57 protein-coding genes and 1 riboswitch (2 of these 58 cut by a window edge) are annotated in these 57,671 nt (G+C 39.0%); of the genes, 51 read left to right on the plus strand and 6 right to left on the minus strand.

Annotated elements, in window-relative coordinates; translation table 11 throughout:
* Window positions 1-221, minus strand: the 5' portion of a protein-coding gene (rpsT, locus tag SAZ04_RS02975; RefSeq protein WP_332690841.1) for a 30S ribosomal protein S20. Its footprint begins 46 nt before the window's first position; the window shows 221 of its 267 coding nt (coding positions 1-221); its start codon is at window positions 219-221; its stop codon lies off the left edge, out of view.
* A gap of 219 nt (window positions 222-440) precedes the next feature.
* Between rpsT and gpr the strand changes: the two genes are divergently transcribed.
* The 20 genes from gpr (at window position 441) to SAZ04_RS03075 (ending at window position 23,342) form a co-directional block, all read left to right on the plus strand.
* Window positions 441-1,562 carry a GPR endopeptidase gene (gpr, locus tag SAZ04_RS02980; RefSeq protein ID WP_332690846.1) on the plus strand — a complete coding sequence of 374 codons (1,122 nt, stop codon included), beginning with the start codon at window positions 441-443 and terminating at the stop codon, window positions 1,560-1,562.
* A 269-nt stretch (window positions 1,563-1,831) separates the two neighbouring features.
* Complete coding sequence (locus SAZ04_RS02985) at window positions 1,832-3,004, plus strand: stage II sporulation protein P (RefSeq protein ID WP_332690849.1); 1,173 nt, start codon at window positions 1,832-1,834, stop codon at window positions 3,002-3,004.
* Window positions 3,005-3,019: 15 nt separating this feature from the next.
* The gene (locus SAZ04_RS02990; protein ID WP_332690852.1) at window positions 3,020-3,379 is read left to right on the plus strand and encodes a DUF3679 domain-containing protein; all 360 of its coding nucleotides are present in this window, start codon (window positions 3,020-3,022) and stop codon (window positions 3,377-3,379) included.
* Between the two features lie 144 nt (window positions 3,380-3,523).
* Window positions 3,524-5,344 (plus strand): translation elongation factor 4, encoded by a 1,821-nt coding sequence (lepA, locus tag SAZ04_RS02995; protein WP_332690857.1) that lies wholly within the window; start codon window positions 3,524-3,526, stop codon window positions 5,342-5,344.
* A 76-nt stretch (window positions 5,345-5,420) separates the two neighbouring features.
* Window positions 5,421-6,569 carry a radical SAM family heme chaperone HemW gene (gene hemW / locus SAZ04_RS03000; RefSeq protein WP_332690860.1) on the plus strand — a complete coding sequence of 383 codons (1,149 nt, stop codon included), beginning with the start codon at window positions 5,421-5,423 and terminating at the stop codon, window positions 6,567-6,569.
* Between the two features lie 191 nt (window positions 6,570-6,760).
* Window positions 6,761-7,792: a heat-inducible transcriptional repressor HrcA gene (hrcA, locus tag SAZ04_RS03005; RefSeq protein WP_332690863.1), complete on the plus strand. Its 1,032-nt coding sequence runs from the start codon at window positions 6,761-6,763 to the stop codon at window positions 7,790-7,792.
* Between the two features lie 96 nt (window positions 7,793-7,888).
* Window positions 7,889-8,443, plus strand: coding sequence for a nucleotide exchange factor GrpE (grpE, locus tag SAZ04_RS03010; RefSeq protein WP_431308947.1), 555 nt, complete (start codon window positions 7,889-7,891; stop codon window positions 8,441-8,443).
* Between the two features lie 53 nt (window positions 8,444-8,496).
* Window positions 8,497-10,329: a molecular chaperone DnaK gene (dnaK, locus tag SAZ04_RS03015; RefSeq protein WP_332690869.1), complete on the plus strand. Its 1,833-nt coding sequence runs from the start codon at window positions 8,497-8,499 to the stop codon at window positions 10,327-10,329.
* Window positions 10,330-10,646: 317 nt separating this feature from the next.
* A complete protein-coding gene (dnaJ, locus tag SAZ04_RS03020; RefSeq protein WP_332690873.1) occupies window positions 10,647-11,759 on the plus strand; it encodes a molecular chaperone DnaJ in 1,113 nt (370 codons plus the stop codon).
* A 29-nt stretch (window positions 11,760-11,788) separates the two neighbouring features.
* Entirely contained in the window at window positions 11,789-12,724 is a 936-nt protein-coding gene (gene prmA, locus SAZ04_RS03025; RefSeq protein ID WP_332691373.1) for a 50S ribosomal protein L11 methyltransferase, read from the plus strand.
* A 65-nt stretch (window positions 12,725-12,789) separates the two neighbouring features.
* Window positions 12,790-13,542, plus strand: coding sequence for a 16S rRNA (uracil(1498)-N(3))-methyltransferase (locus tag SAZ04_RS03030; RefSeq protein WP_332690876.1), 753 nt, complete (start codon window positions 12,790-12,792; stop codon window positions 13,540-13,542).
* Window positions 13,543-13,547: 5 nt separating this feature from the next.
* A complete protein-coding gene (gene mtaB / locus SAZ04_RS03035) occupies window positions 13,548-14,897 on the plus strand; it encodes a tRNA (N(6)-L-threonylcarbamoyladenosine(37)-C(2))-methylthiotransferase MtaB (RefSeq protein ID WP_332690879.1) in 1,350 nt (449 codons plus the stop codon).
* A gap of 109 nt (window positions 14,898-15,006) precedes the next feature.
* Window positions 15,007-15,108: riboswitch (TPP riboswitch) on the plus strand.
* A 102-nt stretch (window positions 15,109-15,210) separates the two neighbouring features.
* Window positions 15,211-16,329: a LuxE/PaaK family acyltransferase gene (locus SAZ04_RS03040; RefSeq protein ID WP_431308948.1), complete on the plus strand. Its 1,119-nt coding sequence runs from the start codon at window positions 15,211-15,213 to the stop codon at window positions 16,327-16,329.
* On the plus strand, window positions 16,326-17,807 hold the full coding sequence (locus SAZ04_RS03045) for an acyl-CoA reductase (RefSeq protein WP_332690885.1): 1,482 nt from the start codon (window positions 16,326-16,328) through the stop codon (window positions 17,805-17,807). Before SAZ04_RS03040 ends, SAZ04_RS03045 begins: the two co-directional genes overlap by 4 nt.
* A 16-nt stretch (window positions 17,808-17,823) precedes the next feature.
* Window positions 17,824-18,588, plus strand: a complete 765-nt coding sequence (locus SAZ04_RS03050) for an ABC transporter ATP-binding protein (protein WP_332690887.1) — start codon at window positions 17,824-17,826, stop codon at window positions 18,586-18,588.
* Window positions 18,585-19,346: an ABC transporter permease gene (locus SAZ04_RS03055; protein ID WP_332690888.1), complete on the plus strand. Its 762-nt coding sequence runs from the start codon at window positions 18,585-18,587 to the stop codon at window positions 19,344-19,346. Before SAZ04_RS03050 ends, SAZ04_RS03055 begins: the two co-directional genes overlap by 4 nt.
* A gap of 1 nt (window position 19,347) precedes the next feature.
* Complete coding sequence (locus SAZ04_RS03060) at window positions 19,348-20,394, plus strand: ABC transporter substrate-binding protein (protein ID WP_332690890.1); 1,047 nt, start codon at window positions 19,348-19,350, stop codon at window positions 20,392-20,394.
* A gap of 9 nt (window positions 20,395-20,403) precedes the next feature.
* Window positions 20,404-21,180, plus strand: coding sequence for a 3-oxoacyl-ACP reductase (locus SAZ04_RS03065; RefSeq protein ID WP_332690892.1), 777 nt, complete (start codon window positions 20,404-20,406; stop codon window positions 21,178-21,180).
* A gap of 145 nt (window positions 21,181-21,325) precedes the next feature.
* Window positions 21,326-22,000 (plus strand): deoxyribose-phosphate aldolase, encoded by a 675-nt coding sequence (gene deoC, locus SAZ04_RS03070; protein WP_332690894.1) that lies wholly within the window; start codon window positions 21,326-21,328, stop codon window positions 21,998-22,000.
* A 127-nt stretch (window positions 22,001-22,127) separates the two neighbouring features.
* A complete protein-coding gene (locus SAZ04_RS03075) occupies window positions 22,128-23,342 on the plus strand; it encodes a TlpA family protein disulfide reductase (protein WP_332690896.1) in 1,215 nt (404 codons plus the stop codon).
* 51 nt (window positions 23,343-23,393) lie between these two features.
* Here the strand turns inward: SAZ04_RS03075 and ymzB are convergent, their stop codons facing one another.
* The gene (gene ymzB / locus SAZ04_RS03080) at window positions 23,394-23,750 is read right to left on the minus strand and encodes a protein YmzB (RefSeq protein WP_332690898.1); all 357 of its coding nucleotides are present in this window, start codon (window positions 23,748-23,750) and stop codon (window positions 23,394-23,396) included.
* A gap of 409 nt (window positions 23,751-24,159) precedes the next feature.
* Here ymzB and SAZ04_RS03085 point away from each other — a divergent pair, with 409 nt between their 5' ends.
* Window positions 24,160-24,666, plus strand: a complete 507-nt coding sequence (locus SAZ04_RS03085; protein WP_332690900.1) for a hypothetical protein — start codon at window positions 24,160-24,162, stop codon at window positions 24,664-24,666.
* 67 nt (window positions 24,667-24,733) lie between these two features.
* Here SAZ04_RS03085 and SAZ04_RS03090 read toward each other — a convergent pair whose 3' ends face one another.
* A complete protein-coding gene (locus tag SAZ04_RS03090; protein ID WP_332690902.1) occupies window positions 24,734-25,660 on the minus strand; it encodes a Na/Pi symporter in 927 nt (308 codons plus the stop codon).
* Window positions 25,661-25,855: 195 nt separating this feature from the next.
* Between SAZ04_RS03090 and SAZ04_RS03095 the strand changes: the two genes are divergently transcribed.
* The 28 genes from SAZ04_RS03095 to SAZ04_RS03230 all read left to right on the plus strand — a co-directional run bounded on the left by SAZ04_RS03095 (window position 25,856) and on the right by SAZ04_RS03230 (window position 52,641).
* Window positions 25,856-27,031: a thiolase family protein gene (locus SAZ04_RS03095; protein WP_332690903.1), complete on the plus strand. Its 1,176-nt coding sequence runs from the start codon at window positions 25,856-25,858 to the stop codon at window positions 27,029-27,031.
* 261 nt (window positions 27,032-27,292) lie between these two features.
* A complete protein-coding gene (gene rpsU / locus SAZ04_RS03100; protein WP_003323311.1) occupies window positions 27,293-27,466 on the plus strand; it encodes a 30S ribosomal protein S21 in 174 nt (57 codons plus the stop codon).
* 22 nt (window positions 27,467-27,488) lie between these two features.
* Window positions 27,489-27,932 (plus strand): GatB/YqeY domain-containing protein, encoded by a 444-nt coding sequence (locus tag SAZ04_RS03105; RefSeq protein WP_332690904.1) that lies wholly within the window; start codon window positions 27,489-27,491, stop codon window positions 27,930-27,932.
* Window positions 27,933-28,134: 202 nt separating this feature from the next.
* Complete coding sequence (locus tag SAZ04_RS03110; protein WP_431308949.1) at window positions 28,135-29,490, plus strand: NfeD family protein; 1,356 nt, start codon at window positions 28,135-28,137, stop codon at window positions 29,488-29,490.
* Window positions 29,491-29,494: 4 nt separating this feature from the next.
* Window positions 29,495-30,493: a flotillin-like protein FloA gene (floA, locus tag SAZ04_RS03115; RefSeq protein WP_332690907.1), complete on the plus strand. Its 999-nt coding sequence runs from the start codon at window positions 29,495-29,497 to the stop codon at window positions 30,491-30,493.
* A gap of 39 nt (window positions 30,494-30,532) precedes the next feature.
* Window positions 30,533-31,060: a hypothetical protein gene (locus tag SAZ04_RS03120; RefSeq protein ID WP_332690908.1), complete on the plus strand. Its 528-nt coding sequence runs from the start codon at window positions 30,533-30,535 to the stop codon at window positions 31,058-31,060.
* A gap of 110 nt (window positions 31,061-31,170) precedes the next feature.
* The gene (yqfC, locus tag SAZ04_RS03125; protein WP_332690910.1) at window positions 31,171-31,461 is read left to right on the plus strand and encodes a sporulation protein YqfC; all 291 of its coding nucleotides are present in this window, start codon (window positions 31,171-31,173) and stop codon (window positions 31,459-31,461) included.
* Between the two features lie 34 nt (window positions 31,462-31,495).
* A complete protein-coding gene (yqfD, locus tag SAZ04_RS03130) occupies window positions 31,496-32,695 on the plus strand; it encodes a sporulation protein YqfD (RefSeq protein ID WP_332690912.1) in 1,200 nt (399 codons plus the stop codon).
* Window positions 32,696-32,700: 5 nt separating this feature from the next.
* Window positions 32,701-33,669 carry a PhoH family protein gene (locus SAZ04_RS03135; RefSeq protein ID WP_332690914.1) on the plus strand — a complete coding sequence of 323 codons (969 nt, stop codon included), beginning with the start codon at window positions 32,701-32,703 and terminating at the stop codon, window positions 33,667-33,669.
* 223 nt (window positions 33,670-33,892) lie between these two features.
* Window positions 33,893-36,058 carry an HD family phosphohydrolase gene (locus SAZ04_RS03140; protein ID WP_332690916.1) on the plus strand — a complete coding sequence of 722 codons (2,166 nt, stop codon included), beginning with the start codon at window positions 33,893-33,895 and terminating at the stop codon, window positions 36,056-36,058.
* On the plus strand, window positions 36,055-36,528 hold the full coding sequence (ybeY, locus tag SAZ04_RS03145; protein WP_332690919.1) for an rRNA maturation RNase YbeY: 474 nt from the start codon (window positions 36,055-36,057) through the stop codon (window positions 36,526-36,528). Before SAZ04_RS03140 ends, ybeY begins: the two co-directional genes overlap by 4 nt.
* A gap of 37 nt (window positions 36,529-36,565) precedes the next feature.
* Window positions 36,566-36,898, plus strand: coding sequence for a diacylglycerol kinase family protein (locus SAZ04_RS03150; RefSeq protein WP_332691376.1), 333 nt, complete (start codon window positions 36,566-36,568; stop codon window positions 36,896-36,898).
* A 74-nt stretch (window positions 36,899-36,972) separates the two neighbouring features.
* Window positions 36,973-37,716, plus strand: coding sequence for a DUF502 domain-containing protein (locus SAZ04_RS03155; RefSeq protein ID WP_332690922.1), 744 nt, complete (start codon window positions 36,973-36,975; stop codon window positions 37,714-37,716).
* Window positions 37,709-38,107, plus strand: coding sequence for a cytidine deaminase (locus SAZ04_RS03160; protein ID WP_332690925.1), 399 nt, complete (start codon window positions 37,709-37,711; stop codon window positions 38,105-38,107). Before SAZ04_RS03155 ends, SAZ04_RS03160 begins: the two co-directional genes overlap by 8 nt.
* The gene (era, locus tag SAZ04_RS03165; protein ID WP_332690929.1) at window positions 38,100-39,011 is read left to right on the plus strand and encodes a GTPase Era; all 912 of its coding nucleotides are present in this window, start codon (window positions 38,100-38,102) and stop codon (window positions 39,009-39,011) included. Before SAZ04_RS03160 ends, era begins: the two co-directional genes overlap by 8 nt.
* Window positions 39,012-39,374: 363 nt before the next feature.
* On the plus strand, window positions 39,375-39,518 hold the full coding sequence (locus SAZ04_RS03170) for a YqzL family protein (protein ID WP_332690932.1): 144 nt from the start codon (window positions 39,375-39,377) through the stop codon (window positions 39,516-39,518).
* A gap of 41 nt (window positions 39,519-39,559) precedes the next feature.
* Complete coding sequence (gene recO / locus SAZ04_RS03175) at window positions 39,560-40,327, plus strand: DNA repair protein RecO (RefSeq protein ID WP_332690935.1); 768 nt, start codon at window positions 39,560-39,562, stop codon at window positions 40,325-40,327.
* A 417-nt stretch (window positions 40,328-40,744) separates the two neighbouring features.
* Window positions 40,745-41,635: a glycine--tRNA ligase subunit alpha gene (gene glyQ / locus SAZ04_RS03180; RefSeq protein WP_332690938.1), complete on the plus strand. Its 891-nt coding sequence runs from the start codon at window positions 40,745-40,747 to the stop codon at window positions 41,633-41,635.
* On the plus strand, window positions 41,628-43,709 hold the full coding sequence (gene glyS / locus SAZ04_RS03185) for a glycine--tRNA ligase subunit beta (RefSeq protein ID WP_332690941.1): 2,082 nt from the start codon (window positions 41,628-41,630) through the stop codon (window positions 43,707-43,709). The genes glyQ and glyS overlap by 8 nt, the downstream gene beginning before the upstream one ends.
* A gap of 100 nt (window positions 43,710-43,809) precedes the next feature.
* The gene (ccpN, locus tag SAZ04_RS03190) at window positions 43,810-44,457 is read left to right on the plus strand and encodes a transcriptional regulator CcpN (protein WP_332690944.1); all 648 of its coding nucleotides are present in this window, start codon (window positions 43,810-43,812) and stop codon (window positions 44,455-44,457) included.
* A 203-nt stretch (window positions 44,458-44,660) separates the two neighbouring features.
* A complete protein-coding gene (locus tag SAZ04_RS03195) occupies window positions 44,661-45,476 on the plus strand; it encodes a pyruvate, water dikinase regulatory protein (protein WP_332691379.1) in 816 nt (271 codons plus the stop codon).
* A 428-nt stretch (window positions 45,477-45,904) separates the two neighbouring features.
* Window positions 45,905-46,384, plus strand: a complete 480-nt coding sequence (locus SAZ04_RS03200) for a YaiI/YqxD family protein (protein WP_332690947.1) — start codon at window positions 45,905-45,907, stop codon at window positions 46,382-46,384.
* Between the two features lie 57 nt (window positions 46,385-46,441).
* Entirely contained in the window at window positions 46,442-48,235 is a 1,794-nt protein-coding gene (dnaG, locus tag SAZ04_RS03205) for a DNA primase (RefSeq protein WP_332690950.1), read from the plus strand.
* A 50-nt stretch (window positions 48,236-48,285) separates the two neighbouring features.
* Window positions 48,286-49,407, plus strand: coding sequence for an RNA polymerase sigma factor RpoD (gene rpoD, locus SAZ04_RS03210; protein ID WP_332690953.1), 1,122 nt, complete (start codon window positions 48,286-48,288; stop codon window positions 49,405-49,407).
* A gap of 175 nt (window positions 49,408-49,582) precedes the next feature.
* Complete coding sequence (locus SAZ04_RS03215; protein ID WP_332690956.1) at window positions 49,583-50,023, plus strand: hypothetical protein; 441 nt, start codon at window positions 49,583-49,585, stop codon at window positions 50,021-50,023.
* Window positions 50,024-50,266: 243 nt separating this feature from the next.
* Window positions 50,267-50,644, plus strand: a complete 378-nt coding sequence (gene cccA / locus SAZ04_RS03220; protein ID WP_332690958.1) for a cytochrome c550 — start codon at window positions 50,267-50,269, stop codon at window positions 50,642-50,644.
* A gap of 171 nt (window positions 50,645-50,815) precedes the next feature.
* On the plus strand, window positions 50,816-51,532 hold the full coding sequence (locus tag SAZ04_RS03225) for a tRNA (adenine(22)-N(1))-methyltransferase (protein ID WP_332691385.1): 717 nt from the start codon (window positions 50,816-50,818) through the stop codon (window positions 51,530-51,532).
* Entirely contained in the window at window positions 51,520-52,641 is a 1,122-nt protein-coding gene (locus SAZ04_RS03230; RefSeq protein WP_332690961.1) for a Nif3-like dinuclear metal center hexameric protein, read from the plus strand. The genes SAZ04_RS03225 and SAZ04_RS03230 overlap by 13 nt, the downstream gene beginning before the upstream one ends.
* A gap of 90 nt (window positions 52,642-52,731) precedes the next feature.
* On the opposite strand, the gene SAZ04_RS03235 is transcribed toward SAZ04_RS03230, so the two are convergent.
* The 3 genes from SAZ04_RS03235 to vrrA form a co-directional block, all read right to left on the minus strand.
* A complete protein-coding gene (locus tag SAZ04_RS03235) occupies window positions 52,732-53,679 on the minus strand; it encodes a 4-hydroxy-3-methylbut-2-enyl diphosphate reductase (protein WP_332690964.1) in 948 nt (315 codons plus the stop codon).
* 189 nt (window positions 53,680-53,868) lie between these two features.
* Entirely contained in the window at window positions 53,869-54,363 is a 495-nt protein-coding gene (locus tag SAZ04_RS03240) for a CarD family transcriptional regulator (protein ID WP_034625011.1), read from the minus strand.
* Window positions 54,364-54,511: 148 nt separating this feature from the next.
* Window positions 54,512-55,096, minus strand: a complete 585-nt coding sequence (vrrA, locus tag SAZ04_RS03245) for a VrrA/YqfQ family protein (RefSeq protein ID WP_332690970.1) — start codon at window positions 55,094-55,096, stop codon at window positions 54,512-54,514.
* A gap of 414 nt (window positions 55,097-55,510) precedes the next feature.
* On the opposite strand from vrrA, the gene SAZ04_RS03250 reads away from it, so the two are divergent.
* Both SAZ04_RS03250 and SAZ04_RS03255 read left to right on the plus strand, forming a co-directional pair.
* Window positions 55,511-56,860 carry a DEAD/DEAH box helicase gene (locus SAZ04_RS03250; protein ID WP_332690972.1) on the plus strand — a complete coding sequence of 450 codons (1,350 nt, stop codon included), beginning with the start codon at window positions 55,511-55,513 and terminating at the stop codon, window positions 56,858-56,860.
* Between the two features lie 187 nt (window positions 56,861-57,047).
* Window positions 57,048-57,671: the 5' portion of a deoxyribonuclease IV gene (locus SAZ04_RS03255; RefSeq protein WP_332690974.1), read on the plus strand. The gene runs 270 nt beyond the window's last position; the window shows 624 of its 894 coding nt (coding positions 1-624); it begins with the start codon at window positions 57,048-57,050; the stop codon falls past the right edge of the window.

Genomic DNA, 57,671 nt, shown 5'->3' on the forward strand with positions numbered 1-57,671 from the left:
CGAGATGCTGCATTTTTATGGATAAGACCTTTGTTTGCTGCTTTATCAAGCTTTTTAGTTGCTTCAGTGAAAGCTGCTTTCGCTACTTCAACATCACCAGCTTCAACTTTTGTTTCAAAGTTCTTGATTGCAGTACGTAGAGCAGACTTAACAGAGATATTTTGTGCACGACGCTTGTCAGCTGTTTTCACACGCTTAATTGCAGATTTAATATTTGGCATATCATTCACCTCCTAATAAATGTTGTTCAGGTTGATCCCAGTCCATCTATTATGAACGGTTTCGCTTCTTGTTTTAAGGTACGGTGACACGTTTCGCATCATTCATACAACAAATTGCATTCTACCAAAAAACAGACATAATTGCAATAGAAGAATGAAAACACGTAGTGCCGGAAACACTACAATCACGAGAGATTCTATAGTAGGAGTGTGATCTATATGACTGATGAATTGAATCTTGACCAATATCAAATACGTACTGACTTAGCAGTTGAAGCTCATCAAATGGTTCTTGAGCAAGAAGAGAAGGCAGCAAAAGGAAAAAAACCAAAAGAAGTGAGCGGGGTACAAATAAATGAAGAGACCATTGATGATGTTACGATAACCCACGTTATCATTGATGAAGTGGGTGCAAAGCGTTTAGGAAAAAAAGCAGGTAACTATTTAACCTTTGAAGCACAAGGCATTAGAAAAAAAGATACGGAGCTTCAAGAGAATCTGGAACGTGTTTTTGCCAATGAATTTTCTAAATTCATGAAGGGAATTGGTATAAAAGAAACAGACACTTGCTTAGTTGTGGGACTTGGGAACTGGAATGTTACACCAGATGCCTTAGGTCCAATTGCGGTGGAAAATTTACTAATTACAAGTCATTTGTTTAAATTAGCTCCAGAACAAGTTCAAGATGGGTTTCGTTCTGTTAGTGCTGTCACACCTGGAGTAATGGGGTTAACAGGAATTGAAACGAGTGATGTAATTTATGGAATTATTGAAAAGACAAAACCAGATTTTGTTATTGCGATAGATGCTCTTGCTTCCCGTTCAATTGAGCGAGTGAATTCAACGATCCAAATTTCAGATACAGGCATTCATCCAGGTAGTGGGGTTGGAAACAAACGCAAAGAACTAAGCAAAGAAGCGCTTGGAATTCCCGTTATTGCAGTAGGAATTCCAACAGTAGTTGATGCTGTCTCGATCACGAGCGATACAATTGACTACGTGTTGAAGCATTTTGGACGTGAAATGAAAGAAGGGAATGCCCCTTCTCGCTCGCTTGCACCAGCAGGCATGACTTTTGGTGAAACAAGAAAGTTAACAGATGAAGATTTGCCGGATGAAGCGAAGCGAGAGACGATTATGGGGATGATTGGAAATTTACCGGACAATGAAAAACGTCAGTTAATACGAGAAGTGCTTGCGCCACTTGGTCATAATCTAATGGTAACACCAAAAGAAGTCGACGTCTTTATCGATGATATGGCAAATGTCCTAGCTGCAGGCTTAAATGCAGCATTGCATCAAAGAATAAATCAAGAAAACGTAGGTGCTTACACCCACTAACCGCAGCATGCGGAGCCATTGCCGCTTCGAAGCGAAAAGGGTAGGTTTCCCTTTTGTAACAAACTCGAAGCAAAACTATAGCGTTTAGTTTAGAAACCTCTATTATGGGGTTTCTTTTTCTTTTTCTTTTCATAGTGTGAATTTGGTTTCTTTTTTCAGTTCTACTTGAACTTTTCTGAACATAGTAGTGGGTTAGAAGCTCCTTACCATTACAGCACTGGACAAGATACGATGTACAAGCTACCCACACGAGGAGAAGGGATGAGAACATGAAAAGAAACCAGTTTCGTAGCTTCACGGTTTCGATCAATCGGACGAGCTTAAAAAAACTAATTGTTATGACTATTATAGGGATGATGGCGTTATTTATCTTCACTGGAATGCTAACTTCATTTGAACCAGGTTATGGACTTGCTTCGAACCAAGTTCATGAATGGGCAAATGGGATAAAAGGAGAAGATTTTCTTCATGTAATGGGTATGGAAAATAAACTATTTACACGGGCATTGCCAGAAGGTAGTGAGCCTCCTAGTCTTTCAAATATAGCATTTCAAGTAGCGACGAGTATCAACCCTGATGACCCGAGGAGTTTACTTGGAAGGGAGTTGCCTGGTTTTGCTTTATATGATGGACAAATCATAGTAGCAGGAGATGGAATGGACTATACGACTCTTCCGGTTGAGTCAGCCCCACCAATGGATGTTATTATGGCGGAACGGGAAGCAACCAAAGAAAGTTTGGCAAAGTTAGATGAAATGGAAAAAGAAGCAAAACAATCGGAAGGTACAACAAATGGACGAAAGGTTGTTCATATTATTCATTCACATAATACAGAATCCTACTTACCGGAACTAGAAACGAATGTGCCTAATGAGGCGTTCCATAGACAAATTAATATTACTTTGGTTGGTGAGAAACTAGCACAAGAACTGGAAAAACGCGGGATAGGAGTTGAAGTAGAAGAGCGAGATGTTCAAGCAAATTTGGTTGATAGAGGCTGGCAGTATAACCAATCATACGATGCTTCTCGTGCATTCGTAAAAGAAGCGATGGAAAACAATAGTGACCTTGAATTTTTCTTTGATTTGCATAGAGACACGATTCCTAGGGAGAAGACAACTGTAACCATTAATGGTGAAGAATATGCACGTACAGTGTTTGTAATTGGTGGGAACTATGAAAACTATGAACATAATATGCAATTGGCAAAAGAGCTGCATACTTTACTTGAGAAGAATTACCCAGGTTTAAGTCGGGGTGTTATTTTTAAAGATGGACGTCTAACAAACGGGAAATTTAATCAAGACTTATCGAAGAATTCAGTTCTGATTGAAATGGGTGGAATCTACAATTCGTTAGAAGAAACAAATAGATCTGCCGAGGTAATGGCGGAAGTATTCTCAGAATATTACTTTAATTCTGGTGCGGTAGACGCTGAGTAAGCGAGGAGGATTCACATGAAAAAACTGGTTGTGAGAATGTTCGTTATAAGCTTGCTTTTATTACTAGGTGCATTGTTTGGGGTTCAACAAATGAATGAGAAGCTTGGAATCTCACAACCAGAACCTCTTGTTGTTTTGAAAAAGCAAGAAGGAAAGCAGATTGAGTCGAAGAAAGGGAATGAACTTGTACAGAAACAACAAAATGAGCTAGTAGAGAAAAAACAAACGGTTGAAGAAGTCGGCAGGTTTAACTTCTTCTCTGATATGGGGAATGCGATAGCAGACGGGATGAACTATGGAAGCCGTGCAGTTCTATCACAAATAATGTCTTTTGTTGATAATGTTTTAAATGGAGAAAAAACTAACGCAGAGTAATTGTAATATGTTAGTTTTTTTATGTTGTGTGGGAGAAGGGAGAAGCTGATAGCTTGTTTTAGAGAACAGTTGTTGCTTGGTTCTTAAACGATTGGTATAATTAAAAATAGTGTACCTGTACGAGAATGTAGGAGTGATCATGTAATGAGTAGAGAAAAAAGGCTAGCACGGCAGGCGAAGATTCGTAACTTTTCGATCATCGCTCATATTGACCACGGGAAGTCGACACTTGCTGACCGTATTCTAGAAAAAACGGGCGCGTTAACCGACCGTGAGATGAAAGAACAAACACTTGATGCAATGGATTTAGAGCGAGAGCGCGGAATTACGATTAAATTAAATGCTGTTCAGCTTACGTATAAAGCAAAGGATGGCGAAGAATATATTTTCCATTTAATTGATACACCTGGACACGTCGATTTTACATATGAAGTGTCACGCAGTTTAGCAGCGTGTGAAGGGGCTTTATTAATTGTTGATGCAGCGCAAGGAATAGAAGCTCAAACGCTTGCAAATGTTTATTTGGCGCTTGATAATGACTTGGAGATTCTCCCTGTCATTAATAAAATTGATTTGCCTAGTGCAGAACCGGATCGTGTGAAGCAAGAGGTGGAAGATGTCATTGGGTTGGACACTTCTGATGCTGTACTCGCGTCAGCAAAAAATGGTATCGGTATTGAGGAAATCCTAGAACAAGTAGTAGAAAAAGTACCAGCTCCAACAGGAGATCCTGAAGCACCGTTAAAAGCACTTATCTTTGATTCACTTTACGATTCTTATCGTGGTGTTGTTGCCTATATTCGTGTTGTTGAAGGGACAGTTAAGCCGGGTCAAAAAATTAAAATGATGGCAACCGGAAAAGAATTTGAGGTAAATGAAATTGGGGTTTTTACACCAAAAGTAGAGAAACGTGACGAGTTAACTGTTGGTGATGTTGGTTTCTTATCAGCCGCAATTAAAAATGTTGGGGATACTCGAGTAGGTGATACGATCACAAATGCTAATAATCCTGCTACGGAGGCATTGCCTGGTTACCGTCGTATGAATCCAATGGTTTATTGTGGTTTGTATCCAATTGATACAAACGAGTACAACGATTTACGAGAAGCGTTAGAACGTCTTGAATTAAATGATGCTTCATTACAATATGAACCAGAGACTTCTCAAGCATTAGGCTTTGGTTTCCGTTGCGGCTTCTTAGGACTTCTTCATATGGAAATCATCCAAGAGCGGATTGAGCGTGAATTTGGCATAACGCTAATCACAACAGCTCCAAGTGTTATTTATCGGGTGAAAACAACAAGTGGAGAAGAAGTGCGAATTGATAATCCATCAAATATGCCTGAAGCGCAAAAAATTGATGATGTTGAAGAACCATACGTAAAGGCAAAGGTTATGGTGCCAAACGATTACGTTGGCTCAGTCATGGAGCTTTGTCAAAAAAAGCGTGGTATATTCATTGATATGCAATACCTTGATGCGAACCGCGTTCAAATTGTTTATGAAATCCCGTTATCTGAAATTGTTTATGATTTCTTTGATCAATTAAAATCAAACACGAAGGGGTATGCATCCTTTGATTATGAATTAATTGGTTATAAGTCATCTAATCTTGTGAAAATGGATATTCTTTTAAATGGTGAGACAGTTGATGCTTTGTCAGTGATCGTTCACCGTGATTTTGCATATGAGCGTGGGAAGATAATCGTTGAAAAATTAAAGGAATTAATTCCTCGTCAGCATTTTGAAGTTCCTATTCAAGCAAGTATCGGACAAAAAGTTATTGCTCGTTCAACCATTAAAGCGATGCGTAAAAATGTCCTTGCAAAATGTTATGGAGGGGACATCTCTCGTAAACGTAAGCTACTTGAGAAGCAAAAGGAAGGTAAGAAACGGATGAAATCAGTTGGGAACGTAGAAGTACCACAAGAAGCGTTTATGGCTGTACTTCGTATGGATGACTAACATGTACGTAAACCGCAGGATCGCTCCTGCGGTTTTGGCTTTTAAAGAGATTAAAAAAAGGAAGGAGGTAAGAAGTTTGATTACAGCAGCATATGTCCATATTCCTTTTTGTGAACACATTTGTCATTATTGTGATTTTAATAAGGTGTTCTTAAAAAACCAGCCAGTTGATGACTATATACATTCACTGTTACTCGAGATGAAAAGGACGATGAGAGATCACCCAACCACTGGATTGAAGACAGTTTACATTGGTGGTGGAACCCCAACGGCGCTAACTGCCAAGCAACTTGATGTCTTATTAAAAGGAATGCAAGAAGTGCTTCCATTAAAAGACATAGAAGAATACACAATCGAAGTCAATCCAGATAGCATTGAAGAGGACAAGCTTGCTGTGCTTAAAAAGAACGGAATCAACCGACTAAGTATGGGGGTTCAAACGTTTAACGAGTCGTTACTAAAAGAAATTGGTCGAACTCATACAAGAGCAAGTGTAGAAGATGCCGTTGTTAGAAGTAGAGTAGCAGGTTTTTCGAATATCTCTCTTGATTTAATGTTTGGATTACCAAATCAATTACCAGTTCATTTTAACGAAACGATAACTGAATCTTTAGCATTAGAGGTTGAGCATGTTTCTGCTTATTCTTTAAAGATCGAGGAAAAGACGGTTTTTTATAACAGGCAACGCCAAGGAAAGCTAACATTGCCACCTGAAGAAGATGAAGTTACTATGTATCAAGATCTTTTAAGACGAACTAAAGATGCTGGTTTTGTACATTACGAAATTAGCAATTTTGCAAAAGCTGGTTTTGAAAGTAAACATAATCTCGTCTACTGGAACAATGAAGAATATTATGGTTTTGGTGCTGGGGCTCATGGGTATGTGAACGGAATTCGTCATCAGAACCATGGTCCGATTCCTAAATACTTAAAAGCGATTGAACAAGGTAGTACACCAAATCTTCAAACGCATAGAGTCAGTCCTGTTGAACGGATCGAAGAAGCAATGTTTATGGGATTGCGGAAACGAGATGGTGTGAACCTCAAATTATTTAAACAGTTATATGGACGATCACTAACCGAGTGTTTTCGTCAACAAATAGAGTTCCTTCGAGATCGTGGTCTCGTAAAGATGGAAGACAATTGTATTAAATTAACTGAAGAAGGTTTATTACTAGGTAATGAAGTGTTTGAGCAATTTATTTCGGTTTTAAGTGACGAATAATACAAAAGTTTAAATGTGGAAGACGGGAGTAGTGTATATTTATATATTGAAAATATGGAAGGCACACTTCTTTATCTTGTTTTACTTCTTAAAAATAAGGTTTAAATGATTGACAAAACCCAACCTATTTGGTAATTTAGCATTAGATTTAGCACTCGAATGCAGTGAGTGCTAACAGAGGTGATGAGGGGATGTTAACAGATAGGCAATTGTTGATTCTGCATGCTATTGTTGATGATTATATCCGTTCTGCAGAGCCAGTCGGTTCCAGAAGCATCTCAAAGAGAGATGATGTTACGTTTAGTCCGGCGACAATCCGTAATGACATGGCTGACCTGGAAGAGTTAGGTTTTTTAGAAAAGCCACATAGTTCGGCTGGACGAATCCCATCTCAAAAGGGGTATCGTTATTATGTCGATAATCTTCTCATGCCTCATCATTTAACGGCTGATGAAGAATTAGACATTCGATCTATTTTCAATGATCGAATTAGAGAAGTAGAAGAAGTAATTCAACATTCAGCTCGAGTATTATCAAATATGACGAGTTATATTTCACTTGTTCTTGGTCCTGAAATGTTTGAAGCTACTTTACGAAACATTCAAATTATCCCACTTAGTAAAGGCTCTGCAATCTTAATTCTTGTTACGGATACAGGACATGTTGAAAACCAAACGATAGTGGTTCCAGAATCAATTGAACCAGCTGATTTAGAACGGACAGTTAATATTCTTAACGACCGGTTAATGGGAGTTCCGCTTTATAAGCTCAGACAAAAATTACACACTGAGGTAAAGAGTGTTCTTCGTACTCATATGCAAGACTATGAGCACATTTTACAAATGCTTGCCCCATCTTTAGATATAGAGAAGGTAGAAAAAGTATTTTATAGTGGGAAAACAAACATTTTGTCACAACCAGAGTTCAGAGATGTTGATAAGGTTCGTATGCTCCTTAATATGTTAGAAGAAGATAAGACGATGCATCAAATTCTTCGTTCACCCCAAAATGGAATTCAAGTGAAAATTGGTCAAGAAAACAATTTGGAAGCATTTGACACTTGTAGCTTAATTACGGCTTCTTATTCGATTGCTGGGAAGCATATGGGGACAATTGGAATACTTGGACCAACACGGATGGAATATCAGAGAGTAATTGGAGTTGTTGATATGTTATCTAAAGATCTAACAAGGCAATTAACGAACTTGTATCAACAAGGGTGAAAATGGTAATATTGACAATTAGTTGTGAAGTGGCTCTTCAATAACTTTTTGTCATACTACATAGATTATAGTTAATTTTACTAGGAGGTGAACGAGTTGACAGAAAAAGAAACGCAAACGATGGAAGAAGAAACGGTTGTATCAGAAGAAACTGCGACAGGTACAAACGAAGAAGCTGAAGAAACGGAGCAAGAAGTTGAGTTGAATGAAGAAGACGTACGTCTTGCTGAAATTGCTGAACTTAATAACCGTATTCTTAGAATTCAAGCTGATTATGATAATTTCCGTCGCCGGTCTCGTGAAGAAAAAGAAGCGGCTGCGAAATATAGAGCTCAAACCGTTATTGAAGCGTTACTTCCAGTAATTGATAACTTTGAGCGTGCACTACTTGTAAAACCTGAAGCAGAGGAAGCAAAATCTCTTCTTCAAGGAATGGAAATGGTCTATCGCCAGTTCCAAGATACACTGAAAAATGAAGGTATAGAAGTCATTGAGACAGTTGGTCAAACCTTTGATCCACACTTACACCAAGCTGTTATGCAGGTTGAGGAAGAAGGGTTTGATTCAAATCAAATCGTGGAAGAATTACAAAAAGGGTATAAACTAAAGGATCGCGTACTTAGACCATCTATGGTTAAAGTTAATGCGTAATCCTTTACATATAGAAATGAAAAATGACAATTCTTAAATTGGAGGAATAATTCATGAGTAAAATCATTGGTATTGATTTAGGTACAACAAACTCTTGTGTTGCTGTTATGGAAGGTGGCGAGGCTACGGTTATCCCGAATCCAGAGGGTAATCGTACAACACCATCCGTTGTAGCATTTAAAGACGGAGAGCGTCTTGTTGGGGAAGTAGCAAAGCGTCAAGCAATTACAAATCCGAATACAGTAATGTCTATTAAGCGTCAGATGGGAACAGATTACAAAGAAACAGTTGAGGGCAAAGACTTTACACCTCAAGAAATTTCTGCGATTATTCTTCAGAAATTAAAGTCTGATGCAGAAGCATATCTAGGTGAAACGGTAACAAAGGCTGTTATTACTGTTCCTGCCTACTTCAACGATTCACAACGTCAAGCAACGAAGGATGCTGGGAAGATTGCCGGTCTTGAAGTAGAGCGTATTGTTAATGAGCCTACAGCTGCTGCACTTGCTTACGGTCTTGAAAAAGAAGAAGATCAAACAATTCTTGTATATGACCTTGGTGGTGGTACGTTTGACGTATCAATCCTTGAACTTGGCGATGGTTTCTTTGAAGTTAAAGCGACTTCTGGAGATAACAAACTTGGTGGGGATGACTTTGACCAAGTAATTATTGATCATCTTGTTGAGCAATTCAAAAAAGACAATGGCATCGATTTATCTCAAGATAAAATGGCGATGCAACGTTTAAAAGATGCTGCTGAAAAAGCAAAGAAAGATCTTTCAGGTGTAACTCAAACTCAAATTTCACTTCCGTTCATCACAGCTGATGCAACTGGTCCTAAGCATTTAGAGCTTAGCTTAAGTCGTGCAAAATTTGAAGAGCTTTCTTCTGATTTAGTAGAACGCACACTTGCTCCAACTCGTCGTGCGCTTTCTGATGCTGGTCTATCTGCTAGTGAGATTGATAAAGTCGTTCTTGTTGGTGGTTCAACACGAATTCCAGCTGTTCAAGCTGAAATTAAGAAATTAACTGGTAAAGACCCTCATAAAGGTGTAAATCCAGATGAAGTAGTTGCTCTTGGTGCAGCTGTTCAAGCGGGTGTGTTAACTGGTGATGTGAAGGATGTTGTTCTTCTTGATGTAACTCCACTTTCGCTTGGTATTGAAACAATGGGTGGCGTATTTACAAAGTTAATTGAACGTAATACAACGATCCCAACTTCAAAATCACAAACATTCTCAACAGCTGCCGATAACCAACCTTCAGTTGATATCCACGTCTTGCAAGGTGAGCGTGAAATGGCAGCATACAACAAGACACTGGGGCGTTTCCAATTAACAGATATTCCACCGGCACCACGTGGTGTTCCGCAAATTGAAGTGACATTTGATCTTGATGCGAACGGTATCGTTAATGTTAAAGCGAAAGATCTTGGAACAAACAAAGAGCAATCTATTACAATTACATCATCTTCAGGTTTATCGGATGACGAAATTGAAAAAATGGTCAAAGATGCAGAAGCGAATGCTGAAGAAGATAAGAAGCGTCGCGAAGAAGTCGAGCTTCGTAATGAAGCAGACCAACTTGTTTTCACAACTGATAAAACGCTTAAAGATCTTGGCGAAAGTGTTGAACAAGAGGAAAAAGAGAAAGCGGAAGCTGCAAAAGATAAGCTAAAGCAAGCAATTGAGTCAGATGATATTGACGAGATTCGCACAGCGAAAGACGAGCTTCAAGAAATCGTTATGGCGTTATCAACAAAGATGTATGAGCAAGCTGCTCAAGCTGCACAAGGCGCTGAAGGTGCTGAAGCTGGTGCTGAAAAAGCAGATGATAATGTAGTTGATGCGGACTATGAAGAAGTAAAAGAAGAAGAGAAAAAATAATAAAGACTGTCTCAGGAAGGGTCAGACCCCGACTAGATAGCGCAATATATAGGAGATCATCTCTTACGAAGGTTCATAATAGTGTGCTATACGGGTCAGACCCTAGGGTATTGAATCAGCCTTAATGTCAAATAGCAACCTGAGAAGTTGCTTCTTGATTGAGTAATGTAGAAAAGTCAAAGTCAGAGTAGATGACTTTGGCTTTTTCTACGAATGTATACCAAAAAGAGGATAATGTTTCTTCTATCCTACATCTTGCAGATATAGATAAGATGATGATAAGATGAACGTTATGGAATAGAATCGGGAGTGTTAACATGAGTAAACGAGATTACTATGAAGTTCTTGGTGTCGATCAAAGTGCTTCAGTTGACGAAGTGAAAAAGGCGTATCGTAAATTAGCACGTAAATATCACCCAGATGTCAATAAAGAAGCTGACGCTACGGAAAAATTTAAGGAAGTAAAAGATGCCTATGACACGTTAAGTGACCCACAAAAAAAATCACATTACGATCAGTTCGGACATACTGATCCGAATCAAGGATTTGGCGGTGGATCTGGAGATTTTGGTGGAGGTTTTGGTGATATATTTGATATGTTCTTCGGTGGCGGCGGTGGACGTCGTAACCCGAATGCACCACGTCAAGGTGCCGACCTTCAATATACGATGACACTTGATTTTAAAGAAGCAGTGTTTGGTAAAGATACGGAAATTGATATACCTCGTGAAGAAACGTGTCAAACTTGCAAGGGGTCCGGAGCGAAACCAGGAACAAAGCCAGAGACGTGTTCACATTGTGGCGGGGCTGGTCAATTAAATGTAGAACAAAATACACCATTTGGTCGTGTAGTGAATCGTAGAGTATGTCACCACTGTGAAGGTACGGGTAAATTTATTAAAAACAAATGTACAACTTGTGGTGGAAAAGGAAAAGTACGTAAACGGAAAAAGATCAGCGTAAAGGTTCCTGCTGGTATTGATCATGGTCAGCAACTTCGTGTATCAGGTCAAGGGGAAGCTGGTGTTAATGGTGGACCTGCTGGCGATTTATATGTGGTCTTTAATGTGAAACCACATGAATTTTTTGAACGTGATGGTGATGATATTTATTGTGAAATGCCACTTACGTTTGCACAAGTAGCACTTGGGGATGAGATTGAAGTACCAACGTTAAACGGAAAAGTAAAGCTGAAAATTCCCGCAGGTACACAAACAGGTATGAATTTCCGCCTTCGTGGAAAAGGAGTACCGAATGTCCATGGACGTGGACAAGGTGACCAACATGTGAAAGTACGTGTTGTAACACCGAAGAACTTAACGGAGAAAGAAAAGGACATGATCCGTGAATTTGCCCAGATGTCTGGTGGACAGCCAGATGAACAAAATGATGGATTCTTTGCTAAAGTAAGAAGGGCTTTTAAGAGTTAATAATTTAAAAAGTGGAGTTGGTAGAAATGATGAAATGGTCGGAATTTAGTATTCATACGACAGAGGAAGCGGTTGAGCCAGTCTGTAATATTTTACATGAAGCTGGTGCAAGTGGTGTCGTAATAGAAGATCCCATGGACCTTGTTCGTGAGTGGGGCGATCGTTTCGGTGAGATCTACCAACTCTCTCCTGATGACTATCCAAAAGAAGGAGTCATTATTAAAGCATATTTTCCTGTTAATAGTTTTCTAGCAGAAACGCTTGATGAAATTAAAGAGTCTATTAATGGCTTGCCTATGTATGATATCGATCTTGGACATAATAAGGTTCAAATTGTAGAAGTTCACGAGGAAGAATGGGCAACTGCATGGAAGAAATATTATAAGCCTGTGAAAGTTTCTAGTTCGATCACCATTACTCCAACATGGGAAAAGTATGAACCAACAGAAGAAGAAACAATTATTGAACTCGATCCGGGAATGGCTTTTGGAACAGGAACTCATCCAACGACTGTTCTTTGTATTCAAGCTTTAGATAAAGTTATTCAAGGTGGGGAAAAGGTTGTTGATGTAGGTACTGGTTCAGGAGTGTTAAGTATCGCTGCGGCAAAGTTAGGGGCGAAAAGTACTCTAGCGCTTGATCTTGATTATGTCGCTGTTGAAAGTGCTTCGCAAAATGTGTTGCTTAATCGTGTAGAAGATGTCATATCGGTGAAACAGAATAACTTACTTGAAAACATAGAGGGACCGTATGATATCGTAGTAGCGAACATTCTAGCAGAAGTCATTGTTCGTTTTGTTCAAGATGCGGCAGCGGTTCTTAAACCAAACGGAACGTATATTACATCGGGTATTATTAAACGAAAAAAGCAAGAGGTAAAAGATGCGCTTGTAAGTGGTGGATTTATCATTAATGAAATTGTTGAGATGGATGACTGGGTAGCCATTATCGCGAAAAAAGCGTAAAGAGCATAACAAAGGGTCTGACCTTTTTAAACCCTACAAACAAAACCATAGTGAGGACGATGACGATGCAACGATACTTTGTTGCGAAAGAGCAAATGACGGATCGACACATTCATATTATTGGTGATGATGTCAGGCACATTCTAAGAGTAATGAGGATGGATGTCGGTGATGAGATTATTTGTAGTAATAATGATTCACGAACGGTTAAGTGTTGTATTTCAAGTCAAACGGAAAAAGAAATTATTGCTGATATTATAGAAGAATTACATCCAAATACAGAGCTCCCTGTTCATGTGACGATCGCGCAAGGACTTCCTAAAGGAGACAAGTTTGAGCTGATTGTTCAAAAGGGAACAGAGCTAGGTGCCTCGGGGTTCCTTCCTTATGCTGCCGCGCGTTCCATAGTTAAGTGGGACAAAAAAAAGGCAGGAAAGAAGATTGAGCGATTAGAAAAGATTGCGAAGGAAGCAGCTGAACAGTCATATAGAGAACGTATTCCTACTGTTTATGACATTCATTCTTTTGCTGAGTTGAAACAAGAGCTTTCCTCATATGATGCTGTCCTTTTGGCGTATGAAGAGTCAGCCAAAAGTGGGGAGCAAGCAAAGTTAGTAAAAACGCTTACGGCACTCTCGCCTCGTTCATCGATCTTGATTATTATCGGACCTGAAGGTGGTATGACAGAGGAAGAGGTTAGCCAGTTGACAGAAGAAGGAGCCATTCCTTGTGGGTTTGGTCCTCGTATAGTACGTACGGAAACGGCATCACTCTATGCGCTTGCTGCTATTTCGTACCATTTCGAATTAATGAGGTGAAGGTAATGCCTACTGTTGCATTTCATACATTAGGTTGTAAAGTAAATCATTATGAAACAGAAGCGATTTGGCAACTGTTTCAAAAAGATGGATATGAGAAGGTGGAATTTGACGCAACGTCAGATGTTTATGTGATTAACACTTGTACAGTAACAAATACAGGAGATAAAAAGAGCCGTCAAGTGATTCGTCGTGCGATTCGGAAAAATCCCGATGCTGTTATTTGTGTAACAGGTTGTTATGCTCAAACGTCACCTGCAGAAATTATGGCCATTCCTGGGGTAGACGTTGTTGTCGGTACACAAGATCGTGTGAAAATGCTTGAGTATATTGAAGAGTTCAAACGTGTACGTGAACCAATTAATGGAGTCGGGAATATTATGAAGTCACGCGTTTATGAAGAGCTTGATGTGCCAGCGTTTACAGATCGTACACGTGCTTCTTTAAAAATTCAAGAAGGTTGTAATAACTTCTGCACATTTTGTATTATTCCATGGGCACGTGGCCTTATGCGTTCACGTGATCCACAAGAAGTTATAAAACAAGCAACGCAACTTGTTGAGGCAGGCTACAAAGAAATCGTGTTAACAGGAATTCATACAGGTGGTTACGGAGAAGACTTAAAAGATTACAGTCTTGCTCGTTTACTTGAAGATTTGGAACAAGTAGAGGGATTAAAACGTATTCGTATTTCTTCGATTGAGGCTAGTCAGCTTACAGACGAAGTGATCAATGTGATTGATCGATCAGAAAAAGTCGTACGTCACCTTCACATTCCACTTCAGTCTGGTTCAAACGCGGTGTTAAAACGAATGCGCCGTAAATATACAATGGAATTCTTTGGAGAGCGCCTAGATCGTCTAAAGGAAGTTCTACCCGGCTTAGCTGTTACCTCAGATGTAATTGTTGGTTTCCCCGGAGAGACAGAGGAAGAATTCCAAGAGACGTTTGATTTTATTTTGAAGCATAAATTTAGTGAACTTCATGTTTTTCCATATTCAAAACGTACGGGAACACCAGCTGCTCGTATGGAAGATCAAGTTGAAGAAGAAGTGAAAAATGAGCGAGTTCATCGCTTAATTGAGCTCTCTAATCAACTTGCAAAAGAGTATGCTTCAAACTTTGAAGGGGAAGTCCTTGAAGTGATTTTAGAAGAGCGTGATAAAGATGATAAGGATAGTGGGTTATTCGTTGGTTATACTGACAACTACTTGAAAGTAAAAGTTCCAGCTACAGAAGAGATGATTGGAAAGCTTGTTAAAGTGAAAATCACTCAGGTTGGTTATCCATTAAATCAAGGGGAATTTGTTCGTGTTATTGAAGATGGAAGAGCAAAGCAAATCGTAAATGGATAAATGAAAGGCCTTGAGTATCACTTAAGGCCTTTTCTCAGATGGATATCCTTTTAGATTTGTAGCAAGAACAAGATATTAATGATATGATTGGATGAACTACATGATAATACTAGCCCACTAGGGGAGCCGAATGAGGCTGAGATTAAAGTATAACTTTAAACCCTTTGAACCTGAACTATATTATAGCTTAGGGAAGTGGACATCATATGAACAGCTATTTTTTGGAAGTATAGTTACGAATGATGACCGCTCTCGAAATTAGAAGCGGTCTTTTTAGATTGTATTTGCAATTTTTTGAATTGGAGTGTTTAGATTGTTAAGTGCTTATGAAGCAATAAAACAAGATGTCAACGATTTTATCAATCAACCAGCTTCAAGTGATGCAGAATTTAATGCATTGGCGTTAAAAGTATTTCAGTTTCAATATGAATACAATCAAACGTTTCGAAAGTTTTGCAGGAAGCGTCGTGTTTCACCGAGAACGGTGAAACATTTCACTGAAATTCCTCCTGTACCGATTGATGCCTTTAAACTTACAACATTATCTTGCCATCCAGTTGATGGGACAGAAGCGTTATTTATGACGAGTGGAACAACGAATCCAGAAAAGCGTGGAAGAAACTATCACCGTGATTTAGATATTTATGATTTATCGATGAAGACATTTTTCAAAGCGTCTATCATGCCAGATCTAGAAAAAGTGAAAATGTTTGTTCTTTTTCCAACAGAAGAAGTAATGCCTAATTCCTCACTAGCTCATTATTTACATATTGCTAAGAAAACGTTCGGAACAGAAGATAGTCTATATGCATTTAATACAGACGAGTTTCAAGTAGAAAAGCTGGTTGAAGAACTTCGTCTAGCAGAAAAGAATGATGAACCAGTCTTATTAATAGGAGCAAGCTTTTCGTTTATTCATTTACTAGATGAATGCAGCACAAAGGGCATTAATTTTCAGTTGCCTCAAAAAAGTCGCCTGATGGATACAGGTGGGGCAAAGGGGCGGTCTAGAGAAATATCACCAGCCGAGTTTAAACAAGAGATGAGTAATCTATTTTGCTTACCTTTAGAAATGTGTCTGAATATGTACGGAATGACAGAACTTAGTTCACAAATGTATGATGGGAATCTTCTTCATAACGAAATGCACCTTACCAATCCCACCAAATACACACCACATTGGATGAGGACGGTTGTGATTGATATCGAACAAATGGAAGAGAAGCCAATAGGTGAAAAAGGCATTATTGTCCACTATGATCTTGCTAATCTTAATTCCGTAATGGGAATATTAACAGAAGATATGGGGATCAAAACAGAAGTTGGGTTTTATTTACTAGGTAGGGCTGCTGGTGCAGAAGCGAAAGGCTGCTCGTTAGTTGTCGATCAGTTTGTAGCACCTGAAAAATCATCAAGGGGAGATGTTGTATGACAACAAGCTTTTCTTGTTTTCATGTACCAACGCGATGCAAACAGTTACTTAGTGAAACCCCATATAAGACATTAGTGTTTGAGCATCATGGAGAAAAGGTTGAATTACAAGTTCCAGAGTTGACTCCAGATCTAATCGAAACAATAGCAGAAGCACTAAAAAAACAACAATCTGACTACGTACAAACACTTCATACGAATGAGATCATTGCTGTTTTCGACCAAGCTGTTCAAAAGTGGTTACATCCTGAGTATGAGTTACGAAAACAAGCCGAACGACTATTGCCAATTATTACAGGCTATGACGGTGAGATGATTCGCTTATTTATTAGTCGTTATGTAAAACAATTTCGGAAAGAAAAGTTGCAGCGGATGGTTGATGAAGATTTTCCTAACCCTCTTGTACTAGATGAATTTCGTCCGCGAAAATCAGGTGGGTTACAAAGAGCATACGGGCCCAAGCTCATTACTCATATTTTTTCAGGTAATGTTCCAGCTCTGCCGCTTTGGAGCTTAGCTGCGGGTATGTTACTTAAGTCAGCTACAATTGGAAAGGTATCATCTTCTGAGCCGTTATTTCCCGTGTTGTTTGCAAAAACGATTGCTGAAATTGATCCAAGGCTAGGAGATGCAATGGCAATCTTATGGTGGAAAGGTGGAGACGATGCTTTAGAGACAGTCAGTTTTCAATGCTCGAATGCTGTGATTGCTTATGGTGGAAAAGAGACGATTGAAACAGTAAGGCAGAAAGTACCTTCACATGTAAGTTTTCATTCACATGGTCATAAGGTTAGTTTTGGTGTGATTACGAAAGATTGTTTAGCAACAACGAGAGGCTGGCAAACCGCGAAACTTGCCTGTTATGATGTGTCCTGGTTTGATCAGCAAGGATGTTTATCACCGCATGTGTTTTTCGTGGAACGAGGCGGTACATATTCTGCACGTGATTTTGCACAGATGATTGCAAATGAAATGGACAATTTTCAATTAACCCACCCACGTGCAACGTTAACAGAGGAAGAACACCATGCGATTGTAAAGCAACGGACAGCGTTAGAATTTGAAAGCTTTGACAATTCTGCTCTTGATCTGATTAAGAGTGAGCAGGGGACAGAATGGACAGTTGTCTACCTGGAATTAGGTGAAGAAAAAAAGAGAGAATTTCCAATTTCCCCACTTAATCGTTTTGTGACAGTCATTCCGGTCAATAACATAATGGAAGTCAAACAGTATATAAAAAAAGTTGAAGGCTTTGTGCAAACGGTCGGGGTTGGTTGCTCACCTCAGGCATTTTCTCCAATCATTACCATGTTAGGAGAATGTGGCGTGAATCGAATTTGTGCACTAGGATCCATGCCTCACCCAGAGCCAGGGTGGCATCACGATGGAAGGTTCCATTTAGCTGATTTAGTGAGGTTTTGTGATGTTGAGTCGACGGTAGAAGATCAAATGGATTTCTTTGATGTTTACAGAGAGTAAAGGAGAGTGAGGAAAAATGACGATTATTGCATGTCAAGATGTCTCCTTGCAGTTTAAAGGCGATCAAACTCCTGTACTCGATCACATTGACTTACAAGTTCAAAAGGGTGAGTTTGTTAGCATCATTGGAAAAAGTGGAAGTGGAAAAACGACTTTGTTGCAAATGATTGGTGGGTTGTTGAATCCGACTAAAGGTGACATCACTGTATTAGGGAATGTAATCACAGAGCCACTTACCGAAATCACGTATGTGTTTCAAAGGCCAGTACTATTAGAATGGCGTACTGTTTTAGAAAATGTCCTTATGCCAATCGAGTTAAAAAAAAGACCGAATCAAGAGGATCGTAATAAGGCGAAAGAAGTACTTGCTTTAGTAGGTTTAGCTGATCATACAAATAAGTATCCTCATGAATTATCTGGGGGAATGATGTCTAGAGTAACTTTAGCTAGAGCATTTATGACCGAGCCGGAAATCTTACTTATGGACGAGCCTTTTTCATCATTAGATGCCATGACAAAAGAGCAACTTCAATTAGAATTAATGAAGTTAACAGATCAATTTTCTTCTACGACGATCTTCATTACCCACGACATTACAGAAGCTGCATATTTATCTGATCGTGTTGTTTTGTTAGGAGAGCAACCTGCAAGAGTAGTAAAAGAATTTCAGATGCCCTTTTCTAGACTTAGACCAAAAAAGCTTAAATATGATCCTTCTTTCATCAAGGTCGTAAAAGAACTTTATGACTCTATTGACGGATTAGGTGGGAGTTCATCATGAAGAAAACGAGGATTTTCTCTTTTTTGTTGTTTATCATCATGCTTATTACTTGGGAATTTGTTGTACAAGTTAAGGGTATTTCAAAAATCATTTTACCTGCACCGACGACTATTGCTGCTAACTTGTTTCAGCATTTTCAAAGCGGTTATTTTTACCCGCATATTATTGCGACAGCATTTGAAGTGTTTGGAGGATTCTTCATTGGGGCTATTCTCGGAATTGGATTAGGATTTCTTGTCGCACAGTCTAAAACAACGCAGGAAATATTACAACCCTATATCATTGCTTCACAAGCCATGCCGAAATTGGCGCTCGCACCGCTACTTGTATTGTGGTTTGGCTTTGGTTATACACCTAAAATCATCATTGTTGCGCTTGTTTGTTTTTTCCCTTTGTTTGAGAGTACGGTGACAGGACTCTCTCATGTAAGTCGAGAGAAATTGGCACTGTTTCAATCATTAAAAGCAACAAGATTTCAAACGTTACGTAAATTACGCCTTCCGACTGCGATGCCATTCATTTTTTCAGGCTTGCGCGTTGCGGTAGTTTTAAGTGTAGTTGGAGCCGTTATTAGTGAATTTATCGGGGCAAATAAGGGCTTAGGTGCGCTCATTATTGCATCTCAAGGGATGTTAGATACAACATTAATGTTCTCTGTTTTTATTTTACTTACCGTAATAGGAATTTTATTGTATCAGTTAATTAATTGGGTTGAAGCACTATTCTTTAAAAAATATAGTTATTCTAGGGAGAAATGAAATGAAACTACTTATCAAAAAAATTAGTACTGCTTTATTCTTTGCTGCATTAACGATTAGTGTAGTTGGTTGTGGGGCAGAGGGGGAAGTACAGGAAAATAGTGAAGAGAATGAGGATGTTATCCAAGAGCAACAAGTTGAAAAAATAAAAATGGCCTCTTGGAGTCAGCCAATTACAGAGCAAAGCAATCTTTATTTAGCAGAGGAAAAAGGCTGGTTTGACGAAGCGAGCATTGATTTTGAATACATTCCTGGTGCTGGTGGTGGAGATGCTGTTCGAAATATTATTGCAGGAAATGCTGATATCGCATTTGCAAATGTTGAAGCTGTTTTACTAGCTCTAGAGCAAGGGGAGGAATTACGAGTCATTTATAACATTTACCCTGAGAACGTGTTTAATCTCATTTCTCTTAAAGAAAGTAATATTAAGAGCATGGAAGATCTACGTGGGAAAAATGTTGGCGTCTATAGCTTGAGTAGTGGAACGTATCAAAATCTACTCGTTCTTTTGCACCAAGCAAACATGACAAAAGATGATGTCAATATTATTGAAACGGGAGTTCTGAATTTTGGCCCATTAATGACGAAACAGGTCGTAGCAACTGCGGCAACGGACACAGGACTTTTTGATGCACAAAGAAACGAATTAGGTGAAGTGAAGATTATTGAGGTTAAAGATGTGTTAAATACTCCTGCTGATGTGTTTGTTGTCACGGAGAAGACTTTTCAAGAGAAAAGAGAAGCATTGGTACGATTTTTGCAGGTTTATCGTGATAGCGTTGCCTATACGATGGAACATCCTGAGGAAGCGGCTGAAATTGCTGTTTCAGCTGCCATTGATGGTCAAGATATAGAAAGGAATATTGAAATTATTACCATTCGAAATCAGACTTCAACGAACGCGGAAGTGAATGATAATGGGTTGGGTTGGTTAAACCTAGATATATTACAAGAAGTTGAAAAAACCTATTATGACTTAGGATTATTAAGTGAAAGAGTGAATATTGAAAATATCACGACGAATGAATTAGTAGAACAATTAAACTAGGGGGATAGGATGGATATTGAATTGCAACAAAAGGTTGTTCTCGTTACGGGATCAAGTCGAGGAATCGGATCGGCCATCGCAAAAGGTTTTGCTGAGCAAGGTGCAACCGTTGTGATTAATTATGTGAAAAGCAAGGAGCGCGCCGAACAGCTTGCTAGTGAATTAATGGAGCAATATGATGTTGATACCTTTACCGTACGAGGAGACGTAACGATAGCTTCAGATGTGAAAGCGATGACGGAGGCAATTATCGCAGAGTTTAGTACTGTTGATATCGTGGTTAACAATGCACTGCACGCATACACTTTTGACCCAGATGGTAGAAAGCTTGCTTGGGAGCTAGAATGGGACGATTACCAACGTCAAATTGATGGATCACTAAAAGCGACATACAACGTTTGTAAGTATGTAATTCCAATTATGAAAGAAAAGAGATCAGGTCGGATTATTAATATGGTAAGCAATTTAGTCTATCGTCCGGTCGTTCCTTATCATGATTACAACACAGCTAAAGGAGCCGTTCTTGCTTTTTCTCAAAACTTAGCTGTTGATATTGGGGCATTTGGAGTCACGGTAAATTGTGTTGCTCCAGGACTGGTTTATCCGACAGATGCTAGCCGAACAACAAAAGAAGAAGTGAAAGAAATAATAAAAAGTCAAACACCTCTTCACCGGATTGCCAAGCCAAAAGATGTCGTGGGAAGTGTTTTATTTTTTGCGAGTAACTGGTCAACTTTTATTACAGGACAATGTATGGTCGTTGACGGAGGCTTTGTTATGAAATAGGCGAAATCTTTCAGGGGAAAACCATGATTAGAGTGTGCGAACTCTATTCATACTAAACTTGCCGGTATCACACGTCACAAAACAACTACTAGGCTAAAATTGATAAGAAGTACGGATTACTTACATAAAGAGAGGATGTTGACAATTGAGTAAGTCAATTGCAAACCTGATTGATCATACGGCGTTAAAGCCTGATACAACGAAAGAGCAAATTGAAACGTTATGTGCCGAAGCGAAAGAGTATCAATTTGCTTCTGTTTGTGTGAACCCTACATGGGTACAACTTGCAGCCGACCTATTGAAAGAGTCAGCAAATGTAAAAGTATGTACAGTTATAGGATTCCCTCTTGGAGCATCAACCCCTGAGGTAAAAGCATTTGAAGCAGCAAACGCAATTAAAAATGGAGCAACGGAAGTAGATATGGTCATCAATATTGCCGCACTAATAGATAAGAATGATGAGCTAGTTGGACGAGATATACGAGCAGTTGTAGATGCAGCCAAAGGAAAAGCTCTAACGAAAGTAATTATGGAAACGAGCCTTCTAACAGATGAAGAAAAGGTTCGTGCGTGTGAGTTAGCTGTAAAAGCAGGAGCAGATTATGTAAAAACATCAACTGGCTTTTCAACTGGTGGAGCAACCGCCGAAGATATTGCTCTAATGCGTAAGACTGTCGGGCCTAATATAGGTGTCAAAGCGTCAGGTGGCGTTCGTGATCTAAAAGGAGCAAAAGAGATGGTCGATGCTGGTGCCACACGGATTGGTGCTAGTGCTGGTGTGTCCATTGTGAATGGAGAACAAGCTAAAACCGATTATTAAAGAAAAGGCGAGAACACTCTCGCTTTTTTTATACTATGACATCTTCCTTGCTTAGAAGACATGTTAATTGACATTCTTATGTAAATTAGAGAGTTTAATGTTAACCTTATTTAAGGAGTGATAGGCGATGGACGGTGTATGGATGCTCGGTCCATTTATAATTAAGCAAATGTGGCTAACGCTCGTACTGCTTTTTGCAGCAGGATTTTATTTATCAGTCCACTTAGTAAAGGAAGATAACAATCAAGCAAAAACATTTACTGATTTATATTGGAATGGTGTCATTTATTTTTTTCTCATTTTTCAATTCTCATCGTTGCTTGTCTATCCGATGATTAGTATTAGGGACCCGATTGCTGTATTATCGATGCCAAGTGGCGCGAAGGAATGGATGATTGCCTGGGGATTTTTGGTCGTCTACATCTTTTGGAAAACCAAAAAGGCGTCGATAGTTAGAATCAACATTTTTATACATATCATAGTAAGTTACCTTGTAGTTGAGACGGTCTACTTCGCGTTCTATTCGTTTGATTCTAGTGGCTATCCAGTTAGTCTATTCCAAATGATTGCTAATATTGGATTATTGCTATTGTTCTTTATTCAAAAACAAAAACAATCCGAACCGCAAATTCTTTTTTATCGTTTAGTCGTTCTATATGGCGCTATAATGGGAGTATTATCCCTTATCGTTCAAGTAAGAATGATTGTAACTTCAGTTCCAAGTTGGTTTTATTTTATTCTCGTTTTTGCTGGGCTTATTGGTTTAAATCGAATAAAGGAAAATGTATGCCAAATTGGAAGGAATGATAATAGAGGTATTGTTGTTATTGGCGTGCTTGTTTTGTTAGTAGGTTGGAGTAGCTTTAATGTAGCCCTAAAAGACGCTAAAGAGATAGATTCATCTTTAGCATCTAGCATTGCAGTTGGTCATAAGGCACCTGATTTCACCTTACATAACTTAGATGGAAAAGAGATCTCACTTTCTGACTTTAAAGGGGAACCAGTTATGATTAATTTCTGGGCAACCTGGTGTCCTCCTTGTAGAGCCGAGTTACCTGATATGGAAAGGTTCTATACAACTCAAGATGTTGTTCTTCTTGCGGTAAATGGAACGAATACAGAGAGCTCTAAAGCACATGTTGAAGATTTTGTCGATGAAATGGGATTAAGTTTCCCAGTTCTTGCTGATCTAGATGGGGAGGTTGCCTCTCTTTTTCAAATAAGACCTTTACCAACTTCACTGTTTGTTGATGAAAATGGAATCATAAGTGATATCCATATTGGTCCACTGAATCAAGAGTTAATGATACGTAAGCTTGACCAATTGAATATAGAGCAATAATTCCAAAAGCAAAGGATCCAATCGGATCACCTTTGCTTTTGTTTGATTTATTTACTGTAGATGAATATCATAGATCGCTTTTTCTGTTTCGACTTTTAAACGATCTTTCTCGTTTGTCGTGTTCACTTTGCCATAAAGAGGGATTTCATACGCATTTTGAGGTAAAGGTTTTTCTCCTTCTGGACTTTGAATGCTGCCGTTGCCGTGAAGAACTAGTTCTTGCCTTGGCAAATAGTCATCGCCAGTTGCCTCATTTGATGCGACAGATATATGATCAAGTTGGAGAGTGACTTGATCAATATCAAAGATTTGCTGTAGTCCAGTAGCTAACTCACCTTTTTGAATGAGTAATGTTTCTCCTTTATGTGATTCTAACCACTCTGATAATTCATGAATATCTTGAGACATAACCAACCTCCTTTATGTATATCAATACGATTCCCAGATCATAGTTCGTTCATTCTCTATCTATTTTGAAACCCTTAATCATTGCACTAACTGTATCATTAAAAGAGTGCCTTTTTATCAAACAAAGGCACTTTTTGAGGGATGGATAAGATTGGAGTATGTCTTATTAAATATTTTGATGTCATCTTGATCATAATAATTTTTGTCCTGGACCATTGGTTTTGGCCAGGTTTTGATTTGGAGGTGCATTACCATCGATGGAATGTTATTCTTCATTGTTTTAGCACTTGTTGTTGCTATGTGTGCTTTAGCTTATTTCTTTAGAAGTAAACCTAAGCCGGCACCAGCCTATGTTAGACATGCTGATGTAACAAATATGAATCAAGAGCATTTTAAGGAGGAGTTTGGAATGGAAAAAAACACTGAAGAAATCATTGAACGTGTAGCTGAGGAAAAGGCTGAGGAGGAAATTGGTGAGGAGTTAAATCCGCTTAGAGGGCATTTGGAGACAATGCAATCAACATTAAATCGACTTCAAACAACTCAACAGCAAGCAAACTCAATGATGTCACCTGGTCAAGATCAGCAACAAACTGATCAACTTTTACAACAAATGCAACAAATTAGCACTCAAGCACAACAACAGCAACAGAAAACATTCCAACAATTACAACAATCCATTCAACAAGCTACTCAAATGCTCGGAAATGTTGGTCAATCGATTCAGTCAATTAATGTGCTAAATCAAATGACGCAACAGATTAACCAATCTCAGCAACAGTTGCAACAGCAAACGCAACAACAACAACAGCAACAACAAGAGCTTCAAAAGTTACAACAAATGCAAAATCAGCAAAATCAAGGGCAAGGACAATCAGGTCAAGACATGTCGTATAGTCAATTGTTTCAAAACTAATTTAAATGAAAGGGTAGCAGTTGACAGAAGTCAACAGCTACCCTTTTAAAATTCTTTAATTTCCTTCTCACTTTACATGAATCCATTCAACCAATTTTGCAAAAAACGTTACGAAAGGAAGCAGAATAATGGAGCATAAGACGTTAAATATTAGGCTTGCATGTGCAAGTTGCATCATTGGTGATGAAGTTAAACTACTAGCGAACATACTTAGCCATCCGATAAGTGGAATAAATAATAAAACACCAATGACGTTTAGCCAAATATTAGCGTATGCAACAAGTTTAGCGCTCTGACCAGAACCGAGGCTTGCAAGATAAGCGGTAACGCATGTTCCTATATTAGCCCCAAGCATGATAGCAATGCCTGCCTTCAAGCCTAAGACATTATCACTCATAAACCCCATTGCAATTGCTGTTGTCGCAGTACTGGATTGAATGATCGCTGTTAAAACAGTTCCGATGCCAATACCTAATAGCTGATGTTCATTTGTCAAATCAAAAAAGGAATGAATAGATGGAATAGAAGCTAGTGGATAAGCTAATGTCTCTAACCCATCCATTGCGATAAAAATACAGGCTAATCCAAAAGAGAAGCAACCTAATGAATATGCGCTCAAACTAGGAAGCAAAAGAGAGATGAGACCAATGATAAGAAGGGGAACAATGAACATTGATAAATCAAGAGCTAGCATCTCTGTTGTCATCGTTGTTCCAATGTTAGCTCCTAAAATGATTCCTATTGAATGGCGAAACGCAAGAAGACCTGTTGCGACGAGTCCAACTGTCATGATAATAATGGCTGAACTACTCTGAAGGATTGCCGTTGCAATCGCTCCAACAATGAGACCTTTCCATGCTGTATCCGTTAAACGGTGTAATATCTTTTGGAATCGCGCTTGTCCGAGGTGAAAAAGTCCTGCTCTCATGACGACCATTCCAAATAAAAATAATGCAATAAAAACAGCCAATAACGAAAATAATTCTTTGATCACTTTAATATCACCTCTCTATTCAATCTATGGACAAAAGTGAACAAGCATGACATTAAATAAGCGAAATGAAGAATTGAATATTCAGAAACTCAGATGTATATTGTATTGGTAAATAGTAATTCATACTTTCATACACTTATTAACATACTAACTAGTTGGTTAGTAGTCGGTATTTTAAGTAAAGGGGGATTAGGCATGGAGAAGCGAGATGCAGTGATCGTTAGTGCTGTTAGAACAGCTATTGCTAAGCAAGGAGGAGCATTAGCATCTCTTGCTGCACATGAATTTGGTGCAATTGTATTAACTGAAGCCATCAAAAGAGTGCAATGCGATCCAAACAAGGTTGATGACATTATCCTAGGAAATGTTTCAGGTGGTGGTGGCAACATTGCACGTTTAACAGCTTTGCAGGCGGGATTTCCCTTGGAAACAACTGGCCTTACGATTGACCGTCAGTGTGGTTCAGGGATAAATTCCGTTCTACTTGCAGCTCAAGCAATTAGAGCGGGAGATGGAGATATTTACATCGCTGGTGGAACGGAAAGTTTGAGCCTGGCTCCTTACTTAATGGATCGTCCTACTAAAGCATACGCAGCCACTCTCCCGCAATTTAGAGCAGCGCAACTCTCACCAAAAGATATAGGAGACCCACCGATGGGAATTACAGCAGAAAAGTTAGCTGAAACATATGCAATTACACGTGAAGAGCAAGATGAATTTGCATTAAGGAGTCAGAAGCGAATGGCAAAAGCAATAAAAGAAGGGTACTTCACTGAACAAATCGTTCCCATTACGATACCAACTCGTAAAAGTGCTCCTCTTGTATTTGAAAAGGATGAACACCCACGACCTGAAACAACAATAGAAGGCTTAGCCAAACTCCCACCCGTTTTTAAACAAAATGGCACAGTATCAGCTGGAAATAGTTCTGGCTTAAATGATGGAGCGGCAGCACTTCTGGTGATGTCACGTGAAAAAGCACAACAGTGTGGGCTTAAGCCGTTAGCTGTTGTTAGAGAGGCTACTGTTAGTGGGGTCGATCCTAATATTATGGGAATAGGACCTGTCCCGGCTGTAAGAAAATTGCTAGCTAAATCAGGCAAGACACTGGATGAAATTGATGTTATTGAATGTAATGAGGCATTTGCCGCTCAGACACTCGCGGTAAATAGGGACCTGTCAATTCCAGCTGATAAATTGAATGTAAATGGTGGTGCGATTGCACATGGACATCCACTTGGGGCTACAGGAGCTATTTTAATGGTAAAAACAATCTACGAGCTTTGCAGAAGAGATGCTAAATTTGGACTAATTACTGCATGTATAGGAGGAGGGCAAGGAATTGCAGTTTTAATAGAACATGAATCGTAATTGTCTATATGATCATGAAACATATAGAAGGTCATGGTCAGAGTGTAAGAGTATTTTTTGTGAGTTGCAGTATCTTAATGGAGAACATCTCGAAAATATAATTGATAAAAGAGATCAATTTAGAGAGAATATGAGTTTTTACTGAGTGGAATTTGTCGGTTTTCGGTTGACCAATAGCTCTCATTATATTATAATGCTAGGAGACGTGCACTCGAATGGTTGTACGTCCTGAGTTGGTTGTTTCGGAGGGAGGGAAATAAAATGGCAGAAACTCGTGTTCGCAAAAACGAATCGATTGATGCTGCACTTCGTCGCTTCAAGAGATCACTCTCTAAAGAAGGAACGTTGGCTGAGGTTAAAAAGCGTAAGCACTATGAAAAGCCTAGTGTTAAGCGTAAGAAGAAATCTGAAGCAGCAAGAAAACGTAAGTTCTAATTGAAGTGAGAGGGTGCTTTCATTGAATCTTCTTGAACGGTTGAATCAAGACATGAAGAATGCGATGAAGAACAAAGAAAAGGATAGACTCTCTGTCATCCGTATGGTAAAGTCGTCGTTGCAAAACGAGAAATACAAGCTCGGACGTGAGTTGACGGACGATGATAGCCTTACGGTGCTTAATCGCGAACTGAAACAACGCAAGGATTCCCTCCATGAGTTTGAACAAGCAAACCGTGAAGATTTAGCTTCCAAGTTACGTGATGAAATCGTCGTGCTTGAAGACTATATGCCAGAGCAGCTTTCTGAAGAAGAAGTCACTCAAATTGTCGTACAGACAATTGCTGAGGTTGGGGCTTCAACCAAAGGAGACATGGGTAAAGTCATGGGAGCAATCATGCCTAAGGTTAAAGGAAAAGCTGATGGTGGTCTTGTGAATCGTCTTGTGCAACAATACTTATCATAATGACACAAACGTCTCATCTCTAGTTAGAGGTGAGACGTTTTTTTTGTTTTTAACAGATTAGAAAGAGGGTGAGGGATTTTTCGTGATAGAATGGAGAAAGAATTGGGATAATTAAACGTATACATGAAAAGGGTTAAAAAAAATGAAACCATTAGGAAGCTGTATTCGTAGAAGGAATATAACAACAAGAAGGGAGGTACATATGAGAATGAGACTACGGTTAATGTGTTCAATCACATTACTTGTTATCGCATGCTTACTCTTACCAATTCAAATGCTTGTTTATAGTGATGAGGAGCAAGGGACAGAGCCTGTTGTGTATTACATTCCGGTTGAACAAACAGTTGAGCGCGGACTTGAGGCTTTTATGTCCCGGTCATTTAAAACGGCAGTAGAAGATGGAGCAACTCACATTATTCTAGAAATGGATACGCCAGGTGGAGCTGTTGATGCTGCTGGTAACATCGCCACGTTAATTCAAGGAACGGAAATTCCTGTGATCACGTTTGTAAAAAGCAAGGCGATTTCAGCTGGTGCTTATATTGCTTTAAATACTGATGAAATCATTATGGCACCAGGAGCTACAATGGGTTCCGCTGCTGTAATTGATGGTGCTGGTAATGCTGCTGAAGATAAGACACAATCGTACTGGTTATCAGAAATGCGTAGTGCTGCTGAGCTGAATGACCGCGATCCACAATATGCACTTGCGATGGCTGATCAGCGCATTGATTTACCAGAACTCGGAGCAGGCGAGGGTGATTTATTGACACTTACGGCAAAGCAAGCTAAGGAAGTTGGGTATGCTGAGGCGGTAGTATCTAATCGTGTGGAGCTTCTTGAATACTTAGGGTTAGAGAATGCTATCGAGCGAGATATGGAAGTGAGTTTTTCTGAACAGATTGCACGTTTTGTTACGCATCCTGTTGTGATACCGATTCTCTTATCAATTGGTAGCTTAGGACTTGTGCTTGAACTGTATTCTCCAGGTTTTGGTGTGCCTGGTATGATGGGGATATCTGCATTATTGTTATTCTTCTTTGGGCATATGTTTGCTGGTTTTGCTGGCTGGGAGTCGATGATCTTATTTGTTTTTGGGTTTTTGCTTATTATGATTGAGATTTTTGTGCCGGGGTTCGGAATATTTGGACTGTTAGGCATTGCGTCTGTTATAGGGGGGATGCTCCTTGCATCTTTTTCAACAGCTTCTATGTTGATCTATATTGCCATTGCTCTTGTTATAACAGCTGTTTCAACTGTTTTTATATTCAAGTATTTTGGTCACCGTGGTCCGATGAAGAAGATTATTCATACCGATTCAACAAGTACAGAAAAAGGATATATTACAAATGAAACGAAAAAAGAATTAATAGGTCAAATAGGCGAAACATTAACTCCTCTCAGACCATCTGGTTCAGCAGTTTTTAAACAAGAGCGTCTTGACGTTGTCTCTGAGGGAGGATATATTGGACAGGGTAGAGAAATTGAAGTTGTGTATACAGCCGGTTCGCGTATCGTTGTTCGTGAAGTAAAAGAAAAAACATTGAAGGAGGAATAAGTACATGGTATTAGATGCTAGTAGTATTACTTTGTTAATAGGACTTGCGGTTCTATTAATCTTACTCTCGGTATTATTTACGTTCGTACCAGTTATGCTTTGGATTTCAGCCTTGGCGGCAGGAGTTCGAATTGGCATTTTTGAATTAGTAGGGATGAGGTTACGTCGTGTTATTCCTGCGCGCGTTGTAAATCCGTTAATTAAAGCGGTGAAAGCAGGTATTGATCTCAGTACGTCTAAACTAGAGGGGCACTACCTAGCTGGTGGTAACGTTGACCGTGTCGTTAACGCTCTTATTGCAGCTCAACGTGCGAATATTGAATTAACGTTTGAACGTGCAGCAGCGATTGATTTAGCGGGGCGTGATGTGCTTGAAGCTGTTCAAATGAGTGTAAACCCAAAGGTTATTGAAACACCGTTTATTGCTGGTGTAGCGATGGATGGGATTGAAGTAAAGGCGAAAGCGCGTATTACCGTTCGTGCCAATATTGACCGTCTTGTCGGTGGTGCAGGGGAAGATACAGTTATCGCGCGTGTAGGTGAAGGGATTGTTTCGACAATTGGTTCAGCTCATAACCATAAAAAAGTGTTGGAAAATCCAGATATGATCTCACAAACAGTGCTATCAAAAGGGTTAGATGCAGGTACGGCTTTTGAAATTCTATCGATTGATATCGCGGACATTGATATCGGTAAGAACATTGGTGCAGAATTACAAACCGATCAAGCGGAAGCAGACAAGAAGATTGCTCAAGCCAAAGCGGAAGAGCGTCGTGCGATGGCTGTAGCGAAAGAACAAGAAATGAAGGCGAAAGTTGAAGAAATGCGTGCGAAGGTTGTTGAAGCTGAAGCGGAAGTACCTATGGCACTTTCTGAAGCATTACGTAAAGGAAACATGGGTGTTATGGATTATATGAACTACCAGAATGTGATGGCTGACACGGATATGCGTGGTTCCATTAGTAAAGCAACTGATGGAGATACAAATCCGAAGGCTGACTAATCATGAATCCTCCCCTAAAAATGAAAGGAGGAGATGAATGTGCCTTTAGAAGACTTATTTACGTTTATTGCTGATAACTTTATCTTTGTTGCTGTTATAGTCGGTGGTATTATTAGTATGCTTGGTCGATTGGCTGGTGGCGGGCAGCAGCAACAAGACCAACGAAGTGGCAGGCAAAGCCAGCGACCTTCTCAACCTCGTGAAGAAAAAGTTGATTGGCGTGAAATTTTTAAGCAAGAAGAAATGGAGAGCGAGCGTGAACCGAGTCGGCATTCTCCTAATACTGAAACAGCTCCAGTTATTGTGACAGCAGAAAGTGATCAAGTTAAAAGACAGCAAGAGTTGCAAGATCGCTACGATGAATTGCGTCAAAAACGTGAGAAGATCACAAGGAAAGGTCGTGAATTACGAGATGAGGCTCCGTCGTTAGATAAGGATCGTGAGCAGCTCGATCTCGGTTTAAATCGACTTTCTAATAAAGAAGCTATGAAGGCTGTTGTGTGGTCAGAAGTTTTAGGACGTCCAAGAGCCCGCCAGCCTCACAATACATTTATAAGGAAACGTTAATGAAGTAGTACCTTAATTGGTACTGCTTCTTTTTTTATGTAAATGACTACGATTCATTGTGATATCAACTGAAATTTGATCATAAAGATTAGAAGAGAGGGGGTTCAGATATGAAAAAAATGAGACAGCAAATGAAGAACTGGATGACGAAGCAGATGCAATTACCTGCCGATGTCATGATGGACCTACCGCGAATCACAATGATAGGGCAATTGCATATATACATTGAAAATCATCGCGGCGTTTTGCAATTCTCAAATCAAGAGCTCCGTTTATTACTTAAGCAGGGCCAGTTATTAATAAAAGGTGACAATTTCGTTATTAAAACCATTTTACCAGAAGAATTATTACTTGAAGGACGGATTGACCAAGTCCTCTATTTAGACGAACGACGTACATAGAAATATACGTAGACTTTGAAGGGGGGAAATTACAATGAATAATAATTGGACTAACCATATTAATGGTTATGTACGAGTGCGGATAGATGGTGACTATCCAGAGCGATTTCTTAATAGATGTTTAGAAGAGGATATTTCCATTTGGCAAATTAAGCGGGCTGGGGATAGGCGAATTGTTTGTTATATGGATGTGGAAGATGCAAAACGGATTCGCCCCCTGTTACGTATAACCGGTTGTAAGGTCACATTTCTGCAGCGCACGGGTTTCCCGTTTTTATTTAGGCGCATGATAAACAGGTCTGGTTTCATTGCGGGTTTAGCTGCTTTTTTAACCTTAATGTTCGTCCTTTCAAATATGGTTTGGAATGTAGAAATTAAGGGGGCTTCGCCTCAAGTTGAACATGAGCTTAGGCAAGTGGTAACGAATATGGGAATAAAACGAGGTGCTTTCCACTTTACTTTGCCAAGTGTTGAACGAATCCAACGAGATGTGACAGAAATGGTTCAAGGTGCAACCTGGGTTGGAGTGCGTCAAAAAGGGACGACCTTTGAATTTGAAGTCGTAGAACAACAGCTACCGGAAGAGGCAGAAAGGCATAGTCCGAGGCACCTTGTTGCAACAAAGAAAGCGATTATTCATAAAATTTTCGTAGAACATGGCCAAGCAGAGGTGAAACCAAATGATTTTGTACGTAAAGGAGACCGCCTCGTTTCAGGGTATATTGGGAAGAAAGATGCAGAAGATGAAGAAAAAGAGTTAGTGCCAGCCCAAGCTGTTGTACTTGGTGAAATTTGGTACAAGTCTGAAGCTTCTGTACCTCTTGAAACTCTTTTTACAACGGTAACAGGTGAAAAAAAGTCTAAGCATTTTCTTTCTGTTTATGGATTTGATATTCCGATATGGGGCTTTGGAAAAGTTACTTTTGATACGTTTCAAGAAACCGACCATGAAAGACCATTTCACCTGTTTAGATGGTCATTGCCATTTACTTATAAACGCTCTGACTTTTTCGAAACGTCACAGTATGAACGTTCGTATACAAAAAATGAAGCGATCCGTGCAGCAAGAGAACGTGCAAGAATTGATTTGAAGAAGCATATACCAAGTGATGCTGAGATAATTGGTGAAAAAGTTTTGCACGAAGACGTTGAGAATGGTAAAGTTAACTTACGGATACATTACCAAGTTATAGAAGATATTACATCGGAGCAACCGATAATTCAAGGAGATTGAGTCTATTGTCAGAAGTGAAAATGATACAGCTAGAAGTCAAAAATGCCAATGAGACACAGGCTCTTATTGGTCCTCATGACAGGCACTTAAAGCGCTTGGAAGAACAGCTTGGTGTAACCCTTGTAACACGTGGTGAAAAAGTATTAGTTACAGGTGATGAGGAAAAGACTGAGATGGTTAGCAAGATCATTGCTACTTTAATTCAGTTAATTCGGAAAGGTATTTCCATTTCTGAGCGTGATGTTGTATACGCCGTTCAGTTAGCGCAGCAACATCGCCTTGAAGAACTGCTTGAGCTGTACGATGAGAAAGTTGCAACGAATGTTAAAGGAAAGCCCATTATAGCTAAAACACTTGGACAACGCCACTATGTATCAGCACTGCGAAAAAAAGATATGGTATTTGGCATTGGCCCAGCTGGAACAGGAAAAACCTATCTAGCGGTCGTAATGGCTGTAACGGCATTAAAAGAAGGCCATGTGAAACGAATTGTTTTAACGCGTCCAGCAGTAGAAGCAGGAGAAAGCCTGGGCTTTTTACCAGGAGATTTAAAAGAAAAGGTAGATCCCTATTTAAGACCTTTGTACGATGCTCTTCATGATGTCCTTGGAATGGAACAAACGGCACGTCTCATGGAACGAGGTACAATCGAAGTAGCCCCACTTGCATACATGCGTGGTCGAACACTTGATGATGCGTTTGTCATCCTTGATGAAGCACAAAATACAACGAGAGAACAAATGAAAATGTTTATTACTCGACTTGGATTCGGATCAAAGATGGTCATTAATGGGGATTTAACTCAAATTGACTTGCCACGAGGAAAGAAATCTGGGTTAAAAGTTGCGATTGAAATTTTAGAGGATGTAAGAGATATCGCTTTTATTTATCTTCAACAGTCAGATGTTGTTCGTCACACTTTAGTTCAACAAATAATTAAAGCATATGAGCAGAAAGAGACTGATGAAGGTTAATGATTTGGTGACGTTATCGATAAAGAAAGCCTTTGCCTAAGGGGAGGCGTTAATATGAAGAGGGTGACTCAAACCAAAGGGTCTGACCCCTAGGGTACAATATATGACGTTGTGCATACGCTCAACTTCTATGTATAGTGCTAACTAGTCGGGGCAGACCCTTATGAGACACCCTCTTCCTTTTAATAGATGTGACAATGGAATAGAAATGAGGTGACTTATTTTGAAAAGGCGATCACCAATTGACCAACAAAAGTGGTGGAAAGGTGTACGTGACCACCAATACATAAGAGGTTTTCTATTTTTAATAATAGGTTTGTTTCTATATGGATTGTTGTTAGGAAATGCAATTCCGGATACGTTAGATGTAAGTCTTTCACAAATTGCAGATCAAGATATTCGTTCTCCTCTTACGGTAGAGCACAAAACAGCTACAGAGGAACGCCGTAGTGCGGCGGTAGATGAGATTGGCCCTGTTTATGAATTGAAAAGAGAATATGCTCAGAATCAAGTGAAAAAAGTAGAAGATATATTTGATTTAGTTAATCAAGTGAGGAACGGAGAACAAGATTTAGGTGAGGATCTAGAGGATAATGTAAGTGATGGAGAGCGCTTATATCAGCAAGTGGAATTTGTAAAAGAAGTGCTTTCTCCAAGGACAAGCAATGACATTTCAGATCAAACACTTACAACATTTTTAGAAGCGTCCGAGTCACAACTACAAATTGCAAGAGAAACAACAACAAATGCAGTCCATGAAATCATGAGTGAAAGAATTTCCATTCGTGATCTAGCTGATGTGAAACAGGAAGTCAGTGATCAGATCGCTATTTCTACAGTGAGTAACCGCCTTCTTGAAGGGATTATTGAGGTCGCTCAATTTGCGATTATTCCTAATTATATTTATGATGCAACGGCAACCGAGCAAGCAAGGCAAGAAGCGGCTGAAAGTGTAGAGCCTGTTTTAATTCGTGAAGGACAGCTACTTGTTAAAGAGGGGGAAATGATAAATCATGACATCTATGAACAACTCCAAATTGTTGGGCTTTTAGATGATTCTTTTAACATTTTTCCTTATGTTGGTTTAGCTATTCTTGTTTTGCTTATTACGAGCATGTTATCGTATTACGTAAATGAAGCGCAAACATCCGTACAAAAAAACAATAGTCATCTTTTGATGTTTACATTGATTTTCATTGTAACCATTTCAATTATGAAAATAACTAGTTTGTTAGAAGGGTTAGAAATACAAGGCATTGGCTTTGTTGTTCCTGTTTCAATAGGTGCGATGTTGATTACACTATTAATCCATACGCGTCTTGCTTTGTTTACTGGAATCATGTTTGCTGTAGTCGGAAGCATAATGTTTAACAACGAAACAGTAGGGACGTTTCATTTTACGTACGGTTTTTATATACTGTTTAGTTCGTTTGCTGGTGCTTATTTTCTAAGTAAATCAAATCGAATTTCCCGTATTCTTCGAGCTGGCTTGTTCGTCTCGGGAATTAATATTGTTGCAATTGTGGCTCTTTTATTTATGAAAACTATTCAGAGTAGTTGGTTTGAAATCGGAATGCATGTTGGCTTTGCTTTTCTTTCTGGCTTCATAGCTGCTGTTTTGACGATTGGACTGCTGCCATTTTTTGAAGCGGGTTTTGGGATTTTATCGACAACTAGGTTAATTGAACTCTCAAGCCCTAACCAGCCACTTTTACGGAAAATATTAGTTGAGGCTCCTGGAACATACCATCATAGTGTTGTTGTAGGAAATTTATCGGAAGCTGCTTGTGAATCGATTGGTGAAAATGGTCTACTCGCACGTGTTGGCTCATACTATCATGATTTAGGAAAAACGAAACGACCACATTTTTTCATTGAGAATCAAATGAAGATGGAGAATCCACATGATAAGATATCACCGCAATTAAGCAGAACGATCATTATCGCTCATCCTTACGATGGAGCGGATTTACTTAGGGAGTATAAAATGCCAAAAGAGATCATTGATATTGCTGAGCAACATCATGGTACGACGCTTTTAAAGTATTTTTATCACAAAGCAAATAAAGATGCGGAGAAACCAGTTCCTGAATCACAGTTCCGATATCCAGGTCCGAAAGCACAGACAAAAGTCTCTTCAATTATTGGAATTGCGGATAGTGTTGAGGCAGCTGTACGCACAATTCAAAAGCCGACACCTGATAAAATTGAAACGTTAGTACGGAAAATAATTCAAGACAAACTCGAAGATGGTCAGTTTGATGAGTCTGACTTAACCTTAAAAGAACTTGATCAAATAGCTGTCTCTATTTGTGAAACATTAAAAGGAACGTTCCATCAACGAATTGAATACCCAGAAGATGTAAAAGGAAAGGGAGATAAAGGATGAATGTTATAGTTGATTTCAATGACGAAACTGAAACACTGACTAGTGAGCATCAACTACTTGTAGAAAAAATCGTGAAGAAAACAGCTGAAGTAGAAAGATTAGAGGGTGATATTGAAGTGTCGATCACGATTGTTGATGAAAAGCGTATTCAAGAAATTAATAAGGAATACCGTAATAAGGATCAACCGACTGATGTTATTTCCTTTGCGTTAAACGAACAAAGTGAGGATGAGCTTGATGTGGTTCTTGATCCTGATATGCCGAATATACTTGGTGACATTATCATTTCCGCGTCGCATGTTCAAATGCAAGCGGAGGAATATTTGCACTCTTTTGAACGTGAATTGGGCTTTTTGACTGTTCATGGTATGCTTCATTTACTTGGGTATGACCATATGACAGAAGCTGAAGAGAAGGAAATGTTCTCAAGGCAAGAGGACATCTTAACAGCTTATGGACTTACGCGATAGAAATAAAAAAGGTTTTAAAAGGCTACTCAGATCATTTATGTATGCTACACAAGGCTTTTGTTATGTCATAAAATATGAGCAGAACATGCAGATTCATCTTGTTGTTGCAACCATTGTATTGTTTGTAGCTTATTTTGTTCAGTTACCACTCTTACACTGGCTTATTTTATTACTCGTGATTGCAGGTATGATCGCGTTAGAGATAATGAACACAGCCATTGAGCGCACAGTTGACCTTGTAACAGAAGAGTTTCATCCGCTAGCCAAAAGGGCAAAAGATATTGCGGCAGCTGCTGTTTTTGTTTATTGCCTGTTTGCAGTTATAATAGGGTGCATTCTCTTTTTTCCTGCCATTATGCGTTTGTTATAGGTTGTTCAAGAAGGTGAAAACTGACCTATTTGAACAATCTCTTATAGAACTGGTTGAGAGGAGTACCCTCTATCATGTGGAAGAAATTTCAGAAAAACATCATTGCTGGGATCATCTTTTTGTTGCCAGCGATTGCAACGATTTATGTGATTCAATTTCTTTTTGGGCTTATTGATGCTTTTCTTGGATCATTTATTACCGATCTTCTAAAAGCACTAAACATCATTACGACAGAAGATGGGCGGATTTACTTTCTTGGTGTATATACACCTTTTTCAGAACGATTATTAGGGATTGGGTTTATTTTAACGATCCCGCTTATTACGTGGGTAGGTGCCATGCGTATCCAAGGAAAGGGAGTTCGTATTTGGGGGACAATTGATCGTTCATTTCGTAAAATCCCGATAGCGAATTCTATTTATACGTCAGTTGAACAAGTGATTCATGCATTTGCACAAGAGCGGTCTTCTTTTAAGAATGTTGTTCTTGTTGAATATCCGAGAAAAGGACTTTACACTGTGGGCTTTCAAACAGGGGAATCAAGAGGAGAAGTGCAACGAGTAACGTCAAAAGGTTGTATAAATATATTTCTTCCTACTACACCAAATCCAACATCAGGGTGGTTAGTACTTGTTCCGCGAGATGAAGTTATTTTGTTGGATATGTCTGTCGAACAAGGATTGAAGTTTATTATTTCCGGAGGAGTGGTCGTTCCACCTGACCCTGGTTCCATTTCAGAAGAAATAGAGACTGATATAGACGAGAAGAATATGATTGTGCGTGTTCGTTCAAGAAGAAAGGGTGAAAATAATGAATAAGCAGCAATTAATAGCTGAAGCTAAGCGAGCAAGAGAACAGGCTTATGCACCATATTCTAACTTTCAAGTTGGAGCAGCTCTTCTAATGGAAGATGGATCTGTCTTTTTAGGGGCGAATATTGAAAATGCATCATTTGGTTTGACGAATTGTGCAGAAAGAACAGCTTTGTTTAAAGCATACTCAGATGGCAATCGGAACGTGAAAATGGTAGCAGTTGTTGCTGATACAGTTCGTCCTGTCCCGCCATGTGGTGCATGTCGACAAGTGATGGTTGAATTATGCAACCAAGATACGAATGTAGTACTTTCAAACTTAAAAGGTGATATATTAGAAATGACGGTAGCTGAGTTGCTACCAGGAGCATTTACAGCGGAGGATATGAATGAATAACGTAAAAGGATTTAAATCAGGATTTGTTTCCATCATTGGTAGACCGAATGTAGGGAAATCGACATTGTTAAACCATGTTATCGGTCAAAAGATTGCGATTATGTCTGACAAGCCACAGACAACAAGAAATAAAATTCAAGGTGTTTATACAAGTAATGAGTCACAAATTGTCTTTATTGATACTCCAGGAATTCACAAACCAAAGCATAAGTTGGGCGATTTCATGATGAAAGTAGCTCAAAATACGTTACGGGAAGTCGATTTAGTTCTTTATGTTGTTGATGCAGCAGAAGTATTTGGGTCAGGCGAAGAGTTTATCATTGAACGGCTAGAGAATACAAGTACACCTGTATTCCTAGTCATTAATAAAATTGATAAAATCCAACCAGACAAATTGTTGGCAGTTATTGATACGTATCGTACGAAATATGATTTTAAAGAAGTTATTCCTATTTCAGCTTTACAAGGCAATAATGTTCCAACACTTATGGAACAAATAACGAAGTATTTAGAGGAAGGCCCACAATATTATCCTAGTGACCAAGTTACCGATCATCCTGAGAGATTTGTTGTTGGCGAACTAATTAGAGAAAAAGTGCTTCATTTAACTAGGGAAGAAGTTCCCCATTCAGTTGCCGTGAACATAGAACAGATGAAAAAGCGAGAAAGCAACGAAACTGTATATATTGGTGCAACGATTATTGTCGAACGCTCTTCTCAAAAAGGAATTATTATTGGCAAACAAGGATCAATGTTAAAAGAAGTAGGGAAACGAGCGCGAACAGATATTGAGTCATTACTAGGATCTAAAGTCTTTTTGGAATTATGGGTCAAAGTACAAAAAGACTGGCGAAATAAACCGGCGCATTTAAGAGACTTTGGTTTTAGAGAAGATGAATATTAGAGCTTGTACAAAAAGGTGGTTTTCCTTTTTGCACAAGCTCAAGCAATGAGCGGAACCACTGCAAGGTTTTAAGCGAGCAATGAGTGGGTTTCTCATAGCTGGCATGCAGCTGAGAGAAGCCATTGCAAACTTAATGACAAAAAGGTGGTTTTCCTTTTTTTACAAGCTCAGAACGCAATGGTTAGGCGAATAACCATTGTTTTTTTTTATTTGACCGATTATCATAGATATAAATAGACAAATCTGACATTCGATAAATGTCAAGTGTTTTCAATTAACAATATTTCCTTAACATGATTAGAGAAAAGAAGGTCATCATACAAGTATAGAGCGTTTAGTCTTATGGGAAAGGTGGATTCTGATATGCTCAATTTTTCTTGGAAAGTCTTTTCAATGACAGGTAATTTGGACACGTATTTATTGTTGAAAGAACTAGAGCGGGATTCAGATGATCAATTTAGACAAGAAGACGTGGAGGCAATTGAAACACCCGACGCTCCAAACTAGTAGTATGTTGACACCTCACTAAGGATGTGTGGTGACAAATTATGATTCAAAAAGTAGAAGGAATTGTGATTCGTACAACGGATTATGGCGAATCAAATAAAATCGTTACTCTCTTCACAAGAGAGTTTGGAAAAATAGGTGTTATGTCTCGCGGAGCAAAAAAGCCCAAAAATCGGTTATCCGCGGCATCTCAATTGTTCATCTATGGTACGTTTGTTTACCAGCGAAACACAGGATTAGGAACTCTTAGTCAAGCAGACATTACGACTTCGTTTCGGGAGGTTCGAGGTGATTTATATCGAGCCTCTTATGCAACGTACATAGTCGAACTTACAGATAAACTGACCGATGATCAAAGTCGAAATCCATATCATTTTGAATTACTTTATCAAACGCTCTATTATTTAAATGAAGGAATCGATGCAGACGTACTGCTTCGAATTTATGAGATGAAAATGCTTGAGGTTGCGGGTATAAAACCTGAACTTGATCAATGTGTAAGTTGCCGTTCGACAGAGGTTCCAGTCGCTTTTTCGATTCAACATGCTGGTTATCTGTGTAAGTGTTGTTTGTACAAAGATAAGCGGGCTTATCTCTTAACTGCTCATGCAGCAAGATTATTACGATTATTTTTCTACGTAGACTTGCAACGACTTGGACAAATTTCCTTAAAAAAAGAAACGAAGCAAGAGTTAAAAGAAGTTATTTCAGCTTATTATGATGAATACTCTGGCTTAAGTTTGAAATCAAAACGGTTTCTGGAACAAATGGAACGGTTGGGTAATTTTAAAGATGGTAAAAACGTATAGAGATTTTGAATTAAAGTTATCGTTGTAGTTGGAAAGCTGAGAATAAGTTTCTCTGCTTTTTAACCTAGTAAGAACGTGATCTGATTTTTCTATTTTTGCTGTATTGACACGATCGTTCATTTTTTAGTATGATGCTAGTAATACTATATGGTGCATGGATGGAAAATAGTACTTATCCTCTCGTAAGAAAGCGAACCTAGGGTGGTGTGAGCTAGGGCTTAAGAAGATAAGGAAGGCGTTCCGGAGTACATTCGGAGAAAGTGATTAAAGTCAATGTCTTTTACTTATTGATTTTAATAATTAGGGTGGAACCGCGGGAAAAGCTCTCGTCCCTATGTCGATCGACATAGAGACGAGAGCTTTTTTTCTTTCCGAATAAACGTAGTCATCATATAACAAATGAGGAGGAAATAATAAGTGAATGTCCAAAATATGATTTTGACCTTACAAGAATATTGGGCGAAGCAAAATTGTATGATTATGCAGGCTTATGACACAGAAAAAGGAGCAGGGACGATGAGTCCATTTACGCTTTTACGTACAATCGGACCCGAACCTTGGAATGTTGCCTATGTTGAGCCGTCTCGTCGTCCGGCAGATGGGAGATATGGTGAAAATCCTAATCGTCTTTATCAGCATCATCAGTTTCAGGTCATCATGAAGCCATCACCAATTAATATTCAAGAGCTGTATTTAAAAAGTTTAGAGGCACTTGGGATAAATCCACTCAAGCATGATATTCGTTTTGTTGAAGATAACTGGGAGAATCCTACTCTTGGGTGTGCTGGTTTAGGTTGGGAAGTGTGGCTTGATGGAATGGAAATTACACAGTTTACATATTTCCAACAAGTAGGCGGGCTAGAAGCGAATCCAGTTGCTGCAGAAATTACGTACGGGCTAGAACGTCTTGCATCCTATATCCAAGATAAGGAAAATGTTTTTGATCTGGAATGGGTCGAAGGATTTACGTATGGTGATATTTTTAAACAACCAGAATATGAGCATTCAAAATACACCTTTGAAGTATCAGATAGTCAAATGTTGTTCTCTCTTTTCGGTACTTACGAGCAAGAGGCAAAGCGTGCATTAGATGAGGGATTGGTGTTCCCAGCTTATGATTATATCCTGAAGTGTTCTCACACGTTTAACTTACTTGATGCTAGAGGTGCCATCTCTGTCACGGAACGTACGGGGTATATTGGTCGTGTAAGAAACTTGGCTCGTGCTGCAGCAAGGCTGTATTATGATGAGCGCGAGAGACTAGGCTTCCCAATGTTAAAGAAAAAGGAGGGAAAAGACAATGAGTAATAGAGACTTTCTATTAGAAATTGGCTTAGAAGAATTACCTGCGCGTTTTGTTACGACATCTGTTAATCAACTAAAAGATAAAATAAAATCTTGGTTAGCTGAAGAGCGTTTAGAATTTGCCGATATCCGTACATTCGCAACACCACGACGACTGGCAATTTTAATTGAGGGACTACATGAGAGTCAGCCTGATATTAGTGAAGTAGCAAAAGGTCCAGCTAAAAAAATTGCGTATGATGAAGAAGGAAATTGGACAAAGGCAGCTCAAGGATTTGCGCGTGGACAAGGCGTAACAACCGAGGACCTATTTTTTAAAGAAGTAAAAGGTGTGGAATATATCCATGCGAAAAAGTTTATTCAAGGTCAGAAAACCGTTGAGCTTCTTCCGAAGATGAAGGATATCATTACTTCCCTACATTTCCCTAAGAACATGCGCTGGGGTAGCAATGATTTACGATTTGCTCGCCCGATCAGATGGCTTGTCGCATTGTTTGGAAAAGAAGTCGTCCCGTTTTCAATTACATCGATCGAAACAAGTTCAACTACATACGGCCACCGTTTTCTTGGTAAAGAGATTGAAATTACAGAACCAAGTGAATATGTTGTTTCGTTACTCGGTGAGTATGTAATTGCAAACCAGGATGAAAGAAAAAGAGCAATCAGAAATCAAATTGAATCAATGACGGAGGGAAAGGGCTGGATTGTTCCAATTGATGAAGAATTGCTAGAAGAAGTAAATAATCTAGTTGAATATCCAACAGCGCTTTCGGGTAGCTTTGACGAAGACTTTTTAACATTACCTAAAGAAGTGCTAATTACATCGATGAAGGAACATCAAAGATATTTCCCAGTTGAGAATAAAGAAGGAGAGCTACTTCCTTATTTTATTACGGTCCGTAACGGTGATCATCAACATTTAGACAATGTTTCCAAAGGGAATGAAAAAGTACTCAGAGCTCGTTTATCAGACGCTGCATTTTTCTACAGAGAAGATCAAAAAGTAAGTATTGATAACGCACTTCAAAGGTTAGAACAAATTGTTTATCACGAAGAGCTTGGCTCAATTGGTGATAAAGTTAGACGTGTGAGGGATTTGGTGAAAACAGTAGGTCTCAAGCTTTCTGTTGACTCAAGTACGGCAAAAACAGCTGATCGTATAGCGGAAATTTGTAAGTTTGACCTAGTCACACAAATGGTAAACGAGTTCCCTGAATTACAAGGAAGAATGGGAGAAGTGTATGCAGAATTAGCTGGTGAGGATAAGGCAGTCACTAAGGGTATTTATGAGCATTATCAACCTCGCTTTGCAGGAGATCATAGTCCTACGACGTTGGCAGGTACCGTTGTGAGTATCTCAGAGAAACTCGATACGATTGTAACGTGTTTTGCTATTGGGTTAATTCCAACGGGATCACAAGACCCGTATGCATTAAGAAGACAAGCAGCAGGGGTTGTACAAATGGTTAATGACCACAAACTTGATGTGAATCTAGAGGAATTAATCAAAAGCAGTTTGGATGTTGCCAATCGGCGACAGCTATTAAAACGTGAGTATGATGAGATTGAGAAAGAGCTTATTGAATTCTTTACATTACGTGTTAGGGCACTTCTTCAAGAACAAGGGGTTCAATATGATATCATTGATTCCGTGTTGAGTAATGAAATTGGTCATGTGCCAACTTTAATTAAGAAAACGCAAATTCTAACGGAAAAGCATGATGATCCGTCTTTCAAAAAAGTGGTTGAGGCGCTAAGTCGTGTGACAAATATAGCTAAGAAAGCTGAAGGAGAAGGAACAATTGACCCAACCTTATTCGAAAAGGATGAGGAACAGGCACTGTATACTCACTATAAGGAAGTGAAGAACTCTGTAAGGGAAGCTTTGAGTCAAGGAGATGCAAAGCAAGCATTCGAGGTACTAGCTAGTTCTGAACCAGTGATCAATCAATATTTTGATCACATCATGGTAATGACTGAGGATAAAACAATACGAGCTAATCGGTTATACCTCATGCGAGAACTTTCAGAAGTCATTCGTTCGTTTGCTCACTTTCAATCGATTGTTTTTGCTTGAAAATATGAATGAGGTTGGTTTCAACCTGTTATTTCTTTCATAAAGGCTTTCATTCGTATATAATAATTTTATATTAGTGTGGCATTTTTATGTGCTAAGGATGGTGAAACCAATCAAACTTACAAGCAGGCAAGAACAAATTATAGAGATTGTTAAGGAAAGTGGTCCTATTACGGGAGAGCAAATAGCTGAACGACTCTCACTTACTAGAGCAACGCTTCGACCAGACTTAGCTATATTGACTATGTCAGGCTTTTTAGATGCTAGACCGCGTGTCGGGTATTTCTACACTGGAAAGTCAGGAACTCAACTGCTAGCTGATAAAGTGAAGCACATTACGGTAAATGATTATCAATCAAGGCCAGTCGTTGTACAGCATTCTGCTTCCGTTTATGATGCTATCTGTACGATGTTTCTTGAAGATGTTGGAACGTTATTTGTGGTTGATCAACAAACTACATTAGTAGGAGTGCTTTCAAGAAAAGACCTTTTACGAGCAAGCCTTGGCAAACAAACGTTAGAAACGGTTCCTGTGAGTATTATTATGACACGAATGCCCAATATTACGGTATGTAAGCAGGATGATTTAATCATTGAAGTTGCCAATAAATTAATTGATAAACAAATAGATGGTCTTCCCATTGTGATAGAAGTCGACTACGGATCAGGTTATGAAGTTGTTGGACGAATAACAAAAACAAACATAACCGCACTACTAGTTGACTTAGCGAACGACGAAATTATATAGAGTTCGTTTAAAAAGGTCGCTTCTTACTCTTTTTGAACGAACTCAGACGCAATGAGCGAAATCGCTACAATTGGTGTAAGAAGTGTCTCACACTTTTTATAATTGTTTTCTCATAGTGAGCGTAGCGAGTGAAGCTCTTGCATCACCCTTTAGAACTTTTTTTGAACATACTTTAAAGGAAAGAGAAGGAGAGGGAGGTCATGATGGAAGAAATTAAGCAACGTCCGGTTGTCTATGTCGTTTCAGATTCAGTAGGGGAAACGGCTGAACTTGTTGTAAAGGCAGCCGCGAGTCAATTCAGTAGTGCGGGTCTTGAAGTAAGAAGGATCCCATATGTTGAAGATAAAGAAACAATTGAAGAAGTAATCATTTTAGCTGAAAAAGTACATGCTTTAATCGCCTTCACTCTAGTAGTTCCAGAAATAAAGCAACATTTGTTAACGCTTGCTAGTGATGCTGGTGTTGAAACGGTTGATATAATCGGACCAATGCTTGAAAAGATTGGTACGCTTACAAAGAAAGCGCCGCGCTATGAGCCCGGACTTATTTATCGTCTAGATGAGGATTATTTTCGAAAAGTAGAAGCGATTGAATTTGCGGTAAAGTACGACGACGGTCGTGACCCAAGAGGAATTATTCGAGCGGATATCGTGCTTATTGGCGTGTCACGAACATCGAAAACCCCTCTTTCGCAATATTTAGCTCATAAGCGTTTGAAAGTTGCCAACGTTCCTCTAGTACCAGAAGTTGAACCGCCAAAAGAATTGTTTCATATTACACCAAAGAAATGTGTAGGTTTAAAGATTAGTCCGGAGAAATTAAATGATATCCGTGCTGAACGATTGAAAGCACTCGGACTAAAAGCGCAGGCTAATTATGCGAATTTAGATCGAATTAAAGAAGAGCTAGCTTATTCGGAAAAAATAATGCAACGTATAGGCTGTCCTGTTATTGATGTATCGAATAAAGCGGTAGAAGAAACTGCAAACCTTATTTCCAGTATGTTTTCAAAAAAATAATGGAATTTGAGGTTGTGCAAAAAAGCCATTTCATTTTTGGGGTATAACCTCAAATACGTATACGTTTAAAAGAGGATTTCCTTAAAAAGAGGTCTGACCCCAACTAAGCAATGCATGATATTGTGGCGAGATCATTTCGTATCCGCCATAAAATTGCTCTAAGGGTCAGGCCTTTGGTTTTGATAAACTTCTTTAAGTTTTAACTAGTCAAAATAGTGAAAGTTGCGTATAATAGAGAATTGTGATTCTAAAAGATTTGACTTTTTAGTCATAAAGAAAAAAAGAACAAATAAATTTTAAAAGTCAAGACTTTTTCTTCGTTTTTTGGTAATGATAGTAAGGGATAAAAAAACGAAGCATCTTGAATGCGTTTCGTTCGACAAATATCTACGAAATTCTTTAAAATGATAGCAGGAATTTGGAAGGGAATGTTGAATTCAACTATTATGAATCCTTCATTACGAACCATTTATGTTGATGCTGATGCTTGTCCAGTAAAAGATGAGATCGTAGAAATTTGTAAACAGCACAAGGTAGAGATGATATTTGTATCATCATATGCCCATACTTTGACGTTACCGCGCATTGCTAAAGTTGTAACTGTGGATAACGAAAAAGAGGCTGTCGACTTATATTTGATGAATAAAGTGCATAAAGGGGATGTATGTGTAACTCAAGATCATGCGCTTGCATCAATACTACTTTCAAAAGGAGTACTGGCATTATCTCCTCGTGGAGTTGTTTATCAAGAAGATACAATGTTACAAATGTTGGACGCTCGTTATTTTTCTCAAAAACAAAGGAGAATGGGTGAGAAAACGAAAGGTCCAAAACCTTTTCGACAAGTTGACCGTTTGAAATTTATTGAACAGTTCACAAAAATTATTGCGGAAAAAGAAGGAACATAGCAAAAAAGCTCGAATTTATAGAGAAATTGGTATGATTTTAAGAATGGTGATGACACAATGAGCAATCGGATACCGGATGAAAAGGTTGAGCTTATTAGGCGCTCATCAGATATTGTCGAAGTAATTAGTGATTTTGTACAACTAAAAAAGCAAGGTCGACAGTATATTGGATTATGCCCCTTTCACGGTGAAAAATCACCTTCGTTCTCTGTATCACCAGAAAAGCAGCTTTATCATTGTTTTGGGTGTGGTGCGGGTGGAAATGTTTTTTCTTTTTTGATGGAACTTGAAGGATTATCGTTTGTTGAATCAGTTAAGAAACTTGGTGGTAGAGCGAATATTGAACTTCCTGAAGTAACAGTTCATGAAACTTCTGTGGGACCACAAGAAATCATGAGGTCTGCACATGAGTTAGCTGCAAAACTGTATTATCATGTTCTAACGTTGACAGAGCAAGGGTCAGAGGGGCGAACTTATGTAAAAGACCGCGCCTTTACAAAAGAGCAACTTGAACACTTTCAAATTGGTTTTGCTCCTGATCGTTGGGATGCTCTCGTAACGGTATTAAATAAACGTAATTTTTCACTAGACGAAATGGTGAAGGCAAGTCTAATTGGAGAACGTGAATCAAAAGATGGGTATTTTGACCGCTTTCGAAACAGATTGATGTTTCCTATTTGGGATGGGCAAGGGAATGTTATTGCTTTCGGTGGAAGGACGATTTCTGATGAAAAGCCTAAATACCTAAACAGCTCTGATTCACCAATCTTTCATAAAGGCAAGACACTTTATGGACTTCATCTAGCTAGACCATCAATCCGTAAAGAGGGATCGGCTGTTTTATTTGAAGGATATATAGACGTGATTGCAGCATGGGGGGCGGGACTGTCCAATACAATTGCTACGCTTGGTACAGCTTTAACAGAAGATCAAGCTCGAGTGATAAGACGTAATGCAGAAACGGTAACAATATGTTATGACTCAGATAAAGCAGGGACGAAGGCTGCTTTCAGGTCTGCATCTATACTTGAGCAAGTTGGCTGTATTGTGAAAGTTGCACAGATGCCTGATGGGCTTGACCCCGATGACTATATTCGTACATACGGTGCTGATCGCTTTAAATCGGATGTAATAGGGGCCAGCTTAACCTTGATGTCTTTCAAAATGCGGTATTTGCGTAGAGGAAAGAACATGCAAAATGAAGCAGAGAGAATGAGTTACATTGAGGAGGTTTTGACTGAGATCTCAACGTTATCACGAGCTGTTGAGCGAGACCATTATCTCAGACAATTAGCCGATGAGTTTTCTCTCTCTCTTGATGCGTTGAAACAAGAGCAATACCAAATTTTTCGAGCGAATCGGAAACAAGAGCCTTATCAATCTACATCTACTGATAAACGAGTACCTATACGAAAGTCTATTGAGGCAAAAAGGCTATTACCAGCTTATCAAAACGCAGAGCGTTTTTTACTCGCTCATATGATGAGAGACGTTGATATAGCAGAACTTGTACAAGAGCGAATTGGTGGAGAGTTTAATGTTGATGAACATCAGGCGTTAGCTGCTTACCTTTTTAGTTATTATGGAGAGGGGCACGTGGCAAACCCAAGTCAATTTGTTCAAGGTTTGCAGGATGAGAAACTTTTGAGAATTGCGACTGAACTTGCTATGCTCTCGTTAAATGAAGAATATCAAGAACAAGAATTGCTCGATTATATGAATCTGATTGAAACTTATCCAAAGCGGGTACAAATACAACAAAAAGAATTAGAGATGAAGCGCGAGCAAAATCCTTTAGAAGCAGCAAAGCTTTTGATGGAGATTAATCGTATGAAACAAGAGCTTCAGTAACATAAAATGGCAAGGTGCTTTGGTTGTGAACAATGGAAGGAGGGGATCGAATGGCAGATAAACCATTACGCCCACTAGCGGAAGGTGAATTGTCTATCGATCAAGTGAAAGAACAATTAGTAGAGACGGGTAAAAAGCGTGGGGTACTTACCTATGCTGAGATCACAGAAAAACTTGCAGCATTTGATCAAGATTCCGATCAAATGGATGAGTTTTTTGAATACCTGGGAGAACAGGGAGTCGAAATTTTGAATGAGACGGACGATGTTGTCCCGAATCTCCAGCAAGCTGCAAAAGATGAAGAAGAGTTTGACCTAAATGATTTAAGTGTGCCACCAGGAATAAAAATAAATGATCCTGTTAGAATGTACTTAAAAGAAATTGGTCGTGTGCCCCTTCTTTCGGCTGAAGAAGAAATAGAGCTTGCCAAACGTATTGAGCAAGGTGATGAAGAAGCAAAAAGAAGATTAGCTGAAGCTAATTTACGTCTAGTTGTATCAATTGCAAAACGCTATGTTGGTCGTGGAATGCTATTTCTTGACTTAATTCAAGAAGGCAATATGGGACTTATTAAGGCTGTTGAAAAGTTCGACTATGAAAAAGGATATAAATTCAGTACCTATGCTACTTGGTGGATCAGGCAGGCGATTACACGTGCCATTGCTGACCAAGCTAGAACGATTCGGATCCCTGTTCACATGGTCGAAACGATTAATAAGTTGATTCGTGTTCAACGTCAGCTTCTTCAAGACTTCGGTCGCGAACCTACACCTGAGGAAGTAGCGCAAGAGATGGAGTTAACACCTGATAAAGTTAGAGAAATTCTGAAGATTGCTCAAGAACCCGTATCGTTAGAAACGCCTATTGGGGAAGAGGATGATTCTCATTTAGGTGATTTTATTGAAGACCAGGAGGCGCTAGCTCCTTCTGATGCAGCAGCATACGAATTATTGAAAGAACAACTAGAAGATGTATTAGATACGTTAACCGATCGAGAAGAGAATGTCTTGCGTCTTCGTTTTGGTTTAGATGATGGTCGTACAAGAACACTAGAAGAAGTCGGAAAAGTGTTTGGTGTTACACGTGAGCGTATTCGTCAAATTGAAGCGAAAGCATTACGTAAGCTTCGGCACCCAAGTCGCAGTAAACGTTTGAAGGATTTTCTTGAGTAATTACTAAAGTCAAATAGTAAAAACAGAGGACAGTTGATCGTTTCATAAATTAATTAGGTCTGGTTGCCGAAAACATGTAGTAGGTATTTCATTAAATATCTACTAGATTGGTTGTTAGGAATCAGGCCTTTTAACTTGCTCATATTCTGTCATGATTGCTGGCGGGAGGAATGAAATGGATGAGAAAAGAAAAGAAACAATTATTAAAGAAATAAAATATTGGAAACAGTCCAAACTATTACCGAATTATTATTGTGATTTCTTGCTTACATTGTATACGGAAGGAGAGCAAGTCACTGAAGAGAAAAAAAGAAACCAACCTTTATTGCTTAATGGGTATTCTCTCCTTACTTTTATAATGGTCCAATCTTTGTTTGTTTTAGCAGTTCTTGTCATTTATTTTACTGATTTTTCTTTAATAATGCAAATCGCAATAGTCGTTTTATTTACTATAGCTATGTTTTTAATTGCAACTAGAACAGTGAAATCAATACTATCGTCTATATATTATATGAATGTTGCACTCACTCTTTTTCTTTTAACCATTCAAATAGTGTTGGTTGTCTCAAATGGGCATTCAATATCTATAATGTTTTTTCTATCTTGCATTGTATAGCATGGTTATTAGCAGGCTGGAAATGGTCTAATCGTATCTTTATAGTAGCAGGAACGATAGGGTTGCTATATTTGCTTTACTTAATGCTAAGGTAGATAAAAGAGTGACAAAAAAAGCAAAAGTAGTAGGAATCGCTTTTCTTTGTGAACAAATTCAAGTAGAATGAAAAGGAAATCTTTAAAGCGTCTACATACTTGTTTGACGATATGTGTGATCCGATAATACTTAAAGGAGGATATGACGATGAAAGGAAGACCACTTTTACCATTTGCGATCACAGCCATTATTGGTATTTTGCTGATGGTCGTGCTTTCATTTGTTGGACTAGACCAACGTGCAGAAATGAATGCAGATGATGCAGATGAAGCTGAAGAAGTAACGGAGTTTGATGATCCTGTTACAGCTGGTCAAGAACTCGCACAGCAGTCATGTATTGGTTGTCACGGTGGCGACCTTAGTGGTGGAGCAGGTCCAGCTTTAACGGGGCTTGATGGCAAATATTCTGTAGAAGAAATAGCTGATATCATTACGGGTGGTATCGGTAATATGCCAGCAGTTTCGAACTTAAATGACGTTGAAGCAGATGCCATTGCCCAATACTTATTAGCAGAATCTGAATAAATATTAAGACGAGAGTGTGTAATTGAGCTCTCGTCTTTTCTATATAATAGTAGTAGAAGTTATTCTCGGTGAGAGAGGGTAAAATAAAGAGAAAAGAAAACGAAGGTCTCCACTGAACTAGGGAAGGCGAGAGTTTTGGGTTTATTAAAATTATACATAAAAGGTGATTTGATGAATGAAAGGCAGTTATCTGAGAGGTTAGTACAGGTTGCAACTTATGTACCAAAAGGGGCTAGAGTAGCGGATATCGGTTCTGACCATGCATATTTACCTTGTTATTTATGCTTACAAGATCCAGAATTGAGTGCGATTGCAGGGGAAGTGAATGAAGGTCCGTTTCAGTCCGCTTTGAAGCAAGTAATCAAAGTAGGGTTAAAGGATCGTATCGAAGTAAGAAAAGGCAATGGTCTTAAGGTTCTTGAAAAGGGAGAAGTAAATACAATTACGATTGCGGGGATGGGCGGTGGATTGATTGCCACCATTCTTGATGAAGGGAAGGAGAAGCTAGAAGGAGTAACAACTCTTATTCTTCAACCGAATGTTTCAGCAGATCTCATCCGAAAATGGCTTAGAAATAATAGTTGGTCATTAATTTCAGAAGACATTCTAGAGGAGGATGAGAAAATCTATGAGATCCTTGTTGCACACCGGGGGGATGATTCGGATTTGTACCAAGAAAATAGTGAACAAAAGCTTTTATTAGGCCCTTTTTTAATGAAGGAGTGCAACAGTACTTTCAAAAAAAAGTGGAATTGTGAATTAGTTAATTGGAAAAGAATTGTAACTGAGTTTGAAAAAGCAACTACAAATGAACAAGTCGAGCAAAAGCGTAAAGATTTATTAAATCAAATAAAAATGGTAGAGGAGGTATTGGAATGTCAAAGTTAATAAATGGTCAAGCACTTATTCAACACTTTGAAACGTGGTCACCTAAATCTCTAGCCGTTGAGGGTGACAAAAATGGCTTGATGATTGGGACGTTAAACAAACCAATAAAAAAAGTTATGATTGCATTAGATGTCTTAGAAGGGGTAATAGATGAAGCGATAGACAGTGAAGTGGATTTAATTGTTGCACATCACCCCCTTTTGTTTCGTCCATTGAAAAAGATTGATGTTACATCCCCTCACGGAAGAATAGTAGCTAAAGCGATTAAGCATGATATTACGATTTATGCTGCTCATACGAACCTAGATGTTGCAAAAGGTGGAGTAAACGATATGATGGCTGAAGCACTTCACCTACAAAATATAGAGGTTCTATCGCCAACTCAGACACGTTCATTAAAGAAGATTGTTGTGTTTGTTCCAGAAACTCATATTGAACCAGTAAGAGAAGCGATGAATATTGCTGGTGCAGGACATATAGGCAATTATAGTCATTGTACATTTAATAGCAAAGGACAAGGGACCTTCATGCCAGAAGAAGGGACGAATCCGTTTATTGGGAAACAAGGGGCTTTAGAATTTGTTGATGAGATCAAAGTAGAAACGATTATCCCGAGTTATCTTCAGAATAAAGTGATCCAAGCCATTATGAAAGCTCATCCTTATGAAGAGCCGGCATATGATGTGTATCCTCTTGATAATAAAGGAGAAGTAGTAGGCCTTGGCCGAATTGGGAAGCTTGAACAAAGCATGAAACTTGCTGATTTTGCAGAACAGGTAAAACAAGCGTTTGATGTAAATGGAGCTCGTGTTGTTGGAGATTTAACGACAGAGGTACAAAAAGTAGCGGTACTTGGCGGTGATGGAAATAAATATATAAAGGATGCGATATTTAAAGGAGCTGATGTCATCGTAACGGGTGATGTCTATTACCATGTTGCCCATGATGCAATGATGGATGGTTTAAATATCATTGATCCTGGTCACAATGTTGAAAAAATTATGAAAAATGGGGTAAAGGCATTTTTTGAACAATACCTAGAATCAAATAACTTCCAAACAACCGTTGTAGCTTCAAACCTAAACACCGATCCCTTCCAATTTGTATAAAGGAGAAGTGGTTTTCTTCTCCGCGTAAAAAGCCACCTTTTAGGAGGCCGCTGAAAAAGGTGAAAACCGACCTTTTTCAGTAGCCTCCTTTTATTGGTTCTTCGTTTTAACTTTTGGTAAGATTTTTTGAAGGATCACTTTGCGTTCAGGATTCCAGCTAGACTCATTTTCCGGTTCATACTTCTCTAAAAAGGAAATGACTTCCTTCGTAATTGGAGTTGGTGTAGACGCTCCTGAAGTGACGCCAACAGTTTTAATATTCTTAAACCATTCTTGCTTCAATTCCGAAATATCTCCTATGCGATAAGCTTTTGTATCTGCAATTTGTTCAGACACTTGAGCAAGACGATTTGAGTTATTGCTTTTCGGATCTCCAACTACAATAACGAGATCGCATTCTTTTGCTTGCTCTGCGACTGCTTCTTGACGTACTTGAGTCGCAAGGCAAATTTCATTATGAACCTCTGCACTTGGGTATACTTCCATTGCTTTTTTCATGATGTCACTAACATCCCACTGACTCATTGTTGTTTGATTCGTAATAATGATTTTCTCTGTTTTTATGGTTAAATTTTTCACATCTTTAACAGATTCAACAAGGTGTACAGAATCAGGTGCAACCCCAATAGCCCCTTCAGGTTCGGGATGCCCTTTTTTTCCTACGTAAATGATTTCATAGCCATTTGCTACTTGCTCGCGAATTAGATCATGGGTACGAGTAACATCAGGACAAGTAGCATCGACGACAGTAAGTCCTTTTTCTTTTGCAAGTTTCCGAACCTCTGGAGACACGCCATGGGCTGTAAAGATCACTGTTCCTTTATCTACTTGCTCCAGGATCTCAACTCGATTCGGTCCGTCAAGAGAAATGATTCCATCTTCCTCAAATGCATCAGTAACGTGTTTGTTGTGAACAATCATTCCTAAAATATAAATCGGTCTTGGCAAGTCCAAGTTAGCGGCAGCTTGTCTTGCAAGTACCATTGCATCGACAACTCCGTAGCAATATCCTCTTGGAGAAATCTTCTTTACATTCATGAAAAGCCTCCTATAGTAAGATCCATCTTATGAATTATAGACGAGTAGTTCAAAAATTGTAAGAAAACAACAGTAGGCTGTCTCATAATGATTCCGCCTCGCCATCACGTGGGAGACAGAATGTTGTTTTTGAGACAGCCTTGTTTTCCTGCTATATAGTATAATGGAGATTCTTTCACGTGACAATGCTTATGCTTCTTTTAACTCTATAAGTGCATCATCAATGAATTCATAAGCTTGCTCCTCAGTCATATCATTCACGAGGACCAGCTCACTAGCAATCATTTGGCGAGCTTTTTGTAAGTGATTACGGTCTTGAATATGGAGGCCGTTTGCCCGTTCCGTTTGCTTTCTTGAAAGAGATGAAATAAGATGAGCAGCGTCAATAATACTTCCACTCTTTAAGAGGTTTTCGGTTTCGCGAGAGAAATGACTTGTAGAAGGCGGGATATCTGGTCCGTTTTGAAGAGCGTCTACAAGTGAATCTAACTCTGATTGGTCTATAACTTTACGCAAGCCAGAATCATTAATCTTACTTTCTGGAAGCATAAGCTTCACATCAACGAGCGGGAAATTAAGAATAAAATAGGAGTGAGTTTCTCCTAATACATCCTTTTCTTCAATATCTTGAATTGTTCCTGCACCGTGATAAGGATAGACAACGTGGTCACCAACTTTAAACATGGGCATTCCTCCAATCGAGTAGTAACCATATTATAACACGAAAAAATTCAAAAGTAAATTTTACTATCAATGTGCGATTCTTGTCAATAAAAAATGTGTGAAATGTGTGAAATATAGTCTGTTTATAAATAGTTTATCTTTTATTACCTTATATATACAATTTTGGTGCGGGAATCCCTTGGATTGTTTTGGGCTTTAGTAAAGTTGCCTCTATTTTAGAATCACTAGAAGAGTTTGTTTCTTGCCTGACATCTGTTGACATATTGGCGTTTTCATTTGCGTCAATCGATGATAGTTCAACAGTATTGGCAGGTTCAAAGTTTTCATCTCCAGTGGAATCATTACTTCTCATAATCCTCCATATTGTCGGTGCATTCCGAATAAGTGGACCATACTGCTGAATCATAGGTACGACTTGCTGAGTTAATCCTAAAACTCTCTGAGCATTTGATAAGATCGTTGTTAAATTTATACCGCCTGAGGCAGCCGCTGTTGGAAATCCCCCCATCATAGAGGAGCCTGTAGCCTGTGTTGCACCTCCTCCTAATCCGAATAATCTTGAGAGAAGACCTCCTCCTCTTAATGCTTGTGTTCCTGCTCCAGCCATTGGATGAAACGCTTGGGAGCCGGCATGAGGCATCATATTAGCTGCATGAGACATAAATCCCCCATGCATTGGTACGGGTGTTTGCATCGGAATAGAACCAAAGGGTGGGCCGAAAAATGGTTGCATTCTTACCTCTCCTTTTCTTGAAGTAATCTATTTTAAAAAGTGTACTACTTACTATTTTTGGCAAGAATAAAAGTAGTGAAAAACAAACTGAACAAATGGTTACTCATATAAATATATGCATATGTACAAAATGCGGTGAGAAATGCATCTTAAGAATTAAGAAAAGGTGAAAGTGAGTTATTTTCATGTAAGAGGCTGTTCTGGCTAGGTGTAGACGATTTTAAAAGAGAGAGCTTTGAGGTAAGTAGGTAAGAAAAACAAAGGCTTCCGCCTGAGTCCACTCTTCGATTGAGAGTGAGTGGAGAAAGAAATGATATTTCCTAGGGTCTGGCGGAAGCCAAGTTTCTCTAATTCGACAAAGTATGATAAAATGAAGTATTACAAGAAGGAATTCAGAAGGAAGTTGGAATTTATATGAAATCAGAAAATTTTAAGAGGTTTGAGCTTAAGCCTTTTCTTATTGAAGCACTTAGTAGTCAAGGATTTACTTTACCGACAGATATACAAGAGAGGTTAATACCAGCGATTCATAATGGGAGAGATGTGATTGGTCAGTCACAGACAGGTACAGGGAAGACTCTTTCTTTTTTATTGCCTATTTTAGATAAGATTGACCCTAATACTCACGAAGTACAAGCTGTTATTACTGCACCTACACGTGAACTAGCTGGGCAGTTATTTGATGAACTAAAAAAACTTCTAGACTTTTGTCCAGAAGATGAGCAGATACAAGCAAAGCTTTTAGTAGGTGGTACAGACCGTGCTCGTGCAATTGATAGTTTGAAAGTACAGCCCCAAATTGTTGTTGGAACTGCGGGACGGATGGCAGATTTAATTGAGGAAAAAGCACTTCAAGTATATACAGCAACGATGCTTGTTGTAGATGAAGCAGATCAGATGCTAGATATGGGCTTTATTGCCGATGTCGATAAGGTCGCATCAAGAATGGCTGAATCGTTACAAATGATGGTTTTCTCTGCTACTATTCCTGAAAAACTTCAACCATTTTTGAAAAAGTATATGACGGATCCTCGCCATGTACAAGTCGAACCTAAGCATGTAACAGCAATTAACATAGAACACCGTATTATCCCACTTAGACATCGTGAAAAGATCAAATTTATTGTTGAACTTGCTAAATCCATTAATCCATATTTAGCAATTGTGTTTACGAACACGAAAGAGCAAGCCGATGAAGTTGCCGATGCAATGCATGGAGCAGGCTTGAATGTAGAACGTCTACATGGTGGCTTACAACCTAGACAACGCAGGCAAGTGATGAAACTTGTTAAAGAAGTGAAGGTACAATATCTTGTTGCTACTGATCTAGCAGCACGTGGGATCGATGTTAAAGGTGTAACCCATATTATTAATTATGGATTGCCAAAAGACTTAGATTTTTACATTCATCGTGTCGGCCGGACAGCGCGTGCTGGACTAGACGGAATTGCGTTTACGATCTATGAAGACCATGATCAGCAAGCAATTGAAAAATTATTAAAGCGTGGAGTTAAATTTACGTATTATGATTTCAAGCAAGGGGAATGGGTAAAGCTTGACCGTGCGCCACTTGGTGTACCAGGAAAGAAAAAAACATCTCGCTCTATAGAAACAAGCATTAAGACTACGACTAAGCCAAAAGAGCAGAAGCGAACTGGTGGCAAGGCTGTAGCTAAGAGCAAAAAAGTAAAGCCAGCTTATAAGAAAAAAGCTCGTTTTAAACAAGCAAAAGAAGAACAAAGACAAAGACGGAAGAAAAAGTAATGGTAAAAGAGTCTTTTAAAAAGGAGGGACATTGGAGGCTACTGAAAAAGGCAAAACCTAACTTTTTCAGTAGCCTCGGACATTGTCCTTTTTTGAACAGACTCACACGGCAATGAGTGAAGCCATTGCATGGTTTTAAGCCATTGCAAGCTACTTTTTGAACACGCTCTAAAAGGGAGAGGGGAAAATGACGCTTAAATTAGGTTCACATGTATCAATGAGTGGGAAAAAAATGCTTCTTGGATCCAGTGAAGAAGCTGCTTCTTATGGAGCGAATACATTTATGATCTATACAGGAGCTCCACAGAACACAAGACGTAAGGCGATTGAGGAATTAAATATTGAAGCTGGAATTTCCCATATGAAAGAGAATGGGATGATGGACATTGTTGTCCATGCTCCCTACATTATTAATATTGCAAACACAACTAAGCCAGAGACATTTGAATTAGGAGTTCGCTTTTTACGATCAGAAATTCAAAGAACTGAATCTCTGGGTGCAAAACAAATCGTTTTGCATCCTGGTGCTCATGTTGGCGCAGGTGCTGGAGCTGGAATCGAAAAAATTATTGAAGGGTTGAACGAAGTGTTTGAAGAAAAACATGACGTGCAAATAGCTCTTGAGACAATGGCAGGGAAGGGTTCAGAATGCGGCAGAACGTTTGAAGAACTAGCTGCTATTATTGACGGTGTCACTCACAATGAACGTCTTTCAATATGTTTTGATACATGTCATACACATGACGCTGGCTATGATATTGTTTCTGATTTTGATAGTGTCCTTGATTCGTTTGATCGAATCATTGGAATA

It is taken from the genome of Halalkalibacter lacteus, assembly GCF_036663595.1.
Taxonomy (GTDB): Bacteria; Bacillota; Bacilli; order Bacillales; family Bacillaceae_D; genus Halalkalibacter; species Halalkalibacter lacteus.

Excerpts from the sequence above, each read along its gene's own strand:
- gpr (WP_332690846.1), top strand. The coding sequence starts at position 441 with ATGACTGATGAATTGAATCTTGACCAATATCAAATACGTACTGACTTA.
- SAZ04_RS02985 (WP_332690849.1), top strand. The coding sequence starts at position 1,832 with ATGAAAAGAAACCAGTTTCGTAGCTTCACGGTTTCGATCAATCGGACG.
- SAZ04_RS02990 (WP_332690852.1), top strand. The coding sequence starts at position 3,020 with ATGAAAAAACTGGTTGTGAGAATGTTCGTTATAAGCTTGCTTTTATTA.
- lepA (WP_332690857.1), top strand. The coding sequence starts at position 3,524 with ATGAGTAGAGAAAAAAGGCTAGCACGGCAGGCGAAGATTCGTAACTTT.
- hrcA (WP_332690863.1), top strand. The coding sequence starts at position 6,761 with ATGTTAACAGATAGGCAATTGTTGATTCTGCATGCTATTGTTGATGAT.
- dnaK (WP_332690869.1), top strand. The coding sequence starts at position 8,497 with ATGAGTAAAATCATTGGTATTGATTTAGGTACAACAAACTCTTGTGTT.
- dnaJ (WP_332690873.1), top strand. The coding sequence starts at position 10,647 with ATGAGTAAACGAGATTACTATGAAGTTCTTGGTGTCGATCAAAGTGCT.
- prmA (WP_332691373.1), top strand. The coding sequence starts at position 11,789 with ATGAAATGGTCGGAATTTAGTATTCATACGACAGAGGAAGCGGTTGAG.
- SAZ04_RS03030 (WP_332690876.1), top strand. The coding sequence starts at position 12,790 with ATGCAACGATACTTTGTTGCGAAAGAGCAAATGACGGATCGACACATT.
- mtaB (WP_332690879.1), top strand. The coding sequence starts at position 13,548 with ATGCCTACTGTTGCATTTCATACATTAGGTTGTAAAGTAAATCATTAT.
- SAZ04_RS03045 (WP_332690885.1), top strand. The coding sequence starts at position 16,326 with ATGACAACAAGCTTTTCTTGTTTTCATGTACCAACGCGATGCAAACAG.
- SAZ04_RS03050 (WP_332690887.1), top strand. The coding sequence starts at position 17,824 with ATGACGATTATTGCATGTCAAGATGTCTCCTTGCAGTTTAAAGGCGAT.
- SAZ04_RS03055 (WP_332690888.1), top strand. The coding sequence starts at position 18,585 with ATGAAGAAAACGAGGATTTTCTCTTTTTTGTTGTTTATCATCATGCTT.
- SAZ04_RS03060 (WP_332690890.1), top strand. The coding sequence starts at position 19,348 with ATGAAACTACTTATCAAAAAAATTAGTACTGCTTTATTCTTTGCTGCA.
- SAZ04_RS03065 (WP_332690892.1), top strand. The coding sequence starts at position 20,404 with ATGGATATTGAATTGCAACAAAAGGTTGTTCTCGTTACGGGATCAAGT.
- SAZ04_RS03075 (WP_332690896.1), top strand. The coding sequence starts at position 22,128 with ATGGACGGTGTATGGATGCTCGGTCCATTTATAATTAAGCAAATGTGG.
- ymzB (WP_332690898.1), bottom strand. The coding sequence starts at position 23,750 with ATGTCTCAAGATATTCATGAATTATCAGAGTGGTTAGAATCACATAAA.
- SAZ04_RS03085 (WP_332690900.1), top strand. The coding sequence starts at position 24,160 with ATGGAAAAAAACACTGAAGAAATCATTGAACGTGTAGCTGAGGAAAAG.
- SAZ04_RS03095 (WP_332690903.1), top strand. The coding sequence starts at position 25,856 with ATGGAGAAGCGAGATGCAGTGATCGTTAGTGCTGTTAGAACAGCTATT.
- rpsU (WP_003323311.1), top strand. The coding sequence starts at position 27,293 with ATGGCAGAAACTCGTGTTCGCAAAAACGAATCGATTGATGCTGCACTT.
- SAZ04_RS03110 (WP_431308949.1), top strand. The coding sequence starts at position 28,135 with ATGAGAATGAGACTACGGTTAATGTGTTCAATCACATTACTTGTTATC.
- floA (WP_332690907.1), top strand. The coding sequence starts at position 29,495 with ATGGTATTAGATGCTAGTAGTATTACTTTGTTAATAGGACTTGCGGTT.
- yqfC (WP_332690910.1), top strand. The coding sequence starts at position 31,171 with ATGAAAAAAATGAGACAGCAAATGAAGAACTGGATGACGAAGCAGATG.
- yqfD (WP_332690912.1), top strand. The coding sequence starts at position 31,496 with ATGAATAATAATTGGACTAACCATATTAATGGTTATGTACGAGTGCGG.
- ybeY (WP_332690919.1), top strand. The coding sequence starts at position 36,055 with ATGAATGTTATAGTTGATTTCAATGACGAAACTGAAACACTGACTAGT.
- SAZ04_RS03150 (WP_332691376.1), top strand. The coding sequence starts at position 36,566 with ATGTATGCTACACAAGGCTTTTGTTATGTCATAAAATATGAGCAGAAC.
- SAZ04_RS03155 (WP_332690922.1), top strand. The coding sequence starts at position 36,973 with ATGTGGAAGAAATTTCAGAAAAACATCATTGCTGGGATCATCTTTTTG.
- SAZ04_RS03160 (WP_332690925.1), top strand. The coding sequence starts at position 37,709 with ATGAATAAGCAGCAATTAATAGCTGAAGCTAAGCGAGCAAGAGAACAG.
- era (WP_332690929.1), top strand. The coding sequence starts at position 38,100 with ATGAATAACGTAAAAGGATTTAAATCAGGATTTGTTTCCATCATTGGT.
- SAZ04_RS03170 (WP_332690932.1), top strand. The coding sequence starts at position 39,375 with ATGCTCAATTTTTCTTGGAAAGTCTTTTCAATGACAGGTAATTTGGAC.
- recO (WP_332690935.1), top strand. The coding sequence starts at position 39,560 with ATGATTCAAAAAGTAGAAGGAATTGTGATTCGTACAACGGATTATGGC.
- glyS (WP_332690941.1), top strand. The coding sequence starts at position 41,628 with ATGAGTAATAGAGACTTTCTATTAGAAATTGGCTTAGAAGAATTACCT.
- ccpN (WP_332690944.1), top strand. The coding sequence starts at position 43,810 with ATGGTGAAACCAATCAAACTTACAAGCAGGCAAGAACAAATTATAGAG.
- SAZ04_RS03195 (WP_332691379.1), top strand. The coding sequence starts at position 44,661 with ATGGAAGAAATTAAGCAACGTCCGGTTGTCTATGTCGTTTCAGATTCA.
- SAZ04_RS03200 (WP_332690947.1), top strand. The coding sequence starts at position 45,905 with ATGTTGAATTCAACTATTATGAATCCTTCATTACGAACCATTTATGTT.
- dnaG (WP_332690950.1), top strand. The coding sequence starts at position 46,442 with ATGAGCAATCGGATACCGGATGAAAAGGTTGAGCTTATTAGGCGCTCA.
- rpoD (WP_332690953.1), top strand. The coding sequence starts at position 48,286 with ATGGCAGATAAACCATTACGCCCACTAGCGGAAGGTGAATTGTCTATC.
- SAZ04_RS03215 (WP_332690956.1), top strand. The coding sequence starts at position 49,583 with ATGGATGAGAAAAGAAAAGAAACAATTATTAAAGAAATAAAATATTGG.
- cccA (WP_332690958.1), top strand. The coding sequence starts at position 50,267 with ATGAAAGGAAGACCACTTTTACCATTTGCGATCACAGCCATTATTGGT.
- SAZ04_RS03225 (WP_332691385.1), top strand. The coding sequence starts at position 50,816 with ATGAATGAAAGGCAGTTATCTGAGAGGTTAGTACAGGTTGCAACTTAT.
- SAZ04_RS03230 (WP_332690961.1), top strand. The coding sequence starts at position 51,520 with ATGTCAAAGTTAATAAATGGTCAAGCACTTATTCAACACTTTGAAACG.
- SAZ04_RS03235 (WP_332690964.1), bottom strand. The coding sequence starts at position 53,679 with ATGAATGTAAAGAAGATTTCTCCAAGAGGATATTGCTACGGAGTTGTC.
- SAZ04_RS03240 (WP_034625011.1), bottom strand. The coding sequence starts at position 54,363 with ATGTTTAAAGTTGGTGACCACGTTGTCTATCCTTATCACGGTGCAGGA.
- vrrA (WP_332690970.1), bottom strand. The coding sequence starts at position 55,096 with ATGCAACCATTTTTCGGCCCACCCTTTGGTTCTATTCCGATGCAAACA.
- SAZ04_RS03250 (WP_332690972.1), top strand. The coding sequence starts at position 55,511 with ATGAAATCAGAAAATTTTAAGAGGTTTGAGCTTAAGCCTTTTCTTATT.